This is a genomic window from Desulforamulus hydrothermalis Lam5 = DSM 18033, assembly GCF_000315365.1.
Lineage (GTDB): Bacteria > Bacillota > Desulfotomaculia > Desulfotomaculales > Desulfotomaculaceae > Desulfotomaculum > Desulfotomaculum hydrothermale.
In genome coordinates this window covers 57,672-115,342 of record NZ_CAOS01000012.1, presented here as the reverse complement: position 1 = coordinate 115,342, position 57,671 = coordinate 57,672, and the positions used below count along the sequence as shown (strand labels likewise).

60 protein-coding genes, 1 other RNA gene, 2 riboswitches and 2 other annotated features are annotated in these 57,671 nt (G+C 50.2%); of the genes, 17 read left to right on the top strand and 44 right to left on the bottom strand.

Going from position 1 to position 57,671, the window contains the following annotated elements; genetic code table 11:
• Positions 1-24: 24 nt before the first annotated feature.
• Positions 25-714 (top strand): zinc dependent phospholipase C family protein, encoded by a 690-nt coding sequence (locus DESHY_RS09915; RefSeq protein ID WP_008412426.1) that lies wholly within the window; start codon positions 25-27, stop codon positions 712-714.
• A 59-nt stretch (positions 715-773) separates the two neighbouring features.
• On the opposite strand, the gene mnmA is transcribed toward DESHY_RS09915, so the two are convergent.
• The 11 genes from mnmA to hisS form a co-directional block, all read right to left on the bottom strand.
• A complete protein-coding gene (gene mnmA / locus DESHY_RS09910) occupies positions 774-1,874 on the bottom strand; it encodes a tRNA 2-thiouridine(34) synthase MnmA (RefSeq protein ID WP_048818053.1) in 1,101 nt (366 codons plus the stop codon).
• Positions 1,875-1,883: 9 nt separating this feature from the next.
• The gene (gene nifU / locus DESHY_RS09905; protein ID WP_008412423.1) at positions 1,884-2,255 is read right to left on the bottom strand and encodes a Fe-S cluster assembly scaffold protein NifU; all 372 of its coding nucleotides are present in this window, start codon (positions 2,253-2,255) and stop codon (positions 1,884-1,886) included.
• 33 nt (positions 2,256-2,288) lie between these two features.
• On the bottom strand, positions 2,289-3,530 hold the full coding sequence (gene nifS / locus DESHY_RS09900) for a cysteine desulfurase NifS (protein ID WP_008412421.1): 1,242 nt from the start codon (positions 3,528-3,530) through the stop codon (positions 2,289-2,291).
• 37 nt (positions 3,531-3,567) lie between these two features.
• On the bottom strand, positions 3,568-3,996 hold the full coding sequence (locus tag DESHY_RS09895) for an RrF2 family transcriptional regulator (RefSeq protein WP_008412420.1): 429 nt from the start codon (positions 3,994-3,996) through the stop codon (positions 3,568-3,570).
• A 191-nt stretch (positions 3,997-4,187) separates the two neighbouring features.
• A complete protein-coding gene (locus DESHY_RS09890) occupies positions 4,188-4,943 on the bottom strand; it encodes a tRNA threonylcarbamoyladenosine dehydratase (protein WP_008412419.1) in 756 nt (251 codons plus the stop codon).
• A gap of 56 nt (positions 4,944-4,999) precedes the next feature.
• Positions 5,000-6,433 carry a sensor histidine kinase gene (locus DESHY_RS09885; protein ID WP_008412418.1) on the bottom strand — a complete coding sequence of 478 codons (1,434 nt, stop codon included), beginning with the start codon at positions 6,431-6,433 and terminating at the stop codon, positions 5,000-5,002.
• Positions 6,430-7,104, bottom strand: coding sequence for a response regulator transcription factor (locus DESHY_RS09880; RefSeq protein WP_008412417.1), 675 nt, complete (start codon positions 7,102-7,104; stop codon positions 6,430-6,432). Before DESHY_RS09880 ends, DESHY_RS09885 begins: the two co-directional genes overlap by 4 nt.
• 29 nt (positions 7,105-7,133) lie before the next feature.
• Complete coding sequence (locus DESHY_RS09875) at positions 7,134-8,252, bottom strand: S1C family serine protease (RefSeq protein ID WP_008412416.1); 1,119 nt, start codon at positions 8,250-8,252, stop codon at positions 7,134-7,136.
• A 272-nt stretch (positions 8,253-8,524) separates the two neighbouring features.
• Positions 8,525-8,712: non-coding RNA, 6S RNA (ssrS, locus tag DESHY_RS13715), on the bottom strand.
• Positions 8,713-8,821: 109 nt separating this feature from the next.
• On the bottom strand, positions 8,822-10,627 hold the full coding sequence (aspS, locus tag DESHY_RS09870) for an aspartate--tRNA ligase (protein ID WP_008412414.1): 1,806 nt from the start codon (positions 10,625-10,627) through the stop codon (positions 8,822-8,824).
• 159 nt (positions 10,628-10,786) lie between these two features.
• On the bottom strand, positions 10,787-12,052 hold the full coding sequence (gene hisS, locus DESHY_RS09865; protein ID WP_008412412.1) for a histidine--tRNA ligase: 1,266 nt from the start codon (positions 12,050-12,052) through the stop codon (positions 10,787-10,789).
• 85 nt (positions 12,053-12,137) lie between these two features.
• Positions 12,138-12,365: a binding site (T-box leader), on the bottom strand.
• Positions 12,366-12,529: 164 nt separating this feature from the next.
• On the opposite strand from hisS, the gene DESHY_RS09860 reads away from it, so the two are divergent.
• The 7 genes from DESHY_RS09860 (at position 12,530) to yfcE (ending at position 17,103) form a co-directional block, all read left to right on the top strand.
• Positions 12,530-12,820 (top strand): DUF896 domain-containing protein, encoded by a 291-nt coding sequence (locus DESHY_RS09860; RefSeq protein WP_008412410.1) that lies wholly within the window; start codon positions 12,530-12,532, stop codon positions 12,818-12,820.
• 20 nt (positions 12,821-12,840) lie between these two features.
• Positions 12,841-13,560, top strand: coding sequence for an HAD family hydrolase (locus DESHY_RS09855; RefSeq protein WP_008412409.1), 720 nt, complete (start codon positions 12,841-12,843; stop codon positions 13,558-13,560).
• A gap of 93 nt (positions 13,561-13,653) precedes the next feature.
• Complete coding sequence (locus DESHY_RS09850) at positions 13,654-14,364, top strand: nitrite/sulfite reductase domain-containing protein (protein WP_008412407.1); 711 nt, start codon at positions 13,654-13,656, stop codon at positions 14,362-14,364.
• Positions 14,365-14,383: 19 nt separating this feature from the next.
• Positions 14,384-14,842 (top strand): hypothetical protein, encoded by a 459-nt coding sequence (locus tag DESHY_RS09845; RefSeq protein WP_008412404.1) that lies wholly within the window; start codon positions 14,384-14,386, stop codon positions 14,840-14,842.
• 108 nt (positions 14,843-14,950) lie between these two features.
• Positions 14,951-16,204, top strand: a complete 1,254-nt coding sequence (locus DESHY_RS09840) for a stalk domain-containing protein (RefSeq protein ID WP_008412402.1) — start codon at positions 14,951-14,953, stop codon at positions 16,202-16,204.
• A gap of 82 nt (positions 16,205-16,286) precedes the next feature.
• Complete coding sequence (locus DESHY_RS14290) at positions 16,287-16,436, top strand: hypothetical protein (protein ID WP_008412401.1); 150 nt, start codon at positions 16,287-16,289, stop codon at positions 16,434-16,436.
• 118 nt (positions 16,437-16,554) lie between these two features.
• Positions 16,555-17,103 carry a phosphodiesterase gene (yfcE, locus tag DESHY_RS09835; protein ID WP_008412400.1) on the top strand — a complete coding sequence of 183 codons (549 nt, stop codon included), beginning with the start codon at positions 16,555-16,557 and terminating at the stop codon, positions 17,101-17,103.
• Between the two features lie 89 nt (positions 17,104-17,192).
• Here yfcE and DESHY_RS13710 read toward each other — a convergent pair whose 3' ends face one another.
• The 6 genes from DESHY_RS13710 to recJ form a co-directional block, all read right to left on the bottom strand.
• Positions 17,193-17,387: a hypothetical protein gene (locus DESHY_RS13710; RefSeq protein ID WP_072866125.1), complete on the bottom strand. Its 195-nt coding sequence runs from the start codon at positions 17,385-17,387 to the stop codon at positions 17,193-17,195.
• Positions 17,388-17,451: 64 nt separating this feature from the next.
• Entirely contained in the window at positions 17,452-18,069 is a 618-nt protein-coding gene (locus DESHY_RS09830; protein WP_008412398.1) for an MBL fold metallo-hydrolase, read from the bottom strand.
• 23 nt (positions 18,070-18,092) lie between these two features.
• Positions 18,093-18,542, bottom strand: a complete 450-nt coding sequence (gene dtd, locus DESHY_RS09825; protein WP_008412397.1) for a D-aminoacyl-tRNA deacylase — start codon at positions 18,540-18,542, stop codon at positions 18,093-18,095.
• A gap of 73 nt (positions 18,543-18,615) precedes the next feature.
• Complete coding sequence (locus tag DESHY_RS09820; RefSeq protein WP_008412396.1) at positions 18,616-20,787, bottom strand: RelA/SpoT family protein; 2,172 nt, start codon at positions 20,785-20,787, stop codon at positions 18,616-18,618.
• Between the two features lie 33 nt (positions 20,788-20,820).
• Positions 20,821-21,339 (bottom strand): adenine phosphoribosyltransferase, encoded by a 519-nt coding sequence (locus DESHY_RS09815; RefSeq protein ID WP_008412395.1) that lies wholly within the window; start codon positions 21,337-21,339, stop codon positions 20,821-20,823.
• A gap of 2 nt (positions 21,340-21,341) precedes the next feature.
• Positions 21,342-23,996 (bottom strand): single-stranded-DNA-specific exonuclease RecJ, encoded by a 2,655-nt coding sequence (gene recJ / locus DESHY_RS09810; RefSeq protein ID WP_008412394.1) that lies wholly within the window; start codon positions 23,994-23,996, stop codon positions 21,342-21,344.
• Between the two features lie 198 nt (positions 23,997-24,194).
• Between recJ and DESHY_RS09805 the strand changes: the two genes are divergently transcribed.
• Positions 24,195-24,470 carry a hypothetical protein gene (locus DESHY_RS09805; protein ID WP_008412393.1) on the top strand — a complete coding sequence of 92 codons (276 nt, stop codon included), beginning with the start codon at positions 24,195-24,197 and terminating at the stop codon, positions 24,468-24,470.
• A gap of 93 nt (positions 24,471-24,563) precedes the next feature.
• Here the strand turns inward: DESHY_RS09805 and DESHY_RS09800 are convergent, their stop codons facing one another.
• The 3 genes from DESHY_RS09800 to DESHY_RS09790 form a co-directional block, all read right to left on the bottom strand.
• Positions 24,564-25,286, bottom strand: coding sequence for an amino acid ABC transporter ATP-binding protein (locus DESHY_RS09800; protein WP_008412392.1), 723 nt, complete (start codon positions 25,284-25,286; stop codon positions 24,564-24,566).
• Entirely contained in the window at positions 25,273-25,938 is a 666-nt protein-coding gene (locus tag DESHY_RS09795) for an amino acid ABC transporter permease (RefSeq protein WP_008412391.1), read from the bottom strand. Before DESHY_RS09795 ends, DESHY_RS09800 begins: the two co-directional genes overlap by 14 nt.
• Before the next feature lie 94 nt (positions 25,939-26,032).
• Positions 26,033-26,836, bottom strand: a complete 804-nt coding sequence (locus DESHY_RS09790; protein WP_008412390.1) for a basic amino acid ABC transporter substrate-binding protein — start codon at positions 26,834-26,836, stop codon at positions 26,033-26,035.
• A gap of 245 nt (positions 26,837-27,081) precedes the next feature.
• On the opposite strand from DESHY_RS09790, the gene DESHY_RS09785 reads away from it, so the two are divergent.
• A complete protein-coding gene (locus DESHY_RS09785; RefSeq protein WP_008412389.1) occupies positions 27,082-27,978 on the top strand; it encodes a DMT family transporter in 897 nt (298 codons plus the stop codon).
• 170 nt (positions 27,979-28,148) lie between these two features.
• On the top strand, positions 28,149-28,523 hold the full coding sequence (locus DESHY_RS09780) for a hypothetical protein (protein WP_008412388.1): 375 nt from the start codon (positions 28,149-28,151) through the stop codon (positions 28,521-28,523).
• 31 nt (positions 28,524-28,554) lie between these two features.
• Here the strand turns inward: DESHY_RS09780 and DESHY_RS09775 are convergent, their stop codons facing one another.
• From DESHY_RS09775 to gcvT, 5 genes are all read right to left on the bottom strand, one after another.
• Positions 28,555-29,511, bottom strand: a complete 957-nt coding sequence (locus DESHY_RS09775) for a cation diffusion facilitator family transporter (RefSeq protein WP_235695560.1) — start codon at positions 29,509-29,511, stop codon at positions 28,555-28,557.
• Between the two features lie 204 nt (positions 29,512-29,715).
• Complete coding sequence (gene gcvPB, locus DESHY_RS09770; RefSeq protein WP_008412385.1) at positions 29,716-31,170, bottom strand: aminomethyl-transferring glycine dehydrogenase subunit GcvPB; 1,455 nt, start codon at positions 31,168-31,170, stop codon at positions 29,716-29,718.
• Positions 31,167-32,507 carry an aminomethyl-transferring glycine dehydrogenase subunit GcvPA gene (gene gcvPA, locus DESHY_RS09765; protein ID WP_008412383.1) on the bottom strand — a complete coding sequence of 447 codons (1,341 nt, stop codon included), beginning with the start codon at positions 32,505-32,507 and terminating at the stop codon, positions 31,167-31,169. Before gcvPA ends, gcvPB begins: the two co-directional genes overlap by 4 nt.
• Before the next feature lie 21 nt (positions 32,508-32,528).
• Entirely contained in the window at positions 32,529-32,915 is a 387-nt protein-coding gene (gene gcvH / locus DESHY_RS09760; RefSeq protein WP_008412381.1) for a glycine cleavage system protein GcvH, read from the bottom strand.
• Positions 32,916-32,919: 4 nt separating this feature from the next.
• Positions 32,920-34,014, bottom strand: a complete 1,095-nt coding sequence (gcvT, locus tag DESHY_RS09755; RefSeq protein WP_008412380.1) for a glycine cleavage system aminomethyltransferase GcvT — start codon at positions 34,012-34,014, stop codon at positions 32,920-32,922.
• Between the two features lie 73 nt (positions 34,015-34,087).
• Positions 34,088-34,174: riboswitch (glycine riboswitch) on the bottom strand.
• A gap of 2 nt (positions 34,175-34,176) precedes the next feature.
• Positions 34,177-34,280: riboswitch (glycine riboswitch) on the bottom strand.
• A 319-nt stretch (positions 34,281-34,599) separates the two neighbouring features.
• On the opposite strand from gcvT, the gene DESHY_RS09740 reads away from it, so the two are divergent.
• Positions 34,600-34,854, top strand: a complete 255-nt coding sequence (locus DESHY_RS09740; protein WP_008412379.1) for an alpha/beta-type small acid-soluble spore protein — start codon at positions 34,600-34,602, stop codon at positions 34,852-34,854.
• 316 nt (positions 34,855-35,170) lie between these two features.
• Here DESHY_RS09740 and DESHY_RS14895 read toward each other — a convergent pair whose 3' ends face one another.
• From DESHY_RS14895 to DESHY_RS09670, 15 genes are all read right to left on the bottom strand, one after another.
• Positions 35,171-35,653 carry a zinc finger domain-containing protein gene (locus DESHY_RS14895; RefSeq protein ID WP_235695558.1) on the bottom strand — a complete coding sequence of 161 codons (483 nt, stop codon included), beginning with the start codon at positions 35,651-35,653 and terminating at the stop codon, positions 35,171-35,173.
• Between the two features lie 29 nt (positions 35,654-35,682).
• On the bottom strand, positions 35,683-37,977 hold the full coding sequence (gene ileS, locus DESHY_RS09735) for an isoleucine--tRNA ligase (protein ID WP_008412375.1): 2,295 nt from the start codon (positions 37,975-37,977) through the stop codon (positions 35,683-35,685).
• Positions 37,978-38,027: 50 nt separating this feature from the next.
• Positions 38,028-38,256, bottom strand: a binding site (T-box leader).
• 97 nt (positions 38,257-38,353) lie between these two features.
• Entirely contained in the window at positions 38,354-38,653 is a 300-nt protein-coding gene (locus DESHY_RS09730; protein ID WP_008412373.1) for a DUF167 domain-containing protein, read from the bottom strand.
• A 91-nt stretch (positions 38,654-38,744) separates the two neighbouring features.
• The gene (locus tag DESHY_RS09725; RefSeq protein ID WP_008412370.1) at positions 38,745-39,287 is read right to left on the bottom strand and encodes a DivIVA domain-containing protein; all 543 of its coding nucleotides are present in this window, start codon (positions 39,285-39,287) and stop codon (positions 38,745-38,747) included.
• 41 nt (positions 39,288-39,328) lie between these two features.
• The gene (locus DESHY_RS09720) at positions 39,329-40,120 is read right to left on the bottom strand and encodes a YlmH family RNA-binding protein (RefSeq protein WP_008412369.1); all 792 of its coding nucleotides are present in this window, start codon (positions 40,118-40,120) and stop codon (positions 39,329-39,331) included.
• The gene (locus tag DESHY_RS09715; protein ID WP_008412367.1) at positions 40,121-40,375 is read right to left on the bottom strand and encodes a YggT family protein; all 255 of its coding nucleotides are present in this window, start codon (positions 40,373-40,375) and stop codon (positions 40,121-40,123) included.
• 31 nt (positions 40,376-40,406) lie between these two features.
• A complete protein-coding gene (locus DESHY_RS09710) occupies positions 40,407-40,844 on the bottom strand; it encodes a cell division protein SepF (RefSeq protein ID WP_008412364.1) in 438 nt (145 codons plus the stop codon).
• A 14-nt stretch (positions 40,845-40,858) separates the two neighbouring features.
• Positions 40,859-41,536, bottom strand: coding sequence for a YggS family pyridoxal phosphate-dependent enzyme (locus tag DESHY_RS09705; RefSeq protein ID WP_008412363.1), 678 nt, complete (start codon positions 41,534-41,536; stop codon positions 40,859-40,861).
• A 16-nt stretch (positions 41,537-41,552) separates the two neighbouring features.
• The gene (locus DESHY_RS09700; RefSeq protein WP_008412361.1) at positions 41,553-42,548 is read right to left on the bottom strand and encodes a biotin/lipoyl attachment domain-containing protein; all 996 of its coding nucleotides are present in this window, start codon (positions 42,546-42,548) and stop codon (positions 41,553-41,555) included.
• A gap of 90 nt (positions 42,549-42,638) precedes the next feature.
• Positions 42,639-43,295, bottom strand: coding sequence for a phosphate signaling complex protein PhoU (gene phoU / locus DESHY_RS09695; protein ID WP_008412358.1), 657 nt, complete (start codon positions 43,293-43,295; stop codon positions 42,639-42,641).
• A 28-nt stretch (positions 43,296-43,323) separates the two neighbouring features.
• Positions 43,324-44,079, bottom strand: a complete 756-nt coding sequence (pstB, locus tag DESHY_RS09690; protein WP_008412356.1) for a phosphate ABC transporter ATP-binding protein PstB — start codon at positions 44,077-44,079, stop codon at positions 43,324-43,326.
• Positions 44,080-44,356: 277 nt separating this feature from the next.
• A complete protein-coding gene (pnpS, locus tag DESHY_RS09685) occupies positions 44,357-45,718 on the bottom strand; it encodes a two-component system histidine kinase PnpS (protein ID WP_008412355.1) in 1,362 nt (453 codons plus the stop codon).
• 2 nt (positions 45,719-45,720) lie between these two features.
• Positions 45,721-46,419: a response regulator gene (locus DESHY_RS09680; protein WP_008412354.1), complete on the bottom strand. Its 699-nt coding sequence runs from the start codon at positions 46,417-46,419 to the stop codon at positions 45,721-45,723.
• Between the two features lie 24 nt (positions 46,420-46,443).
• Positions 46,444-47,265 carry a peptidoglycan editing factor PgeF gene (gene pgeF, locus DESHY_RS09675; RefSeq protein ID WP_008412352.1) on the bottom strand — a complete coding sequence of 274 codons (822 nt, stop codon included), beginning with the start codon at positions 47,263-47,265 and terminating at the stop codon, positions 46,444-46,446.
• A 14-nt stretch (positions 47,266-47,279) separates the two neighbouring features.
• Positions 47,280-48,863 (bottom strand): MBL fold metallo-hydrolase RNA specificity domain-containing protein, encoded by a 1,584-nt coding sequence (locus DESHY_RS09670; RefSeq protein ID WP_008412350.1) that lies wholly within the window; start codon positions 48,861-48,863, stop codon positions 47,280-47,282.
• Positions 48,864-49,081: 218 nt separating this feature from the next.
• Here DESHY_RS09670 and DESHY_RS09665 point away from each other — a divergent pair, with 218 nt between their 5' ends.
• Positions 49,082-49,306: an FmdB family zinc ribbon protein gene (locus tag DESHY_RS09665; RefSeq protein ID WP_048818049.1), complete on the top strand. Its 225-nt coding sequence runs from the start codon at positions 49,082-49,084 to the stop codon at positions 49,304-49,306.
• A 164-nt stretch (positions 49,307-49,470) separates the two neighbouring features.
• Here the strand turns inward: DESHY_RS09665 and DESHY_RS09660 are convergent, their stop codons facing one another.
• Complete coding sequence (locus DESHY_RS09660; protein ID WP_008412348.1) at positions 49,471-50,661, bottom strand: BsuPI-related putative proteinase inhibitor; 1,191 nt, start codon at positions 50,659-50,661, stop codon at positions 49,471-49,473.
• 157 nt (positions 50,662-50,818) lie between these two features.
• Between DESHY_RS09660 and DESHY_RS09655 the strand changes: the two genes are divergently transcribed.
• The 4 genes from DESHY_RS09655 to DESHY_RS09640 all read left to right on the top strand — a co-directional run bounded on the left by DESHY_RS09655 (position 50,819) and on the right by DESHY_RS09640 (position 56,106).
• The gene (locus tag DESHY_RS09655) at positions 50,819-51,574 is read left to right on the top strand and encodes a class I SAM-dependent methyltransferase (RefSeq protein WP_008412347.1); all 756 of its coding nucleotides are present in this window, start codon (positions 50,819-50,821) and stop codon (positions 51,572-51,574) included.
• 14 nt (positions 51,575-51,588) lie between these two features.
• The gene (locus DESHY_RS09650; protein ID WP_008412345.1) at positions 51,589-52,269 is read left to right on the top strand and encodes a Crp/Fnr family transcriptional regulator; all 681 of its coding nucleotides are present in this window, start codon (positions 51,589-51,591) and stop codon (positions 52,267-52,269) included.
• A 255-nt stretch (positions 52,270-52,524) separates the two neighbouring features.
• Complete coding sequence (gene cooS, locus DESHY_RS09645) at positions 52,525-54,648, top strand: anaerobic carbon-monoxide dehydrogenase catalytic subunit (protein WP_008412343.1); 2,124 nt, start codon at positions 52,525-52,527, stop codon at positions 54,646-54,648.
• 201 nt (positions 54,649-54,849) lie between these two features.
• The gene (locus DESHY_RS09640) at positions 54,850-56,106 is read left to right on the top strand and encodes a cation:dicarboxylate symporter family transporter (protein ID WP_008412341.1); all 1,257 of its coding nucleotides are present in this window, start codon (positions 54,850-54,852) and stop codon (positions 56,104-56,106) included.
• Between the two features lie 68 nt (positions 56,107-56,174).
• On the opposite strand, the gene DESHY_RS09635 is transcribed toward DESHY_RS09640, so the two are convergent.
• From DESHY_RS09635 to DESHY_RS09625, 3 genes are all read right to left on the bottom strand, one after another.
• Positions 56,175-56,483 carry a carboxymuconolactone decarboxylase family protein gene (locus DESHY_RS09635; RefSeq protein ID WP_048818048.1) on the bottom strand — a complete coding sequence of 103 codons (309 nt, stop codon included), beginning with the start codon at positions 56,481-56,483 and terminating at the stop codon, positions 56,175-56,177.
• Positions 56,484-56,550: 67 nt separating this feature from the next.
• Positions 56,551-56,808 (bottom strand): TM1266 family iron-only hydrogenase system putative regulator, encoded by a 258-nt coding sequence (locus DESHY_RS09630; RefSeq protein ID WP_008412338.1) that lies wholly within the window; start codon positions 56,806-56,808, stop codon positions 56,551-56,553.
• 244 nt (positions 56,809-57,052) lie between these two features.
• A complete protein-coding gene (locus tag DESHY_RS09625; protein ID WP_048818047.1) occupies positions 57,053-57,655 on the bottom strand; it encodes a 4Fe-4S dicluster domain-containing protein in 603 nt (200 codons plus the stop codon).
• Positions 57,656-57,671 lie beyond the last annotated feature (16 nt).

Genomic DNA, 57,671 nt, shown 5'->3' with positions numbered 1-57,671 from the left:
TAAACAACACTTGCGGGGTGTGACATGTTAAACGTTTCAGCGATGTTTGATTGGTCGGTTTCCGTTGCCGCAAAGTGCATTTCGTCCTTGCCGCTTCCTGTAGAGTGGGTCAGAGGGACCGGCAGCACACACCCTTTTATCAATGAACAAGCCCGCATCATCTTATTGAACGACGGTTATAAACAGGCTGCCCATTTTTTTGATATGTTTGCCCACCAGTTAGACAACGGCGTGGTATGGGTAGATTACGGTTTGCAGAGCGCCTGTCACCTTTACGATCCGGACAGCCGGTCCGGTATGTGGCACTGGCCCAGTGCGGCAGAAAAATGCAGTGAATTTTATCGCAAAGCATTAAAACTTTGGCACAGCCAAAAACACGCCCGGGCCATGTTTTATCTTGGGGCAGCCTTGCATTTGATCCAAGATGTTTGTGTGCCACATCATGCCACCTGCCACCTCTTTAACGGTCATATGGCATATGAAAACTGGGTGGAAAACAGAAAATCTCATTATCCGGCTGAAAATGGCGGTATTTACCATATTTCCCGCCATCCGCAGGAATGGATCGCCGAGAATGCCAAATTAGCTAAACAATACTTCCACCTGGTTAGCAGGGGCAATACGGAAGATTATCACCGGGCAACCGACGTCCTGTTACCCAGAGCCCAGCAAACCACTGCCGGGTTTTTATTGCATTTCTACAACCAGATATAAACCTGCAGGAAAGGCCATGCAAAAACCCCTTGTGCAATCACAAGGGGTTGGGAGAAAAATCAGCTTGTTTTTAATACTTTTTCAATGGTCCCGCCGCCCACCAGATAATCATCCTGATAGTAAACCACAGCCTGACCGGGAGTAATAGATCGCTGGGGATATTTAAAGGTTACTTTTACCAGCCCTTCTTCTGCCGGCTGGATTATCGCCGGCGAAGGCCGGCTGTTGTAGCGAACCTGGGCAGCCACTTCCCGGGGACCGGTTAGTTTATCAAATAAAATAAAATTATTGTCTGCAGCAAGCAGCTCACTGCCCCAGATGGCATGTTCGGGGCCTACGGTAATAGTATTTTGTTCCGCATCAATGTCTACCACATAAACCCGTTCTCCGGTGGCCAGACCCAAGCCCCGCCGCTGGCCGATGGTATAAAAGGGAATTCCTTTATGCCGGCCAATTACCCGGCCCTGCAAATCAAGGAAAGGACCCGGTTCTATAGCGTGTTTGGCCCGTTCGTCCAGGAAGTTGCGATAGTTGTTATCATGTACAAAACAAATTTCCTGGCTTTCCGGCTTGGCATAGGTGGGCAGTCCCCACTGCCGGGCCATTTGCCGCACCTGCTCTTTGCTGTAATCTGCCAGCGGCATCAGGGTATGGGCAATTTGATCCTGGGTAAAACCATACAGCACATAGGTTTGATCCTTTTTGTCATCCCGCGCCTTGCGGACAGTGTAGCGTCCGTATGCTTCGCTGTAACCCAGCCTGGCATAATGACCGGTGGCAATATAGTCAAACCCCATTTGGCGGGCTTTATGCAGCAGGGCTTCAAATTTAATAAAACGGTTACAGGCAATACAGGGGTTAGGGGTACGCCCCCGCAGGTATTCGTCCACAAAGTACCGGATCACCTTTTCGGTAAACAAATCCCTGAAGTTCAAAACATAATAGGGAATCCCCAGGATATCCGCCACCCGCCGGGCATCATCCACGGCAGTTAAGGAGCAGCAACCCACATAGTCGCCGTCCACCACTTCCACTGCAGGATCCCAGATTTGCATGGTTACTCCGACAACCTCATAACCCTGTTGCTTTAAAAGGGCGGCGGTGACAGAACTGTCAACCCCGCCGCTCATGGCTGCCATAACTCTTTTTTTGGTTGCCAAAGGCTTCACCTACGCATTTTGTTTTTTGAGGTAGTCTTCAATGGCTGCCTTTAAAGCATCCGCAGCCAGGTTGGAACAGTGCATCTTGGCCGGCGGCAGCCCTTCCAGGGCTTCTGCCACGCTCTTATTGGTAATTTGCAGCGCTTCGTCAAGAGTCTTGCCCATAGCCATTTCGGTTACCATACTGCTGGTGGCCACCGCCGCACCACAGCCGAAGGTTTTAAATTTTATATCTTTAATAATATTATTTTCAACCCGCAGAGTAATTTTCATAATGTCGCCGCAGCTGGGATTGCCAACCTGGCCGACCCCGTCCGGATTCTCAATCTCTCCTACATTGCGGGGATTAGTAAAATGATCCATCACTTTTTCGCTGTACATTAATGAAACCTCCTCATTCCCTTTCTAAAAAAACTAAAATTCATCTGTATCCCCGTGATCATGATGATGGTCTTCCTCATGCACCGTGCAGGTACTGCAGGCACAGGGGTTGCAGCCTTCACCCAGGGGTGACATGGCCCTCAGCCTTTCAATGATGGGTGGCAGTGCCTCCAGGAAGTAATCCACATCTTCTTCGCTGTTGTCTTTACCCATGGTCAGGCGCAATGAACCGTGAGCTACCTCCTTGGAGAGACCGATGGCTGTCAGTACATGGGATGGCTCAAGGGAACCCGATGTGCAGGCAGAACCGCTTGAAATGGCAATACCTTTCATATCCAGCATTAAAAGCATAGACTCGCCCTCAATAAAACGGAAGCAAAAGCTGACATGATTGGGCAGGCGCTCCTTGGGATGGCCTGTTAAGATTGTATGAGGAATTTTCTCCAGCACTTCTGCAATTAAACGGTCACGGTATTTGGATAAACGCTCGGCATCAGCGTACATGCGCTGCATGGCTAATTCAACGGCCTTGCCAAAGCCCACAATGCCGGCCACGTTTTCTGTGCCGGGTCGCCGGCGGCGTTCCTGACCGCCCCCGAACATGATGGGATGCCAGAAGGTACCTTTACGGATATACATGGCTCCAATACCCTTGGGGCCGTAAATTTTATGGGCGGATAAAGTAAGCAAGTCCACCCCCAGCTCATCTACATTTACAGGTATTTTGCCAAAACTTTGCACCGCATCGGTATGGAAAATAATCTTTTTGGCCCGGGCTACTTCACTTATTTCTTTAATTGGCATAATCGTGCCAATCTCATTATTTGCATGCATAACAGTGATCAAGATGGTTTTATCAGTAATGGCCTCCGCCACTTGTCGGGCGGTTACCCTGCCATATTCATCGGGCGGTAATACAGTAACCGAAAAACCTTCCCTTTCTAACTGCTTACAGCAATTAAGTACCGCACTGTGTTCCACGGCAGAGGTAATAATATGGTTTCCCTTATGACGATTAGCATAAGCCACCCCGCGGATAGCCATATTGTCCGCCTCAGTGCCCGAACCGGTAAAAGCAATTTCCCCCACACTGGCAGCGCCAATGGCTTCCGCTACCTGCTGCCTGGCTTTTTCAACCGCTTTGCGTGCCTCTCGGCCAAAGGCATGGATGCTGGAGGGATTGCCAAAATGTTCTGTCAGGTAGTGCATCATTACTTCTGCCACAGCCGGATCCACCGGGGTTGTGGCCGAGTGATCAAAGTAAACTTTCCTCATAAGCTTCCTCCTTAATGTTTGTGGTAAGCATTGCTGGTTATGAATCCAATTTTTTCTGCGCATCCCGGCACATGTCTTCCAGGGTAATGGAGTCCAATACTTCCGCGATGCTGTCGCGAACCCTGGCCCAGATAACTCTTGAAATACAGCAGTCGATTTTATCGCAGGACGCCGGTTCATGCTCGCTGACGCACTCCAGCGGGGCAATGGGACCCTCCAGGGCCCGCACCACATCTCCTACTTTTATTGCTGAAGGAGGTTTCGCCAGGATATATCCCCCCTGGGCGCCCCGGACACTTTTGACCAGGCCAACCTTGCGCAACACAGCTATCAGCTGCTCTAAATAATTCTCGGATATGCCTTGCCGCTCGGCCACTGTTTTTAAGGGGATTGGCTCGGACCCGTAATGCATGGCCAAATCAAACATCGCCTTAAGTCCATAGTGTCCCTTGGTGGACAGCCGCAAACAACATCCCCCCTTGCTAATCCCAAGTAAATTACTCGGGTTTTGGTGATATGTTACCATGCTAACAAGGTGGCTGTCAATTGTTAAATCCGACTGAATTACTCAAGATTAAAACAGAGAAAGCCTAACATAAGAATAAATACCACCGCTAGGGTGGTACTATGCAGAAATGCTATAATATTTTGTTTAGCTTATGCCCTGTTGTCCATTCCCAGTATATCCCGTACCACAGCACCGGCCAGCACCAGGCCGGCAGCTGCCGGAACAAAAGAAATACTGCCCGGCGCCAGTGAATGTCCGCCGCCTGGTTCATCCGGCGAACCGGCAGCAGACTTGGTCACTTTAACCCTGGGTGGCACCGGCTGCTCCGGCGAGTATACCACCTTAACCCCACCGGTAATGTCCCATTTGCGCAGCTCCCGGCGGATCACTCTGGCCAGAGGATCCACCGAAGTTTGCGAGATATCCGCCACCCGGAAAGCAGCCGGATCAAGTTTGTTGCCCGCTCCCATGCTGGAGATAACCGGAATATTGTGCCTGTAACATCGCCTGATAATATCTAATTTGCCTGTAATATTGTCTATGGCATCCACCACATAAGAATACCGGGAGCTGATCAAACCTTCTCCTGCCTCCGGTGTGTAAAATTGCCGCAGGGGAATAACGGTGGCTTGGGGATTAATCAGTTGAACCCTGGCCGCCATGAGGTCTACCTTGTACCGGCCAATGGTATTGTCCAGCGCATGCAGTTGGCGGTTAATGTTGGTAATATCTACCGTATCATAATCCACCAGTGTCAACTCACCTACGCCCGCCCTGGCCAGAGCTTCCACCGCGTAAGAACCTACACCTCCGACCCCGAAAACAAGCACCCGGGCAGCTGCCAGTTTAGCTACCCCCGCTTCACCGATCAACATAGCTGTTCTGGAAAATCTGTGCTGTTGCACGCTAACCTCCCAAAAATTAAATATTAGCAAACTGTTGTCAAATCTGCCGGCGGCTTTTATGGGAACGACTGATCCGGCCGGCTAAACACAGGAAATGTAACCCAAAAAACACTGCCTTTGTGCAATTCACTGGTAACCGTAATTTCTGCTTTATGTTGATGCGCAATCCATTTGGCAATGGATAAGCCTAATCCGGTACCGCCCACCGATCTGGACTGATCAGCACGATAGAATCGCTCAAAAATGCGGTCCAGTTCGTCCGGCCCAATGCCGATACCGGTGTCTTTAACCGCCACCTTTACAACGTCACCGCTGCATTCAGCCGACAGTTCCACCACACCCGTGGGGGGGGTGAATTTAATGGCGTTATCCAATAGTATAAGTAACATTTGCTTAACATAATCAGGGTCAGCCAGGATACGGATATTTTCACAAGACGGCCGGCAGCTTATTTTAAAGTTGAGGGAACCGGCCAGAATTTTGGCCTGCCTGCCCACCTGCTCAATTATTTGCTGTACCGGCAAAGGCTTTAATGACAGGGTAAAACCTGCATCCGCCCGGGCCAATACCAGCATGTCCGAAACCAGCCGGCTCATTCGCTCTGCTTCGGAAGCAATATCCGCCAAGGCCTCCTGCCGGACAGCCGGCTGGTCATCACCCATCTTCCTTAGTAAATCAACATTTCCCCGGATCGTTGTTAAAGGGGTTTTTAATTCATGGGACACATCTGCTACAAAGCGGCGCTGGGCAGCATGGGATGCTTCCAGTTCCCGGTAAGCGGTTGCCAAACTGTCCAGCATGCCGTTCAGAGTAGCCGCCAACCGCCCCAGTTCATCAGCCGGTCCTTCCCAATTAATGCGCTGTTGGAGATTTAATTCCTGACGAATCAGATCGGCTGTTTTTGTAATTTCTTCCACCGGGCGCAAGGCTGTGCGGGCTAACCACCAGCCCAGTGAACCGGCTGCGCCAATCATCAGGCCGCTCAACAGCCACAGCAACCATTTTAGCCTGTTAAGAGCAGCCTGGATGCCGGAAAAAGGCTGCCCCACCTGAAGCAGGCCCACCACACGTTGTTCTGCCATTAACGGATAGTTGTAGGTGCGAATCCTCTGGCCGTCCACCTGCAGCCACTCGTAAAAACTTTGTCCCCCGGCGGCCAGCTGTAGAGTATCTTCACTTAAAGGCAACACCTGCTGGGACAGGTTGCTGGACTTGGCCACCAGGCGCCCGTAAGAATCCACCACTTGCAGGTAGGTATTAGGGTAGCCAAACACATCCACATCCGGCAGTACAATCTGCTGCCGGCTAAACCAGTTGGGCCCCACCACTTTGACGGAACGCACCACCGCCACAGCCCGTCCCGCCAGTTCCCTGTCAATTTCCTGCACCATGCTGTAAGAAAGAAATGTATACAGAATCAAAGAGAAGGCAATCAGGGTTAAGCTCACTACCGCACTGTACCATAAAGTTAGTTTAAGCCGGATAGTCATGTGGCCTGCTCCCTTAGCACATAACCCACTCCCCGCACCGTGTGGATGAGCCTGGGTCCGTACTCTTCCAACTTTTGGCGCAGCATATTTATGTAAACTTCCACCAGGTTGGAATTGCCGGTATAGTCCAATCCCCACACCTTGTCAATGATCTGATCTCTGGTTAATACCTGGTTAGCGTGGCTTAATAATAAGTATAACAGGTCAAATTCCCTGGCGGTGAGGCATAAAGGGCGGCCGGCCCGCCGCACCTCCCTGGTTTCCGGGTCCAGTTTCAGGCCAGAAAACTGTATAACTCTGCCCTGATTGCCCTGCCGGCGCAGCAGTGCCTGGATACGGGCCAGCAGCTCTGCCAGAGCAAAGGGCTTGCCCAGGTAATCGTCAGCCCCCAGGTTAAGACCCTTTACTTTGCTTTCCACCTCATCCCTGGCGCTGAGAATGAGGATCGGTATGACGTTTTCTTGGCGAAATCGTTGACAGATTTCCCAACCGTCCGGCCCTGGCAGCATGATGTCCAGTATCAACAAATCCGGCGGATTGTCTTTAGCCATCGCCAGCCCGGTATAGCCGTCGTTGGCCACCTCAACCCGGTATCCTTCGTAAGTCAGCGCCCGTTGCAGCATGGCTGTAATTTTTGGGTCATCATCAATAACCAAAATCCTGGCGCCCATATTTTTCCCCCGCTTTATTTAGAAAACCGTTAAATTTTTTTGCTGCTTTTATCTCCTATTATCACCTGCACTTCTCTGCTTTGTCCAGACCGAACAACCAGCAGGGTTACTTTTTGTCCCGGCCGGCTTTGGTCCACTGAATCAATTAGCTCCTGAGGGGTGGTTAAAAGTTTGCCGTTAAATTGTAAAATAATGTCGCCGGGTTTTAAACCGGCTGCCATGGCAGGGCTGTCCGGCACCACCCCTACCACCGTCACACCCCGCTGATCCGCAGCAGGTTGAATATTAACCCCGAGATAAGGATGGGCCACCGTGCCTTTGGTAATCAGCTGGTTGTAAACTGACTTGACTGTTGATGAAGGAATGGCAAAACCAATGCCCTGGGCACCGGCATTAACCGCTGTGTTTACTCCCACCACTTCACCGTTTAGGTTGAGCAGCGGCCCGCCGGAGTTGCCCGGGTTAATGGAGGCATCGGTCTGCAAGAGGTTGCGGAAACGCCGGTCGCCAACGTTTACCGGCCTGCCCTTGGCACTGATAACCCCCACCGTTACTGTATGGTCCAGGCCGTAAGGATTGCCAATGGCAATCACCCAGTCACCTGCCTCAATGCTTTCTGAACTGCCAAACTTCAAGGTTGGCAATGGGCCGGCCGGGTTAATCTTTAGCACCGCTAAATCTGACTCTTGGTCAAACCCCACTACTTTGGCTTGATACTGTTTGTTGGTGGCCAGTGTTACCTGAATCTGGCTGGCTCCTTCAATAACATGGTAATTAGTTACAATATATCCGTCTTCGGAAACAATAAAGCCGGAACCCAGGCCGGTTTGCACCTGTGTTCGAGGTATCCCTTGCATACCGAAAAACTGTCTGAAAAAGGGATCATTGAGAAATGGGGTCAGCTGAACCTGCGACTGAACTACTGTTTCAATTTTTACTACTGCCGGTGCGGTTTGCTTCACCACTGCCGAAATATTGGCGGGTCTGATATAACCCTGTTCCGCCAGAGCCGGCTTGTTGCCCAGCGCTATTAAATGTTGCCGGTTGCTGGACCAGTGCAATCCCACAACCACCAGTAAAATCATCAATAGGCTTTTGACCAGTAAAATAATGAATGGCTTGGCTAATCTTTCAGCCGGTGCTTTCATAAGCATCTCTCCTCCCGTATGTTTTTACCGGTGATTATAAAAGGTAAAGCTTAAAGGAACCTTAAAAACAAAAAAAACATCTCAAAAGAGATGTTCCTGAGTGTCGACAAAACATTAACTGCGGTTTATGATTTCCTTAGCTCCGGTCTGCGCACCGACAGCACTATGATTCGCTACGGTCGCCCTTGGGGTCGCCTCAACCGGGCCATCCTGGCCCGGTTCGGCCGGCTCCCACGTCCTGTGGGGGCCGGCGGGATTTATGCAAATAAAAAGGAAACCCCACCATGCCGTGTTTATACCCAAAGTTTTTTGAACCTGTTCTCCAACAGGTGGGTGCCCTTCCGCAATTTCCTGTTTCCTTATGCCGGTAAGGTCTACATTCCCTTGCGTGAAACCGGGCTCCCTATTTCTTCAATGTTGGCTCAAAACTTCAGGTTACACACGCACAAAGCAGGGCAATGTGCAAGTGGTTATATTTAATCATTATGTTAACATAGCGTCAATAAATTCGCAAGTCCTGCCGCATTCCCTGATCCAACCTGATTTTCCCACAGTATCCTCGCTACATCTTATTGGGCCGTGCTGTTTTTCGTTACTGCGGTACTGCGAATATGCAGTTCGGCCAGTTGAGCCGGGTCTACCAGATCAGGTGCCTGCGTCATCAAGCAGGTGGCACTGGCTGTTTTGGGGAAAGCAATCACGTCACGAATGCTTTCTTTACCGGCCAGCAGCATCACCAAGCGGTCAAAACCGAAAGCTATGCCGCCATGGGGAGGCGCCCCGTATTCAAAGGCTTCCAGCATAAAACCAAATTTTTCCCTGGCCTCCTCGGCACTGAGGCCCAGTGCTTTAAACATTAATTCCTGGACATCCCGGCGGTGTATGCGAATACTGCCGCCGCCTACCTCCACTCCGTTCAAGACCATATCATAGGCTTTGGCCCGCACTTTTCCCGGATCACTCTCCAGCAGCGGCAGATCCTCCTCTACCGGTGAGGTAAAGGGATGGTGCATGGCAAAATAGCGCCCCTCGGCCGGATCGTATTCCAACAGCGGAAAATCAGTAACCCAGAGGAAATTCCACACACCCTGGGGAATCAGGTTTAGGCGTTCCGCCAGGTGTACCCGCAGGGCCCCCAGGGAAGCTGCCACAACCGACGGCCGGTCGGCCACAAACAGCAGCAGGTCACCCGGTTGTGCCTCCAGCTTATCCATAATAGCCGCTGTTTCTTCCGGCGTAAAAAACTTGGCAATGGGCGATTTCACCGATCCGTCTTCATTTATAATAAAATAGGCTAAGCCTTTAGCTTTATAAACGGCCGCAAAGGCGGTCAAATCGTCGATATCCTTGCGGGAAAAACCGCCGCAGCCTTTGGCGTTGATACCTTTTATCTGACCGCCGCCGGCAGCAACGCTGTGGAAGACCTTAAACCCGCACCCGGCGGCAATGGGTGTAATATCCTTCAGCTCCAGGCCAAAACGGGTGTCCGGCTTATCAGAACCAAAGCGTTCCATGGCTTCCCGGTAAGAAAGACGCGGGAAAGGGGTAGTAATTGTCAAGCCGACGGTATCCCGGCAAACCCGGGCAATCATTTGTTCCATCAGCCCCATAACATCCTCGGTGTCCACAAAAGACATTTCCAGGTCAATCTGGGTAAATTCCGGCTGGCGATCCGCCCGCAGATCCTCATCCCGAAAACACCGGACAATTTGAAAATAACGTTCCATACCGGCCAGCATTAAAATTTGCTTAAACAGCTGGGGGGACTGAGGCAGCGCATAAAACTTGCCGGGATTAACCCGGCTGGGCACCAGATAATCACGGGCCCCTTCCGGGGTGCTTTTAGTCAGCATGGGCGTCTCAATTTCCCAAAAACCATGCTGGTCCAGGAAATCCCGCACGCTTTTAGCCGCCCGGTGACGCAGCATCATGGCCCGCTGCATTTCCGGCCGCCGCAAATCAAGATAACGGTAACGCAAGCGCAGGTTCTCGTCTACATCTATGTTATCCTCAATATAAAAAGGTGGTGTTTTGGCCCGGTTAAGCACCCGCAGGGTGTGGGCATAAACCTCTACATCCCCGGTGGCCATATTGGGGTTGGCCGTGCCTGCCGGACGGGCTGTTACTTTGCCTGCCACCGCCAGGACGTACTCATTTCTGACGCCTTCCGCCTTTTTAAAAGCCTCTTCATTCACTTCCGGGCTGAAAACCACCTGGACAATGCCGGCACGGTCCCGTAAGTCTACAAAAATCAACCCGCCGTGGTCCCGGCGTCTTTGCACCCACCCCATCAGTACTACTTCTTGACCCTCATGCTGTTTCCTCAGGTCACCGCAATAACAGGTGCGATGTAATCCATGCATCGATTCAGACATCTTTTATTACCCCCATTGCTAAAACTGCAGTATAAGTATAAATTATCTTAAAGCATTAAGAAAAATATTGCAGATTGTCTATGCCTTCGCTCATCAAGTACTGCTGCCGGCTTCGACAAGTCACCGGCAGAGCTAGTAAAACCGCCTTATGCCAAAAACTCAGGAGGCCGTCCTGGCTTTTATATATGCTACCGTTTCGCCCAGGGCCACCTCTTGTTGTGTCCCGGCCTGCATATCCCGGATCACTACAACTCCCCGGGCCGCTTCCTCGTCGCCCAGGATAACCACCAGCCTGGCCTCCAGCTTGCCGGCGTACTTCATTTGTGCTTTCAAGCTGCGGTTCAGATAATCTTTTTCAGCAGCAATCCCCTGGCGGCGCAGCTGCTGCAACAGTTCAAAAGCCTGTTTGTCAACCTCACGGCCTACCGTAGCAATAAACACCGCCGGTCTTATGTTAACAGGAAAGTCAATGCCCTGGTTGGCTGCCGTCAGCAAAATACGCTCCAAGCCCAGCGCAAAACCAATGCCCGGCGTTGGCGGCCCGCCGCATTCTTCAATTAACCCGTTGTAGCGGCCGCCACCCCCAACCGAACTCTGGGCGCCAATATCCCGGGCCATAATTTCAAAGGCAGTACGGGTATAATAGTCCAATCCCCTGACCAGCCGGTTATTTAAGACATATTTAACCCCGGCCGCATCCAGGTAAGATTTAACCTGCTCAAAATGAGCCGCACAGGGATCACAAAGGGCATCCAGCGGCGTGGGAGCCTGGCGGCCGATGACCTGGCATTTTTCATTTTTACAATCCAATATGCGCAGCGGATTTTTCTCGAAGCGGCCCTGACAGTTGGGGCATAAATTGGCCAGCTGAGGGCGGAAATACTGCCGCAGCTGTTCTCTTAAAACCGGCCGGCAGTCCGGACAGCCGACACTGTTAAGGTGCAGCTCGAGATCCTGAAGACCCACTCGGCTGTAAATATCCATCGCCATAGCAATAACTTCTGCGTCTATCGCCGGGCTGTCAGAACCAAACACTTCCACGCCAAACTGGTGAAACTGGCGATAGCGCCCGGCCTGGGGCCGATCATAGCGAAACATCGGGCCAATATAAAATAATTTAATGGGTTGCGGCAGTGCGTACAGCTTATTTTCCACATAGGCCCGTACGGTAGCGGCCGTTCCCTCCGGCCGCAGTGTCAGGCTGCGGTGGCCCCGGTCGGTAAAGGTATACATTTCCTTTTCTACAATGTCGGTAGTTTCTCCCACACCCCGGGCAAACAGTTCGGTATGTTCAAATAGGGGTGTCCTGATCTCGCCGTAGCCATATTCCCGGCATACTTGCCGGACTAGTTCCTCCAGGTACTGCCACTTTTCGACTTCGCCCGGCAAAATATCGTTAGTACCTCGCGGCCTGGTTGTTAACACAAAGAAACCTCCTTGCCATTGTGCCATTTGCCAATAGCACTGTTTTCCAAAAACAAACTCCCGCCCCCGGGCATGCCGCAGCATCGCCAGGGACGGGAGGATTTTCCCGTGGTGCCACCCTGATTGAACTTCATAGTTCCTCTCAAGTCAACGATAACGGCGTTGTTCCGTACCGGCCTACCGGGACATTATCCTTTCGGGGGTAACTCTCGGGTGTTCTTCAGCTAAAGTTCTTGCAGAGAAGCTTACAGTCCGGGGCTTCTCCTCCCTGGGCAAGGTTTCTCAAGCCTACTCTCCCGATCATAGATTTATCCTTATAAACCTGAACATTATTGTATGCAATAGAACGAAATTTGTCAATGTGGCAGGTTTACCCTGCTTTTTCAACTGTTAAAAAATGGTGGCGGGTGCTATAATATAAAAGTATCAGCGGCGCCTTTGGCCCCGGATACTGGGAAATAAAAAGAGGTGACTTTTATGATCACAAAAGAACTGGTAGAAAGAATCAACGCGCTGGCCCGTAAGCAGCGAACCGCCGGGCTGACCCCGGAGGAAAAGGAAGAACAGCACCGGCTGCGCCGGCAGTATCTTAAAGGTATTCGCGGTCAGGTAATCAACGCTTTAAACAATATTAAATTTGTTGAAGATGAGGGCTCTTGCAGTTGCGGTCAATCCCACCGGCAGCATACACACCGGCTGCCCCGGGGCAAGCAAGGCAGTTGCGGTTGCAACTGCCATCAGCATGAGCCAAAGGATCCCATACATTAGTATAAAGAACGGAGGCAAACATGCTGAAAACCATTCTGTTTGATTTAGACGGCACATTACTGCCAATGGACTTGTCCAGCTTTCTGACAAGTTATTTTAACGGCCTGGCCAGGATATGTTCTCACATTGCGGAGCCCCCGGTGTTGCATAAACATATCATGGCTGCCACTGCGGCTATGATACGGGATACCCGCCCGCACAAAACCAATCAAGAGGTTTTCCTGGAGGATTTTACCCCCCGTTTTAACCTGCCTGCCGAGGAATTGATGGCTTTATTTGATAACTACTATCAGGGTGATTTTAAAAACTTGATTCACTGTACCGCTCCCACTCCTTTAGCCAGGCAAATTTGCCTGCATCTGCTGGATAAAGGCTACCGGCTGGTGCTGGCCACCAACCCTATTTTCCCCCGTGTGGCCACCGCCCAACGGATGCAATGGGCCGGTATTGCTGATCTGCCCTGGGCTTTGGTCACCACCTATGAACACTGTCACTATTGCAAACCCAACCCCGAGTACTACCGGGAAGTTTTAGAAAAGGTGGGCGCCCGGCCGTCCGAAACCCTGATGGTAGGCAACGATACAAGAGAAGATTTAGCGGCAGCCAAATTGGGTATTAAAACCTACCTGGTAACTGATTATTTGATCGATCATGGTGATCCCGACTACCGGGCGGACTTCACCGGACGTCTGGAAGATTTCATGGAATTTGCCAAAAAACTGCCTCCGGCAACAAGCTAATGATATGATTTTGTCATTTCTTTTTTATGTTTTTTTAAACAATGCCTGGTAAGATAGCAACTTGAGATACTATTTTTCCAAGGAGTGGTTACCATGGGAGAGGCAATTTTTCGTCAACAGCGCAACGGCTTGTATGCCGTAAACATTGTTTTCCCCGGCGGCATCCTGACGCCGGAACAATTTATGGGACTGGCCGAAGCGGCCCGGGACTGCGGTGTGTGGCGGCTTAAATGCGGCGTTCGACAAACTTTGATTGCTGTTTTAGAACAAGATAAAATTCCTCAATTAGTTAAGAAAATTGAGGCCCTTGGGTTGCAGGTGGCTCCTTTCGGCAACAAAGTGCGCAGTGTTAAAGCCTGTCCGGGAGGTGCTGAACTCTGCCCCAGGACACTGGGCCCGGCTCTCGAGCTGGGCATGGAGTTGCAGGAGCGTTATCTGGGACAGGATGTTCCCAAGGATTTTAAAATTTCCACCGCCGGCTGCCAGCGGGGATGCACCGAACCATATTGCGCTGATCTGGGCTTAATCGCCAAAGGTTCGGACAGGTTTGATATTGTGATCGGCGGTCGGGGTGCCACCGGCAAGCCTATACATGGTGTGATCATAGCAAACGATGTAGCCAAGTCTAAAGTTTTTGCGGTGGTTGATTTTGTTTTGGAAAATTACCGCCGCCTGGCCCAACCCCATGAACGGCTGTGCAAAACCATTGAACGGCTGGGCAGCCAACCCTTTACGCCGCCCCGGGAATTGTATTTCACCAACAATGCCCAGCCGGACGAGTTTGCCGCTTTTCTTTTTGGTTAATTAGAAAGGAGTAAAAGCTGTGACTGTTAGCCGTACCTCAGACATTGATTTTCATGAATTAAGGAATTTGCTGAATGATTTTTGCCGGGACTGTGATCTTTTTAACACCGGCCAATGCAAAGAGGCCACCTGCCTGATCGGTTTTGCTAAAAAAGTTATAAATTTTGCGGAGCAGAAAGGTGTTCTGGATATCCCGGGCGCCAGCAACCTGATCCCTAAAAACGACTTCAAACCGTACTATCAAGACCAAATCTCCCGGGCCATTGCGGCCAGCTGCAAACTTTGCCGGGAATGCCGGGACAATCATTCCTCTGATTGTGTCGTATCCCTGGTTCGCACCTCCCTGGAGAGCGCCGTGCTGCAAGAACAAATTGATTACCCCGGCAGCGTATTTATGTATTTAGCTAAAGTAAAACAACAAAACGATGAACTTTCCGGCCAGATTGCCAACCACTTAACCGGTAAAAAAACGCCGTAGTATTTGTTGTTGTGTTTCAAACTGTCAACCGTTCTGGTCGGCGGTTTAACCTTTGACTACAACTAACGCCGCAGTCTTTGCTGCGGCGTTGTATTTTAGGAGGTAACTATGATACGTTTGTTATGGGTAATCTCGGCCTGGCTGATGCTGTCCTGGCCTTGGCCGGCTTTTGCTCAGCCGACCACAGCCACTGAACCGGCAGTTACCGTTGACGGTTTACCGATAAATTCTGATTGCAAGCCGGTGCTCCACAACAACCGCAGCCTGGTACCCTTGCGAGCCCTGGCCGAGGCTATTAACGTACAGCTAAGCTGGGACAAGCAAACGCAAACCATCCGGGCAGCCGACGCCAATAATACCATAACCTTACAAATAGGCAACAGAACAGCTGTGCGCAACGGCATACCCCTTTCAATGGACGTGCCACCGCAAATCGTCAACGGCAGAACCCTCGTCCCCTTGCGTTTTTTTAGTGAGGCTTTTAGCTGTCGGGTTGCCTGGCAGCCCTCTGAAAATTTAATCCAAATTTTTTCGCCGCCCCAGGCTATGGAGGTAATTGGCTTTTATGCGCTGGGTGACCGGCAAACCAGCAGTTGGACCAATCTTTTTGGCCAACCTTTTCCCGCCGCCGCTACCGGCAATACCGATATTGTCAGTACCCTGGCCCTGGGTTGGTACAGTTTAGACCGGGCAGGCAACCTGCTTACCAAAAGCGCCGGCGGCTGGCAGCAACCCGCGGATTTCCGGCTGGTATTGGATAAAGCAGCCGCTTACAAGTTAAGAACACAAATGGTGATTCATATGACTGATGCCGATGGTTCCCTCACCGGCTTGTTAACTGACCGGCATGCCGTGGAAAAGGCTGTTGCCTCTATCGTTGAGGAAGCCGGCATCTACCAGGGTGTAAATATAGACTTTGAAGGATTGGGCTGGCAGGATACCTCTTTAACTGAGACCAGAAACAATTTTACCAACTTTGTCACGCTGTTGTCGCAGCGCCTGCAGGCAGCAAATCGCACCTTAACCCTCACCCTGCATGCACCCAACAGCGTTTACCGGGGATACGATTATCAGAAATTGGGCCAATTAGCGGATGAAATAATTATTATGGCCCATGATTACGGAAGCAAACCGGAACCGCTTGATCTGGTTAACCAGGCCGTCAGTTTGGCCTGCCAAGCAGTGCCGCCGGAGAAAATTATCCTGGCTGTTTCTGTCCCCAGCGAAACAGCCGCCAGCCTGGTCAGCAAAGTGGGTATCGCCAAACGGCATCAGCTTAAAGGTATTTCTCTTTGGCGGTTGGGCTTGTTAAACCAGGATATGTGGTTTTCCCTGAGAACCTGTATCATCCCCCGACAATAACTTTTATTCAGTGACCAAACAACATAAACAGATGCCGGTCAGGAAATGATACTGGCAAAACACTGCAGAAAGGATGAACCGTATGTCTGGCAGCAAAAAAAAGGCCGGGCCAAGCAAACCTCAAGCAGCCCCCGGCATGCGTGATTTTCTGGCAGAGAAGGCCGGCCCGGAAGATATTAAAAGAGGTCAGTTTACCAGGGTGACTACCCTTTCCTACGATGAAACTCATTAAATTAACAATTTTTATGCATTTCAAACTATATTAATGTTTAAAGGATTTTTTTTTGCCTGCGGGAATTAGCTATTTAGGATTTTAATAGAGTACACATGTTAACCGGGAGTGATTTGTTTTGAAAATTGGGGTTATCAGTGATACCCACGGCAGCTTGTTATATTTTGAGAAAGCTTTGCAAGCCCTGGGCAGTGTGGATTTAATCATTCATGGGGGAGACGTTTTATATCACGGTCCCAGGAATCCCCTGCCGCCAGGTTATGCACCCAAGGATCTGGCGGAAAAAATCAATTCTTTAAGCAACCTGATTTTCGTCAGGGGCAACTGTGATGCTGATGTAGATCAAATGATGATCCGGCATCCCTTGCAAAGCCCCTATGTTGTTATGCAATTGGGTAATCGCAAAATCCTGGCTGTCCACGGCTATACCCGGGAAAAACAACAGTATTTACAAATGGCCAAAGATTTTCAGGCAGATTTGTTGATTTGCGGTCATACCCATGTTAAAGAGCTGGTGCGAGACGAAAATTTAATTATCTTAAATCCCGGCAGTACTGCTTTACCTAAAGACGGCACTCATTCCGCAGCGATAATTGATGATCATGTTGTTAAGCTGATTAATATTGACAGCTGTGAGGTGCTGCAGGAGTTATCTCTGGCTGAGTAAGAAAACCGTCAAAAAATTTTAAACGCCACCGCTTCGGCTGGTGGCGTTTCAGACTGTAGACAAAGGTTGTAATACAAAGAGAGGCGGTTTTATGATCCCCTGTCGGCGACTTGTCGAAGCACCGGTAACAGCACTTGATGAGCGAAAGGAGCCCTTGGGGTGGCGCCCACAGGACGTGGGCGCCAGCCGAACCGGACCAGGATGGCCCGTTTGAGGCGACCCCAAGGGCGACCGGAGCGAATCATAGTGCTGTCGGTGCGCAGACCGGAGCCAAAGGGGATCATAAACCACCGATAAGGTTTGTCGACACTTTGAAACGCCACCGCTTCGGCTGGTGGCGTTTAATGTTTATAAAAATGGATTATGTCTTTTTTCTGCCCCGATGGTAGAAGCGGGGCCATGACCGGGGTAAATTCCGGTATCTTCCGGCAACGTCAGCAATTTACTTTGAATAGACTTAATCAGTGTGTCGTGACTGCCCCCGGGGAAGTCACTGCGTCCGACAGAGCCGGCAAACAAGGTGTCACCGGTAAACAGGACCTGGCCGGCTTTAAGACAGATGCCGCCCGGTGTATGGCCGGGTGTGTGGAGCACAGACAAGGTAATGGTTCCCACCTCAATGGTATCGCCGTCCGCCAACAGGCGGTCGGCAGGCTTAAATGACAGCTGTGTCCCCAGCCAGGCCGATAAATTGCGGGCCGGGTCAGTTAACATTTCGCCGTCCTGGCTGTGAATCAGCACCGGTGCCCCGGTGGCCTTGTTTATTTCTCCCACCGCACCGATATGATCGGCATGGCCATGGGTAAGAACTATAGCCACCGGCTGCCATCCCCCCTGGGCCAACTTGTTTAAAATGCGCTCGGCTTCTTCACCGGGATCCACCACAGCCGCCCGGCGGGTTTTCGGGCAGCCGATGATATAGCAGTTTGCCTCTAATTGACCCACTACTATTGTTTCAATGATCACAGGAACCATCTCCCAGTCAATTTTTAAAAAGTTTTTTGGCTGTCCAACAATAGCGTAACCGGACCGTCGTTAATTATTTCCACCACCATATGTTCTTGAAAAACCCCTGTGGCAGTGGGCAGGCCATGACAAATCAATCTTTGCACAAAGGTCTGGTATAATTCCCGGGCGGCTGCCGGGGGGGCCGCTTCGGAGTAACTGGGCCGGCGTCCCTTGCGGCAGTCGCCGTACAGGGTAAACTGGGATACCGCCAGTACGGCGCCGCCGATATCTTGTACAGAAAGATTCAACTTTCCCTGATCGTCATCAAAAATGCGCAGCCGGCATATTTTATCCGCCAGATAACGGGCATCGTCAGGCGTATCGCCCTGCCCCACACCCAGCAGCACTACCAAGCCGCGGCCAATTTCACCCACCATCTGGTTGTTGACTGTTACAGATCCTCTTTGCACACGCTGAACAACTGCTCGCAAAATGACACCTCCGTTATATAAAACCCGTCGTAAGCTTCTTATTATAACCACAACCGACAGGTAGATACAGGCGCTAACCGGTAGATACCCGCCTGACACCGTAAGTATCCTTAACCTTCTTTATTTTGTTGATCAAAAATTCCAACTGCTCGGTATTGCGTACCTGCAGGGCCAATTCCACGGTAGCCACCCGATCCTTGCGGGTGCGGGCATTAACCCGGCTGGCATTTATTTTTAAATCAAGCAGGACATTTAAAATCTCGTTGAGGAAACCGGCCCGATCCAATCCGGTAATTTCCAGTTTAACCTGAAAGGGTGACTGAAAATCTTTGTCCCAGGCCACTTCCACAATCCTTTCCGGTTCATCCGCCTGAATAGGCCGTAAATTAAAGCAATCCGCCCGGTGGATAGAAACTCCCCTGCCTCTGGTGATATAGCCTACAATAGGATCACCGGGTACCGGGTTGCAGCAGTGGGCTAACCGAATCAGTAAATTGTCAATCCCTTTAACCCGAATGCCCTGGGTAGGCTTGCCCCATTCAGCTGCCTTACTCTCAGCTTTTTTCATCATTTCTTCGGCCAGAGGACGGCGTTCCTTATCGGTGCGGTAATCCTCCCGGATTTTGTTGACAATCTGACTGGGCAGCAGCTGCCCATCCCCGATGGCAGCATATAAGTCATCCACCGCTGACTGAACCAGTTTCCTGGCGTATTCCTGTAATTTTTCGCCCCGTACCAGCTCTAAATCCAGACCCTGTTTGCGGGCTTCCCGTTCCAGGGCATCACGGCCCCGGTTAATGTTTTCTTCCCGTCTTTCTTTCTTAAACCACTGGCGAATACGGTTTTTGGCCTGGGAGGTCTTGACAATGTTTAGCCAATCCCGGCTGGGACCGTTACTGGCTTTTGAGGTTATAATTTCAACAATGTCACCGTTTTTAAGTTTATAATCCAGGGGCACAATACGTCCGTTAACTTTGGCCCCCACTGTACGGTGCCCTACATCGGTGTGAATGCGGTAAGCAAAATCCAACGGCACAGCCCCGGCAGGCAGTTCCATAACATCGCCTTTGGGAGTAAAGACAAATACCGACTGGGAGAACAAATCAATTTTCAGGTTCTCCATAAATTCCCGGGCGTCTCTGGCCTCATGCTGGGCATCCAGCATTTGGCGAATCCAGGCCAGTTTTTTATCAAAATCTTTTTCCCCTTGGGCGCCTTCTTTATACCGCCAGTGAGCGGCAATACCGTATTCTGCCACCCGGTGCATCTCCCAGGTCCGAATTTGAATTTCCACCGGCTCACCGTTAGGCCCAATCACCGTTGTATGCAGAGATTGGTACATATTAGACTTGGGCATGGCAATATAGTCTTTAAAACGACCGGGAATAGGTTTCCAAAGGGTATGAGCAATACCCAGCGCGCCATAGCAGTCTTTGACCGAATTAACCAGTACCCGCACAGCCTGTACATCAAAAATATCCTTTAATTCTTTTTGCTGCTCAATCATTTTTTGATAAATTGAATACAGGTTTTTGGGCCTGCCCTGTATTTCAGCTTTGATGTTAACAGCAGCCAGCTTTTCCGCCAGTTCTTTTATCACACCCTGAATGTATTCCTCACGTTTGGCCCTCGACTTTGCTATTTGTGCCTTCATGCGCTGGTATTGCTCCGGTTCCAGGTAGCGGAAGGATAAATCTTCCAATTCCCATTTTATCTTGTAAATACCCAACCGGTGGGCCATCGGTGCAAAAAAGTGCAGGGTTTCCTCCGCCACTTCTTTTTGCTTGCGCTCTGACTGAAATTGCAAGGTGCGCAAATTATGCAGCCGGTCGGCCAGCTTAATTAAAATAACCCGAATATCTTTGGCCATCGCCAAAAACATTTTACGCAAGTTTTCCGCCTGGCGCTCTTCTTTGGTTTGGTATTGAAGCTTGCCCAGTTTGGTAACCCCGTCTACCATGTTTGCCACTTCTGCACCAAAGTTGTTTTCTATATCCGCCAGGGTAATACCGGTATCTTCCACCACATCGTGCAGCAGGCCGGCTGCCACCGTCTGCACGTCCAACTGCAGTTCCGCTAAAATAATTGAGATGGCCAGCGGATGAACAATGTAATCCTCACCGGAAATCCGTTTTTGGCCCCGGTGGGCATGTTCCGCAAAGTTATAGGCCTTACGGAGGAAAGCAATGTCCGCCGCAGGATTATAAAGCAATACTTTTTGTTCCAGTTCAAACAGTGAAGACATGCTTTCACCTCCCCTCACCTTTATTAAAATAATCTATGCCTCCAACTGCAGCAAGGTGATTAAGGGCAAACCCTTCAGCTTTTCTCTGCCCGCCAGCCCCAGCAGTTCTATCAGGAAAGCCACGCCGGCAATCTCGCCGCCGCATTTTTTAACCAGTTCCACTGCTGCAGCAACCGTACCGCCGGTGGCCAGTACATCATCCACCAAGAGCACCTTCTGCCCTGGCAAAATTGCCCCGGCATGGACTTCCAGAGCATCTGTACCGTATTCCAGGTCGTAGCTGTGACAAAGGGTTTGACCCGGCAGTTTACCTGGTTTTCTAAGCAGCACCACGCCTTTGCCCATAGCGTATGCCAGCGGTGCCCCCAGTACAAACCCTCTGGCCTCCGGACAGGCAACAACATCCGCCTCAAACTGCCGGCACAGCTCTGACAGCTTATCCACCGTCTGACGAAAGGCTGCGGCATCCTGCAACAGGGTAGTAATATCTCTGAAATTTATCCCGGGTTTAGGAAAATCCTTAATTAATCTGATTTTACCGGCTAAATCCATAGCTACTCCTCCTTAAAGTTGCTGCAAAACATTTGCTGTAATTTATCCCCGGCAGCCGCCAGAAAGCGCTGCTGAAAACGCTGGCATGCCTCTTTAATATGTAAGGCTCGATGATAAGTAGGTGAATTTTGCAAATCAGAACGAACCTGGCGGTTAATTTTAAATATATATTGATCAGCCTGTCGGCTGTATTCTAACAAGCCAAGTTCCCGGAAAACAGTCAGTCCTATCTCTGTCGCAAGCCCCGCCGCCCGCGGATAAAATTCCTGCAGGCACTGCTGCAGCTCGCGTTTGCTGACCTGTCCCTGCCCCTGGGAATTAATCTTTAGCCTTAACAACCTGTAAAGGGCCGCCAAGGTTTCCCGTTCGGGCGCCATAGCCCGGATATACTCCCGCCCCTCCGGCGCATGAGATTGGCCGCCCAGCAAAAATACTCGCTTGGCCTGCCAGTGATTTATTTGACACTCTTCCGGATGGTAGGGCAAATGAAAGAATATTACCTGGTCAAAACAAATACCCCCCACAGGCGCCAGGGCAGTGGCCACCAGCACTTTTGCTCCGTTGGCCCGCAATTGATTAATCATTTGTTGGACTGCTGTTTCCCCCATCAACGGGTGATATGCCAGTACTTGCTGCCGCCAGGCAGATTCCCCGTTACTCAAAAAAACTGCCACCTGGATGGCCTGGGCTGCACTCTCCACCAAAACCAAACTGCAGGATCCCTGGTTAATGACTTGCAGCAGCCTGGCCAACCGATCAGGGCAGTCCCTGTAATCTGTCAGCTCAAAATCGCAGCAGGTATTGCCAAGGCCCGGCCCCCGGCCGGTATGGTTCCAACACCACTGCAGGATTCCCAGCGGCAGCATGCTTTCGTATATTTTTTCTTCCGGCAGGTGCAGCGCCTGCCGCAGTAACTCCGTTCTCTCTCCCGGCGCTGCCACACAGACCTCGCCTGTCTCTTTAAATTCCTTTACTTCCAGCTGCACTGAAAGGCGTCCGTTCCAGCAGTTAATTGAAGGGACAAAGGCCATATCCACACTGTCACCGGTAGCCAGCATTTCGCTGTAAGAAGCCAGGTTAAAGCCAATACCGTCCAGCACCACTTGGTCTGATTTAACCTTCAGCTTTAAATGGCTGCCGTTTTTACCTACCTCCCGGCAGTGCAGCACCTTAGCCTGGCGGCAACCTAAAACGGGACCGGGATTGCAGTGCCCAAAGGGCAACAGTTGAGCCAGCTCCCGGACAGTAGCCAACGATAACTCGTTAAGGTCTACCAGAGCATCCAGGTCCAGGTTGGGAGTTAAATGTTCATCGGTTAATATCTCGTCTGCCAATTTATTTACGGCCCGGCGGAAATCCATAATTTTATCTGCCGGAATGCTGAAGCCGGCAGCCATGGCATGACCGCCAAATTGTTCTAAATGTTCCTGGCAGCTAACCATAGCCTGATACAAATGAAAGCCCGGTATACTTCTGGCTGAACCTTTTCCTTTACCGTCTTCCAGGCTGATCATAAAAACCGGGCGGTAAAAACGATCCACCAACCGGGAAGCCACAATGCCGATCACCCCGGGATGCCAGTTGGCGGATGCCAGTACCAACACCTTTTCATCCGCCATGGCCGGCTCCGCTTCCACCATTGCCAGCGCCTCTGCCAAAACCTTGGCCTCAACTTGTTGCCTTTCCTGGTTGCCCCGGTTTAATGCCTCGGCCATATGGGCTGCCTGCAAGGGATCGTCAGCCAGCAGCAGCTCCACCCCTAAAGCGGCATCACCCATTCTGCCGGCCGCATTTAACCTGGGTGCCAGAGCAAAGCCCAGTTCACGGGTACCCATGCTTTCGCTTTTGACACCGCTCACCTTGATGAGCGCCTGCAGGCCGGGCCGTTGGCTGTGGGCAATTTTATCTAAACCGTGCTTAACTAAAATCCGGTTTTCCCCCTGTAAAGGAACAATATCCGCCACCGTACCCAGGCAGACCAAATCCAAATATTCTTCCCATTCCCCCGCCGCTAAGCCAACCCGTTCATATAGCCCCTGCACCAGTTTAAGGGCCACACCCACCCCGGCCAATTCCTTAAAGGGGTAGGTGCAATCCGGCCGTTTGGGATCAATCACCGCCGTGGCGGCAGGTAATCGGGCGGGCGGCTCGTGATGGTCGGTGATGATCACATCCAACCCTGATTGTTTGGCGGCGGCCACCTCAGCAGCACCGCTGATGCCGCAATCTACCGTCACCAGCAGTTTAAACCCTTGCTCCACTGCCCTTGTCAATGCTTCCGTGTTAAGACCATAACCCTCTTCCAGTCGGTGCGGAATAAAATAATCAACCCGGCAGCCCAGTTTGCGCAGGGCCAAAACCAGTACAACGGTTCCGGTAATGCCGTCTACGTCATAATCACCAAAAACCAGAATGCTTTCGCCATTTTGCCTGGCCAGGTTAATGCGTTCCACTGCTTTTTCCATATCTTTTAACAACCAGGGACTAAACAGCCTGTCCAGTTCGCTGCCTAAAAAGGTCCGGCCTTGATCCGCCGTATATATACCCCGGTTAACTAATAACTGAGCCAGAATTTCAGAAATACCCAGTTCTTTGGCAAGGATTTGCCGCAAGGCGACATAGGGCGCTTTAACGCGCCATTTTTTTTGTCTTCTCATGCTGTCCCCCGACAATTTCAGTAAAGTATGTATAAATTATAAATCAGACCATCCATCTGGTAAAGAAAAACACCTTGGGCATGGCTTTAATCCTTAAATACAAACTTTTTCTAAACTAACGAATAAATCAGCAAAAAATTGTCAATAATCTTTTTTAGAAGAATATTAACTAGCTTTTTAGCAAGGAGGTTGCAAGACATGACAGATCTTACAATGAAGCAATACTTTAAGGAAGTGAATAACCGGCTGCCTGTCGAAGCGGAAAGAGTTCTCCGGGCCCTCATTGATGAGGGGAAAATGAACAAGGAAGAATTATCCTTAACCGCCAAGGTTAAGCGTGCTGTCCTGGACCATGTCGTCATGCAGCTGTTTGCCCTGGGGTTGGTGGAAGTCACTTCTGAAGGCAAGAGCAAAATTTGTTCTTTAACCAAATTAGGAGAAGATTATCTGCAATTAATGAAAGAAGCCATTTAAAATGTACAACCCCACCGCATGGTGGGGTTGCCTGTTATGACAGATAGGACGGCTTTATAGATACTCTGACCCGCTGACGGCGGGTATATTTTGTTACAGAATTTTATTTAAGAAGGATTTAGTGCGCTCGTTTTGCGGGTTGCCAAAAATCTGCTCCGGGGTGCCTTGTTCAATAATTCTGCCTTCGTCCATAAACAGCACCCGGTCGCCCACTTCACGGGCAAAGCCCATTTCGTGGGTCACCACCACCATGGTCATGCCATCCCGGGCCAGGTCTTTCATGACAGCCAGCACCTCCCCCACCATCTCCGGGTCCAAGGCAGAAGTTGGCTCATCAAACAGCATCACCTTGGGCTTCATGGCCAGGGCCCGGGCAATGGCCACCCGCTGCTGCTGGCCGCCGGATAACTGGTCCGGGTACGCTGACTCTTTGTCCTGCAGCCCCACCTTGGCCAGTAAGTCCCTGGCCACCTCAGCCGCAGCCTCTGTGGTCAGCCCCTTCACTTTAACGGGTGCCAACGTGATGTTTTCCAGGGCAGTTTTATGTGGGAAAAGATTAAAACGCTGGAACACCATCCCTACATTCTGGCGGATTTTATTAATATCAGAACTTTTGTCCGTTAAACACATGCCGTCAATAATTATTTCACCGGAGGTAGGTTCTTCCAGCAGGTTTAAACAGCGCAAAAAGGTACTTTTGCCGGAACCGGAGGGGCCGATAATAACCACCACTTCCTGTTCCTTTACTTGCAAATCTATACCTCGCAGAACCTGGAGCTGACCAAAGTTCTTATATATATTTTTAGCTGTGATCACCTGCCTGCAACCTCCTTTCCATCCGGTTAACAAAGCACTGGGATATCAGCACCGTCATAATGATGTAGACAATAGCTACCAGGAACCAAACTTCAAAGGCCTTGTATGTGGTTGAGACAATCAGCTGGCCGGAGCGTGCCAGTTCCACCAAGCCAATGATGGATACCAGCGAGGTATCCTTTAACATAGCAATAAATTCATTGCCCAGGGGTGGAATAACCCGTTTAAAAGCCTGCGGTAAAATAACATAACGCATGGCCTGGCTATGGGTCATCCCCAAGGAGCGGGCGGCTTCCATTTGGCCCCGCTCAATAGATTGAATGCCGGCCCGGAAAATCTCGGCACAATAGGCACCGCTGTTCAGGCTTAGCACCGCTACCGAAGACCAAAACTTGTCCACCGGATGCCCCAAAACCTGGGAAAGTCCGAAATAAAACAAGAAAATTTGCACCAGCAGCGGAGAACCCCGAAAGAATTCTACATAAATAACTGAAATCATTTTAATCACGGGGTTGCGGCTTAATTTACCCAAGCCTAAGAACAGCCCGATGATAGAACCGAAAAATACGGCCAAAACGGTAAGCTGAATGGTCAGTTTTGCGCCAACCAGCAATACCGGTAAAGCATCCTGCCATACTTGCAACAGATCCATATGTTCACCTACCTAAAAACTTCTTACATAAAATATGCGTAACATTGAAGTTACGCATACTATATTGTACAGGATATCTTATTGTCAGTCACTATTATTTTGGCTGTTCGCCAAACCACTTCTGATAAATTTCAGCATATTTGCCGTTCTCTTTTAACTTTTTAAGGGCGGCATTAATTTTTTCCAGGGTTTCGGTTTTGCCTTTGGGTATCGCAATGCCGTATTCTTCCGCCGAGAGAATTTCGCCCACCAGTTTCACATCATTATTACCCTGCTGAATAAAATAGGCGCTTACCGGATAGTCGTTAACCACCGCATCGACACCGCCGTTTTTCAACTCCAACAATGCCTGGTCGCTGTTGGTAAAATAAGTGATTTTATCTTTGTCGGTAATTTTTTCTGCATGCATAGCACCGGTGGTGCCGCTTTGCACAGCAATCTTTTTGCCTTTCAAATCTTCAAAGCTTTTAATATCATTGTTTTTGGCTTGTACGGCCACAATCAGACCGGACTTGTAATAGGGTTCGCTGAAGTCTACCACTTTGGCCCGTTCCGGGGTAATAGTCATAGCAGAAATAGCAGCATCAATTTGTTTAGCTTGCAGGGCGGCAATTAAACCGTCAAAAGCCATTACTTGCAGATCCATCTCATAACCGGCTTCTTCAGCGATGGCCTGCATCAGCTCAATATCAAAACCAACATATTTGCCTGTCTTGGGATCGGTAAACTCAAAAGGAGCAAAGGTAGCATCCGCACCCACCACCAGTTTCGGCTTAGCTTCAGCTTTGGCCGGTTCCTTGGGTTGCTCTTGCGACTGGCTGCCCCCGCAACCCACAGCGCTGACTGCCAGTGTTAAAGCCAGCACTGCCAGCAGGGCAAATTTGATCATCTTTTTCACTAAAATTCCTCCTTACTGAATAAAAAATATAATGCCGCACCTCCGGTGCGAAAGTTTCGCAAACGAATAAATAATAACTGCCAGTTATAAATATTAATTCTCGTTTTTTTTACAAATTCCTGCTCAAAAGAAAAAAATTAAAATTCCACAAATATGGCAAGAAAAAACGGTTAGATTGACAGTTCCGTTCTTCGGTGAGAAAATATACAGGATGCTCATTGTGGAAATGCAGGGGTGAACAAGCAATGACAAAAATGAAGCAACTGCAGGCTGATCTTGCCTTACTGGCGGTTACCGTTGTTTGGGGCGCCACCTTCGTGGTGGTGCAGGATGCCCTGTCCGGCATCGGACCTTACTTTTTTACCGGTATTCGTTTTGCCATCGCTTTTGCCTTGCTGGGGCTGATTTATTTCCGTCGGTTGGCCAACCTGGACAGAGCCACCTTGCGAGCCGGCTGCTTAATCGGTGTCATTTTGTTTGCCGGATACGCCTTTCAAACAGTGGGTTTAAAATACACCACCGCTTCTAACGCCGGCTTTATCACCGGATTAGCGGTGGTGCTGGTGCCCGTTTTTACTTCGCTGATTACCAAACAACTGCCTGCGCCGGCGGTTCTGCTGGGAGTAACCGGCGCCACCCTGGGTTTGGCCCTGCTCTCCCTGGGTGACAACCTGTCCGTAAATTACGGCGATGTATTGACTTTTTTTTGCGCTGTATCATATGCCGGACACATTCTCCTGGTGGGCCGCTATGCGCCCCGGCATGATCCGGTGTTGCTGGCAATCCTGCAAATCGGTACGGTCGCTGTCATCAGCCTGCTATTTGGCCTGTGCCTGGAAACTCTGCCTGCCCAATTCAGCAAGCCCGTTTGGCAGGGTCTGATCATTACCGCCATCCCTGCCACTGCCCTGGCTTTTTTAATTCAAAACTCCGTTCAAAGGTATACTTCGCCTACCCATGCCGCCATCATTTTTATCACCGAGCCGGTTTTTGCGGCTGCCACTGCCTGGCTGGTGGCGGGAGAAGTACTGACAACCCGTCAGTGGGTAGGCTGTTTATTGATTTTAGCCGGCATGCTGGTGGCAGAACTAAAAGATTATTTATTTAACGTAACCAAAATAAAACAGGCCAGGGAAACTTGATTTATCCTCGTTTGTTATTTTTTTAATTACACTTGTTCTTTTTTGAAACATTATTTCGGTTTAATTTGTCTTTCTTGGCAGTCCTGCTCCTTTGGGTAGGCTGGCATGTTTTTTGCTTGAATATTTGTTCAACAAATCACAATGCCGAGTCACGAAGGGAGCAATTAATCATGGGCAAGTTATTCTTGGGCGGACCCCTCAATGCCATTAAAGATGCCGTTACCACAGGTTTGCAGCCGGGACAAATCCTGCGTCATAATTTATTAGATGCCATGCTGGATGCCCGCAACGCCGTCGGGTTAAACCGGCGTTTCCGACCGGCCGTCCTGGTTGTGGAGAAGCCAAGCAACGCAAAACTGCTGCAGCAAAATGACAACGCCATTGCGGTACTGAGCAATTTTTTACCCATGGTATCAGAGGTGCTGCTGTTAAAAATTGACTTTAACGCCCCCAGGTTGGTACGAGTTGCCGGCACTCTGTCGCCTTTAGCCCTTTTTGATATAGGGAGCCGCAGCAAGCAGTCGTATAAAAGAATGGTTCGCTAAGCGCGTAGTAAGCCTTACTGTTCTTTACGGGTTATGGGCAGCGCCCCCGGGGGCAGCTGTCTTTTTTATGGCAGCTGTCAGCCGGGCAGTTTTCCCCGCTGCTGCAGGTTGCTTTGGGACAGCCGGTTTCCCGTGGTTCTTCGGCTTCCTCACAGGGTTCGCAGTGAATTAGCACATGCACCTGCGGCAACGCTTCTGCTATCTCCTGTTCGATGCGGTCGCACAACCTGTGGGCGGCTCCCACCGGCATAAACCTGGGCACCACCAGGTGCAGATCAACATAACGATAGGGACCCGATTTACGGGTTCGCAGGCCATGGTACTCCAAAAATTGATCCGCATGCCGCAGCAGTACACTTTTAATAGCTGACTCTTCCTCAGCCGGCAGGCTCACATCCAACATCACTCCCATGGACTCCCGGATTAAATCAAAGCCCGCCTTTACGATGAGCAAGCCAACAGCAATACCTATCAGGGGATCCAGGATGGTATAACCCGTCAGGTGGATCGCCCCCAGGCCGATAAAAACTCCTAAAGATGTGTATACGTCCGTCCGCAGGTGCCAGCCGTCCGCCACCAGGGCCGCTGAATCAGTTTCCTGTCCCACTTTTATCAAGCGGCGGGATATTAAAAAGTTAACGCCCGCCGAAATACCCATGACCGCCGCCCCCCAGCCCAGCGACTCAAGGTGGCCGCCCCCTTGCCAAAGCCGGGGTACCGCCTGAACAAAAATGCCGATGGCGGCTGCAATAATGAGAAGGGCCTCGATAATCCCGGCCAGGTTCTCAAATTTTCCATGACCGTAAGGATGGCTTTGATCGGCCGGTTTGCCTGATTGCCGCACAGCCATAAAGGCTATCAGAGAGGCAATTAAATCTATTCCCGAATGAACCGCTTCGGAGATAACTCCCACCGATCCCATGCGCAACCCCACCAGCAGTTTACCAAGGGTTAAACAGGTATTGGAGAGAATGGACAGCCGCGCCATTTTTAATTTTTTTTCCTGTACCTGTGTCTTAACCACCGGCATCACCCCACTAATAAAAAAACCGCGGACCTCATCTTTTTGAGGGTCAGATGAAGTCCCGCGGGTGTATCCGCTGCCCAAACAGGCCCGGCCTTGTTAATACGGCCTGACGGTCAAAGTATAGCACAGCCTAAATATCAAATGCAACCTGCAGCCTGTCTCAAATTATGCCGGGAACCAGCTTAATACCGGCTTGCGGGCGGCAGTCACTTCATCCAGTCTGCGCACCGGCGTGGTATAAGGCGCGTTTTTTAACAAACCGGGGTTTTCCCGGGCTTCTGCCAAAACCTTAATTAGGCTGTCCGCAAACAAATCCAGGGTAGTTTTGCTTTCTGTTTCGGTTGGTTCAATCATGATGGCTTCTTCAACAATCAACGGAAAGTAAACGGTAGGCGGGTGATATCCGTAATCCAATAACCTTTTAGCAATATCCAAGGTTTTAATCCCCCGGTCTTTGCACTCTTTGGGCAGCGAGGCCACAAATTCATGCATACAGGTCCGTTGATAAGGGATTCGCAAATGATCGGCCAATCGTTTCATTAAGTAATTGGCATTGAGTACGGCAAATTCTGACACCTGTTTTAAACCCCGGCCGCCCAGCGCCCGCAGGTATGTATATGCCTTTACCACCACGCCAAAATTACCGTAAAAGGCGTTCACCTTGCCGATAGACAGCGGACGGTCATCATCAAGTAAATACTTGTCGCCCTGTTTAATAATCACCGGTTGGGGCAAAAAGGGTATCAGCTCTGCCTTTACTCCCACCGGTCCGGCCCCCGGTCCGCCGCCGCCATGGGGCGTGCCGAAAGTCTTGTGCAAATTCAGGTGAACCACATCGAAACCCATATCACCGGGACGGGCATACCCCATAATGGCATTCAGGTTGGCTCCGTCGTAATACAAAAGACCCCCGGCCTGGTGAACCAAATCAGCAATTTCTAAAATTTGATCTTCAAACAAACCCAGGGTGCTGGGATTGGTAAGCATCAAGGCCGCTACGTCAGGCCCTAAAACCTGCTTTAAAGCCTCCGGATCCACACCACCCCGCCGGTCTGACTTCACTTCCACCACCTGAAAACCACACAGGGCCGCGGTGGCCGGGTTAGTGCCATGGGCAGCATCCGGCACAATTACTTTAGTTCGACCGGTTTCTCCCTTACCGGCCAGGTAGGCCTTAATTATGAGCATACCGGTCAGTTCCCCCTGGGCGCCTGCAGCGGGCTGCAAAGTAAAAGCGTCCATGCCGGTGATTTCTGCCAAATCCTGCTGGGTTTCATACATTAATCGAAGGGCGCCCTGGCACAGCTCTGCCGGTTGATAAGGATGCAGCCGGGTAAAGCCGTTGAGAGCTGCTGCATCCTCCGCCACCTTGGGGTTATATTTCATGGTACACGACCCCAGGGGGTAAAAGCCAACATCCACCCCAAAATTCAAGCGGGAAAGTCTTACAAAGTGCCGCACCGCATCCGGTTCGCTCACTTCCGGCAGCGGTGGATCACTTTCCCTTAAGCACTCTTGGGGCAACAAATCAGCTAAATCTGCTGCCGGCACATCACAGGCAGGAAATTCAATGCCATGTCGGCCGGGCGAACTCAATTCAAAGATTAGTTTTTCCGTCATGATATGGCCCCCAATCGATCTGCCAGCAAATGGATTTCCTGCCGGCTTCTTTGCTCTGTGACGCAGAACAGCATGTGCCCGCTCAGTTCCGGATAATAGCGGCCTAAATCCAGCCCGCCCAGGATTTTATGTTTTAACAGCTCACGGTTAATTGACTCAGGGGCAATCTTTGTTTGTATGACAAATTCTTTAAATACAGGCGATGCCCAGGGCAACCGGTAACCGGGCAGCCGGGACAGCAGTTGTCTTGCATACGCAGTTTTTTGCAAGCATAATTCAGCCACCCGGCGCAGTCCGTGCCGGCCCACCAGGCTTAAATACACGGTAGCCGCCAGGGCACACAGAGCCTGGTTAGAACAAATATTTGAAGTGGCCTTTTCCCGGCGGATATGCTGTTCCCGTGCCTGCAGAGTCAACACATAAGCCCGGCGCCCCTCCGCATCCGTGGTTTGGCCCACCAGGCGTCCGGGCATTTTTCTCATATATTTGTCCCGGCAGGCCAGAAAACCCAGGTAGGGGCCGCCGTAAGACAGGGGTATGCCCAACGGTTGCCCTTCTCCCACCACAATATCTGCCCCGCACTGCCCCGGTGACTTTAACAAGGCCAGGGCCACCGGATCGGCGCACACCACCAGCAAAGCGCCCGCCGCATGGGCTGCCTCCGCCAGTTTGGCCAGTTCTTCAACACAACCGAAAAAGTTGGGATACTGTACCAGCAGGGCAGCGGTTTTTGGGTTTAGCATGTCGGCAGCCGCATCAGCCAAGGTAAGTCCTTCTTGAAAGGGCACTTCGTTAACTTTTATGCCGGGACCGTTCAGATATGTTCTCAGTACTTGCCGGTACGCCGGGTGAACCGCCCGTGCCACCAGCACCTCTGACCGCCGGGTGACGGCACAGGCCATCAGGGCTGCTTCTGCCAGGGCGCTGGCGCCGTCATACATGGACGCGTTGGCCACATCCATGCCGGTCAGCAGGCAGATCATACTTTGATATTCAAAAATTGTTTGCAATATACCCTGGCTGATTTCCGGCTGGTATGGGGTATAAGCAGTATAAAACTCAGACCTGGCTAAAATATGTTTGACCGCGCTGGGTACATAATGGTCATAGGCGCCCGCCCCTAAAAAACAAATAAATTGATCCACCCCGGTGTTAAGGAGGGCCAAGTCGGACATGTGGCGGGCCAATTCCGGTTCAGATAAGCCGCCTGCCACTTGCAGCTCCCGCCGCAGGCGTATGGCCGGAGGAATTTCTTCAAATAACCGGTCGGTCCCTTCAATACCCAGGGTCTCCAGCATTTGCCGAAGTTCTTCTGCCGTATGAGGTATAAATTTCAAAATACCTACCCTCTTTCCCAGTTATGCTTGTTCTTCCACCATAGCCCGGTATTCCTCGGGGCTAAGCAAGTTCTCCAACTGAGCCGGGTCAGACATTTCAACCACAATCAACCAGCCCCTGCCATAAGGTTCCTGGTTAATCACAGCCGGTTCATCCAACGGCTGATTGTTTATTTCCACCACCTGGCCGCTAACCGGCGCATACAAATCACTGGCTGTCTTGACCGATTCCACCACCCCAAAGGGTTCTTCCGCCACCACGGCGTCACCTATAGCAGGCAACTCCACAAACACAATATCCCCCATGGATTCCTGGGCATAGTCGGTAATACCGACTGTCACACGGTTCCCGTCAACCCTCACCCATTCATGTTCTCTGCTGTACTTCAAATCAACCGGTACTTTCATTTGCTTAAACCTCCCGTTTATAAAATGGTTTTTGTACAACACGGGCTTTGAGTGGTTTATTGCGCACCATAACCTCCAGTTCGCTGCCGGTGTCGGTCCATTGAGCAGCCACATAGCCCAAAGCCAAATTTTTATTCAAGGTTGGAGCAAAGCTGCCGGAGGTAACCCACCCTACCGGCAAACCATCCTTACAGATTTGATAACCTTGACGCGGTATGCCCCGGTCAATCATTTCCAATCCCACCAGCCGATGCGTGGCACCGGCCTGCTTTTCTTGCAACAATGCCTCTCTGCCAATAAACTCCGGTTTATAAAACTTTACCGTCCAGCCCAGCTCTGCCATCAGCGGGGAAATCTCTTCGGTCAGTTCATGTCCGTAAAGGGCCAGGCAGGCTTCCAGGCGCAGGGTATCTCTTGCCCCCAGGCCGGCCGGTTTTATTCCGGCCTCCCGGCCGGCTTCCAAAATGGTTTGCCACACGGTCGTCGCCTTAGCAGCCGCAAAATACAACTCAAAACCGTCTTCGCCGGTATAGCCCGTGCGGGAGATCATGCACTCCACCCCGGCCACCTGTCCGTTAATAAAACAGAAGTACCTTATTGCACCAAGCTCGGCGGCAGTAATTTTCTGTAAAATGGCCTGCGCTGCCGGTCCCTGCAAGGCCAGTTGGCAGATTGTTTCAGATACGTTGTCTACCTCCACGCCAGCCGGCGCCAGATTCGCCAGCCATTGATAATCCTTATCTGTGTTGGCGGCATTGACCACCAGCAGGTACTGTTCCGGGGCCAGTTGATACACCAATAAGTCATCTATGGTACCGCCCTGAGGATTGCAAAGCAGTGCATACATGGCACAGCCCGGTCGCAGACGAAACACGTCGTTGGTAATCACTTTCTGCACAAATTCACCGGCACCCTTGCCGGAAATTTTTATCTCGCCCATATGGGATACATCAAACAGACCGGCAGCCGACCGTACAACCTGGTGTTCTTTGATAATCCCTTCATACTGCACCGGCATTAACCAACCGCCAAATTCCACCATCTTGCCCCCCGCTGCCAGGTGGGCGTGGTACAGAGGTGTACGTTTTATTTCCGTCACACCGTCCCCTCCTTCCAACTGTTATGATCCGGCCGGGCACAAGAAAAGGACAGAGTTATACCACTGCTGGCATACCCTGTCCTTTTAACCTGAGAGATGACTTCCCTGCGGAAAGCTTCCCCTTGGGTGTCCTGCCCCGAGGGCAGGAACTCTCCAGAGTTTCGTCCGGCTGCAGTCCTTTTGCCTGAGAGTTTAACCGTTGCCCACAGCCGGCTAACCGGTTTTGCTCCTTCGGCGCCCTTTAGGGTCTCTCCCACAGCCTTCATCCGCTCCTATGCTTTTTCCATAATTTTATTTTCTTTCTATAATTTCAAAACCCTTTTCGTGAAAAATATTTTTTATGGCAGTTGAGAACAAATTAATATCATAAAGGCAAGATTGGCCGGGCATAATGATATTGCCCGGGTTTGTCCGGCAAACCGGGGGGCTTTATTATTTAGCTCTCCGTACACCGTCAGGTTTTGCCCGCTGTCATTCCCCGTGGGTCTGGCATGATAGCTAAGCAAAACCGGCGCCGGCCGCACTAGCCCGGCAAAGAGAAACCCTCCGCCGCAGGAGGGTTTCTTGTTCAGGGGGTATTGCCAGATGACAGCAAAGATAAAAACAACCAATCCGGAAAGCCGCAAGGTGCATAATAAGAACAACCGAGAAAAACAGCCCACAGCCATGGATTTGTTAAAACTGGAGATAGCCGCCGAGCTGGGTCTGGCTGATAAGGTAAAAAAAGAAGGCTGGGGTGCTTTAACTTCCATTGAATCAGGACGTATCGGCGGCATCATTACCCAGCGGGCCAAAAAGGGCCTGATCGATTTAGATGCTCTGCGGTCAGACAAAAAATAGGGAGCTGCCGTAAGCAGCTCCCAGACTGTAGACAAAGGTTGTAAAACAAAGTGAGGTGGTTTGATGATCCCCTGTCGGCGACTTGTCGAAGCACCGGTCACAGCACTTGATGAGCGAAAGGAGCCATTGGGTGGGGCGCCCACAGGACGTGGGTGCCAGCCGAACCGGGCCAGGATGGCCCGTTTGAGGCGACCCCAAGGGCCCCCGCAGCGAATCATAGTGCTGTCGGTGCGTAGACCGGAGCCAAAGGGGATCATAAACCACCGCTAATGTTTGTTAACACTCTGAGAGCTGCCGTAAGCAGCTCCCGCATATTTCATACTGTATGATATTGTTTTACCACACCGGCACAGCGGGGGCACAGGGAAGCATGTTCGGTATCTTTGCCCACATCCTGGTGGTACATCCAGCAGCGCTCGCACTTTTGGCCCGATGCGGCGGTTACTTTAACAGCCAGCTCCAATTCCTCACCTTTGACGGCATCTGCCGGAGCAGCAGACAGGGGCTGCAAATTTACCTGAGAAACAATAAACAGGGTAGCCAGTTCTTCGGCCATTGGCTGCAGCAGTTCTGCCACCTCGCCGGCTGCATAAAGGTCAACGGCCGCCTCCAAAGCATTACCAATCACTTTTTGTTGGCGGGCGTTTTCCAGCGCCTTTAATACCTCTTTGCGAACAGCGTGAATTTTCTCCCACTTTTTCTCCAGTTCATCGTCCAGGTAGCGCTCATTTACCTGCGGCATATCCAGCAGCTGTACACTGGCCGGACGCTCACCCACTACCGGCATATGCTTATAAATTTCTTCGGTGGTAAAGGCTAAGACCGGCGTCAGCAGACGAACCAGTGCATCCCGGCCCCCGGTAGAGGAACCGTTTGGGGCCGGGGGGGGGTTCCAAGGGAGTGCCGGGGGGGGCAGTTATACGGGGGGGTTTTTAATGACATCCAAGTAAAAAGGCGCTCAGGTTTACCCCCGGAAATAATTGTGTACCCGCAGGGTAAACCAAGGTGGAATTCATAATTTTCATAGGCCGCCAGCACCTGGTTGATTAATTTGTGCAGTTCCAGCAGGGCTACCCGGTCTAACTCAGGCAACTGTTCATAGGCCACTTCGTCCTGCACCGGGTTGTAGTCATACAGGTTGCCCAGCAGGAAGCGGGCGGTGTTGCGAATCTTACGATATGCTTCGGCAATCTGTTTTAAAATATTGGGGGACAGCGCCAGGTCTGAACGGTAATCCGCCGAAGACACCCAAAGACGCAGAATGTCTGCACCCATCTGGTCACAAATTTTCAGGGGATCCACCACATTGCCCAGGGATTTGGACATCTTGCGTCCCTTTTCATCCACTGTAAAACCGTGGGTTAGTACAGTTTTATAGGGTGGTTGGCCGGTTACTGCCACAGCGGTGGATAAGGAGGAGTTAAACCAACCCCGGTGCTGGTCACTGCCTTCCAGGTACAAGTCAGCCGGCCACTGCAGTTCCGGCCACAATGCAGGCTGGTTCAGTACCGCCAGGTGGCTGGAGCCGGAATCAAACCAAACATCCATGGTATCAGTTTCCTTGCGGAAATCTTTGCCCTTACCGCAGTGGTGACAGGTTAACCCAGGCGGCACCAGCTCATTGGCTTCTTTGGCAAACCAAATATCTGACCCGTGTTCCTTAAACAATTTTTCAATATGGGCAATGGTTTCTTCCGTAATAATTTCTTTACCGCAGTCATTGCAGTAGAAAATGGGAATTGGCACACCCCAGGTTCGCTGGCGGGATACGCACCAGTCACCCCGTCCTTCCACCATATTGTAAATACGGTCTTCACCCCAGGCCGGCACCCAGTTAACATTGCGAATAGCCTGAAGAGCTTTCTGGCGAAAACCGTCCACCGAAGCAAACCATTGTTCAGTGGCCCGGAAGAAAATGGGTTGTTTGCAACGCCAGCAGTGGGGGTACTGGTGTTTTATCTGACCATGCCCCAGCAGGACATTTTTTTCTTTTAATTCTTCAATAATAGTTTTATTGGCATCCAGGATAAACTGCCCCTCAAACTTGCCGCCTTCTGCCGTAAACCTGCCCCGGTTATCCAACGGCGCTAAAACAGGTAAGCCGTATTGCTTGCCCACCTGGAAATCTTCTTCGCCATGCCCCGGCGCCGTGTGTACAGCTCCGGTACCGGCCTCCAGGGTAACGTGCTCTCCTAAAATAACCAGAGAATCACGCTCCATAAAGGGATGCCGGCAGACCACCCGTTCCAGTTGTTCTCCTTTATAAGTATCCAGGATTGCTGCCTCGGCAGCCTCCACCGCTTGCCGGAAAGCATCCAGCAAACCTTTGGCCACCACAACTTTATGACCGTTAACCAAGGCCAATACATATTCAAATTCCGGATGAACCGCAATGGCCACGTTAGCCGGCAGGGTCCAGGGAGTGGTGGTCCAGATTACCACAGCCGCATCCTCAGGCAGAATCCCCCGGCCGTCCTTAACCGGAAATTTAACATAAATTGAGGGAGAGGTTTTATCGGCATACTCAACTTCTGCTTCAGCCAGTGCTGTTTCACAGCAGGCGCACCAGTACACCGGCTTAAGACCCTTGTAAATATAACCCTTTTTGGCCATTTCCCCAAATACACGAATTTGTGTGGCCTCATATTGAGGCAACAGGGTATAGTAGGGCCGCTGCCAATCACCCCGTACCCCTAAGCGTTGAAATTCCTCACTTTGAATTTTCGCCCACTGCAGCGCATAATCACGGCACTTAGCCCGAAACTCAACCGGACTGACCTGGTGGCGGTTAATGCCCAGTTGCTTAATGGCCTGTTGCTCGATGGGCAGCCCATGGGTATCCCACCCCGGTACATAGGGAGCATCATAACCGGCCATTGATCGATATTTTACCACCATATCCTTTAACACCTTATTTAAAGTATGTCCCAGGTGGATATGCCCGTTGGCATAGGGGGGGCCGTCATGCAAAATGTACTTGGTCTTACCCCGGTTTTTGGCCTGTACTTTGTTGTACAGGTCAATCTCCTGCCAATACTTCAAGATTTCCGGTTCTTTTTGCGGTAAATTGCCCCGCATGGGAAAATCTGTTTGTGGTAAATTAAGGGTTTTGCTGTAGTCCACTGAAACCACTCCTGCCTTTTTGCACTTTGTGTAAAAATAAAAGCCCGCCCCAAAGGGACGAGCTGATTACCCGCGGTACCACCCTCATGAACAGGACCACGCCTGAACACTCCGAACACCTTTAACGGCGGCGCACCGACCCAACCTACTCCCTGTGTCAAAAGGTTTCAGCAGGTACCTCCCGGGTGATTTTCAAAGGATGGCTCTGACCCGGATTCCACCAAGCCCGGGCTCTCTGTCCAGCTCCCATCATTTTACTTTCCCGCTCATTGGCGTTGCCAATATTTAAATAACAGCAATATTATAACCAAATGCGACACTCAGGTCAACCGCAGGCCGTAAATCAATTCGAGGAAGGCGCTTGCCGGGATTCAAGTTAAGAACAGTCCCTGCCTTGAATTGCCGCCAGAGCCTGGGCCTGATTAATTCCTTCGATGCGAACGGTCTTATTGCGGCCGGTATGGCCTGCTATGATTGTAACATTGTTTTTGGCCACCCCAAACAACTGAGCAAGAAATTTGCAGCAGGCTTCGTTAGCCGCACCATCTACCGGCGGCGCGGTTAAACGAATTTTGACAGCACCGGCCAATTGGCCGGCCAGACCGTTTTGGGAAGCTCTGGGCTGCACCCGCACTTTAATAACAACTCCTGTTCCATCCTGTCTGATATCCAGCACATAATCACTCCCCAACCAGCTTATCGGTAAAAGAGAAACCAAGCCCGGGCAGCCACCGGCCGGTGTAGTTCAGTGCCAAATATTTATCTAATTAAGCACTTTCTTCTGCCTCCTCCACAGCGGCCAGTTTGCCTTCCACCATAGCCAGCTGGGCTTCCAGCAAAGCTTTAAATTTAACTTTAAAGATATTAGCCTGTTTCTCCAAGCGGCGGTATTCCTCCAAAATGGCGCCAACCCTCCGGTCAGCCAGTTTAATCATTTCCTCCGCCTTTTGTGAAGCCTCGTGCAGCATCCGTTCCGCTTCTTCTTCCGCCTTTTGCTTAACGGTTCTGGCAGCCACCTCCGCCTGTTCCAGCATAACTCTGGCTTCCTTTTCGGCGTTGTTGCGCATGTCTTCCGCATTTTTTTGGGCCATCACCAGGGTACGCTGTAAGGCATCTTCCAATTCCCGGTAATGCACCATGCTTTCTTCCGCCCGGGCTAATTTCTCTCTTAATTCATGGTTTTCCACAAACAGTCTTTCATAATGATCTTTAATTTTTTGTACCCACGCATCCACCTGTTTTACATCGTACCCGCGCAGAGTTCTGGCAAACTCTTTGGTTTGAATTTCCATGGGCGTTAATACTGTCATTTGCTGCACCCCCGTCTGCTGCCTTTATGATGTAGAATCCTTTATAAAAAACGCTTAATGACTATCCCTATGCGGCCGCTTTTGGTATTTCCCCTTACTTCTGCCAATTCAAGCCTGCCCCGGCCGCGCAGGGAGATAATATCCCCCTGCCGTACGGGAGCCGCCGCATTGGCACAAGTATGCCAGTTTAAACTTAGTTTTTCAGCCAGTATTTCCCTTACCAGGCGTGTCCTAGAGGTGCCAAAGCCGGCCGCCGCCACTGCATCGATGCGCAGCGAAGCCACCGTGGTCTTGATTTCCTTTACCCTTACTTCCGGCAGCACCAGCTCTGCGGGCAGTATCTCCCTAACCGTCACCCGAACCCGGTGTACCCTGGTTAAATGAGTACTTAGGTAAGATGCTACCTCTCGCGTCGCCACCACCTGACAGCCGTTATTCGTAACAAGCAAATCCCCCACCATTTCCCGCTTGATACCTAACCCTAAAACAGAACCTAAAAAATCCCGGTGGGTTACCTGAACCATTTTAAAATTGCCTTCCACCGCTAATACAACGGTATCATAGTCAATCTCATTTTCGTCCAAATAATCAGGAAAAATGGCAATTCGCACCCTCTCAGCGGCAGGGTACCCGCCATTGGTGCCAAACTCAAGATCGGGAATGCGCTCTAATACAGAAATGATGAGACCCGTGTGGTACGGGTCATAAAAGTTGGTAAGCAACGGCCGGTGGTTTTTCAAAACCTTTTCCGCATCATCCAATACTTTGGCAATAACCACCTTTTCTTCCTGATCTCGTATGCTGCCCAGCAAAGATTGCCGATCCAGTTTCATTTATCTCACCAAACCAAAGATAAATTGTTGAATCATGCGCAGCACCAGAAAAGCAATAATCGGGGAAATATCGATCATGCCGATGGGCGGGATAAACCGCCGGAAAATGTTTAAATAGGGATCGGTGGTTTCATACAGAAAGCGTGTAATGGGATTATAGGGATTGTGCGGAATCCAGGACAACAAAATTCTGATTAACAGCATCATTTCATAGACCCAAAAGGCCACATGCAGAAAAGACGTTATATTATTCATGATTCACCCCGTCAAATATATACTTGGTATTTTACTGGGATCTGGCCCAGGAGAAAATACTTTTCTCCCTGGTCTCTCTGCCTGTATCGTTGGCAATATCAATATGGCTGGGTACAAAAAGAAAAATGTTTTGCCCCACCTTTTGCATGTCGCCGCTTAATGCAAAGGTAGTACCGCTGATAAAATCAACAATGCGCCTGGCTTGTTCAGCGCCGGCCCGTTCTAAATTAACTACAACCGCCCGTCTGTTTTTCAGGTTATCGGCAATGTTTTGAGCCTCATCAAAGGAAGCAGGTTCGCAAACCACCACCCGCAGCTGTCGCCCGGTATGCAGGCTTACCACCGGAGCGTTTTTTCGTTTGGCTTGCGGCAGTCCTTCATTTCTGTCTGTTGTTTCTTCCCGGCCCTGCTCCTCTGTTTCATCAAAACCCATGAAACCAAGTATTTTATCAAACATACCTATGGCCACCTAAATCCCTCCTTTTATTGCCGGCTGCCAAAAATAGCGGTACCGATTCTTACCATGGTGGAACCCTCTTCTATAGCCACCGGAAAGTCATTGGTCATTCCCATTGACAGCTGTTCCATTTTTACCCCTGGTACAGCTTTTAACTGAGCAGCCATTTGTCTTAATTGACGGAACACCGGCCTTACTTCCTCCGGATCCTCCACCAGGGGAGCAACGGTCATCAATCCCTGGATGGCAATTCCCGGCAGAGCAGCTGCCTCTGCTACAAAATCAGCCACCTCGTCAACCGGCAAACCATACTTGGTGGCTTCCCCGGCTACGTTTACCTGAACTAAAACAGGTGTTACCAGGCCGGCTTCCTGAGACCGGCGATTCAATTCCAGCGCCAGCGACCAGCGATCCAATGAATGCACCAGGGCAACCTTGCCAACAACAGATTTAACTTTGTTGCTTTGCAAGTGGCCAATCATATGCCAGCGGGCTCCGGCTACCGCCGGATATTTCCGGCATAACTCCTGAACTCGGTTTTCACCCAGGTCTGCCACACCGGCCGCAACCGCTGCTATGGCACCGGCAGCCGGCACATTTTTAGTTACGGCAATAAGTTTTACAGAGGCAGGATCTCTATTTACTTTTAAAGCACTTGCCATAATTTGTTTTTGAATAACAGCCAGGTTTGTTGCAATACTCATGCTATCCCCGCCTTATCTAAAGCTTGTCTCCTTCCCTGGCAAAGGCAGGATTTACCACATATCTGATGCCGGGTTGAATATCTGTTCCCCGGATTGCCACCCGCCCCTCAAGGCGCCCGGTTACTTCCACCGGCAGCCAGCGAACAAATCCTTTCCAAGCCAGGTAAATACCGTACCGGTTATCCCTTTGCACCAGGGACTTTTCATCAATCAAAATACCCTTCAGTATGGCTGTGGTAATGTGGAATTTAATTTTGCGATAATGGAGAATTTCATCCGGGTAGTTCTTGACAATAAATAAAACAGCCGGTTGTTCCCCTAAAAAAACTTTATCAACCCGGGCCTCAACAACCTGACCGGCCCATTTCAGCTTCAGGACCGTATCCTTTTGCTGCTGGATTTGCTTTACATCATTTAGGGAAAACAAAGCGTAAACATATATCGGTGCCAGGTTATCAATAACTTTTGCCACAGGTTGTCCGTGCTCAACCAGGGACTTGGTTTCTTCAGGCAGGTCACTTTTTATTTTATCCAGTGCGGGTATTTCCACAACATCAAGATTACCCGGCAGCAAAACCGTTTCCCAGCCATCCACATGACGGCACACCACCCCGCTGACCGGCGCTTTAACCGCATAGCGTTTGACACCCGAGACAGCATCGATATCAGAAGCCGCCAGCTCGCCAAAGCTCGTCCCTGCTTTCACCCGTTCGCCATCAGCCACCAAAAATTTCATATTTCCTTTAAGGGGAGCCTTTACTAAATATTCCTGTTTTATTAAAATTCCCTCAGCGGCATAATCTTGCTCCACAACCCCCGGTTGCAGTACATCAACCGTAATCAATTGTTTATAGATAAAAGACTTTGCGCTGCTGGCAAACAACCAACCCATGGCTGCAATTATAAAACAAATTAACACAAAACAGAGGAAACGATTCCCGTTAACCACCCTTACCTTGCGGTGGCGTCCAGCTTTATGCTTGATGCCTGATCCTTCCGTCTTCACCACCACCCTTGTTCTTCCAGTAAAAGGTTTTCGACAGTCAATTGTTAAATTCCTTCGTAAAAAAAACGCCCTTTAGGGCGTTTTTTTCTGCCTGTGCTAATTCAGTTCCAGCCGTTCGCCGGTTACCTGGTAAACTACTGCTTCTCCGATATTGGTGGCATGATCCGCAATACGTTCCAAAAACCTGGCCACAAACAACAGGTAAGTCGCCTGGCCAATGGTTGAGGGATCCCGCTTCATATAAGCAACCAGGTGTTTAAAAGTTTGGTGATAAATATGGTCAACCTCGTCATCAGCTTGACACATTTCTCTTGCTTTGTCCGGATCATTGTGAACATAGGCATCCAAGCCGTCCTTAACCATCTGCTGAGCCAGTTTGGCCATAGCGGTAATGCCCACCAGGGGCTTAATCAGCTTTTGATCGGCCAGGCACATGGTCACTCTGGCAATATCCACCGAATGATCTGCCATTCGCTCTAAGCTCATAACAATACGAAGGCCTGTAATGAGAATTCGTAAATCCTTCGCCATAGGTTGCTGGGTAGCTATAATTTTAATGATTTTATCTTCAATCTGATAACGCTGCTCATCAACAATATCGTCCCCTTCAATGACTTCCCCGGCTAAAACCGGATCCTGGGTGGCCAGGGATTTAACAGCGTTATAAATGGATTTCTCCACCACACTGGCCATACGCAAGACATCCTGTTGTAATTCTGCCAATGCTTTGTCAAAGGACTGTCGGGTGGTCAAGGCTGAAGTACCCCCTTAAAGTAGTTTTTTATCCAAAACGCCCGGTAATGTAATCCTCCGTTCGCTTGTCTCGGGGACCGGTGAAAATAAGTTCGGTATTGCCAAATTCAATCAACTCACCGTTTAGGAAGAATGCTGTGCTGTCGGAAACCCGGGCCGCCTGCTGCATATTGTGAGTAACAATTACAATGGTGTACTGGTTTTTTAACTCCCGAATCAACTCTTCCACCTTGAGGGTGGAAATGGGGTCCAGGGCAGAGGTGGGTTCATCCATTAACAGCACTTCGGGTTCCACCGCTAACAGCCTGGCAATACAAAGACGCTGCTGCTGGCCGCCGGATAATCCCAAAGCCGTCTTGTGCAACCGGTCTTTCACCTCATCCCAAAGGGCAGCGGCCTTAAGACTTTTTTCTACAATTTGATCCAGGATACGACGATCCTTTTGACCGTGAATCCGGGGACCATAAGCTATATTATCATATACTGTCATGGGAAAAGGGTTAGGACGCTGAAAAACCATGCCAACTCTTTTGCGCAGCGCCACCACATCTATATCCGGGCCATAGAGGTCCTGCCCGTCCAGCATCACCTTTCCCTCTACCCGTACTCCTTCAATGAGATCGTTCATGCGGTTTAAGGTTCTGAGAAAAGTAGACTTGCCGCATCCCGAAGGACCAATCAGCGCTGTTACTTTTTTTTCTTCTATATCAAGGTTAATATTGGATAATGCCTGCAAGTCACGGTAAAACAGGTTAAGATCTCTGACTGTTATCTTGTACGCCACAGCGTTACCTCCCGCTTTAAAAATGGTAAAGGGAAAGTTTAAAGGTGAGAATAATGAAAAACATCTCATTTCTCACCCCATACACACTTATCAAAGTGTATCAACCTCATGTTATGCATCTATTGCTGCAATGTTAAAATAATGTTAATTAATTAAAATGCCAGAGTGTCCCTAAACACATTGTTGTAGCCGTTGCTTTGGCCAGTGGCCGGCAGGGAATTATAAAACCGCCTCAACTTGTTTTTTGCAACCTTTATTTAGAGTTTGCATGCTTTAATTATTCTTGCAAGGGCAGGGAGAAGCTGAAAATACTTCCCGCTTCATCGCTTGTTGCCCATATCTTCCCGCCGTGGGCCTCCACAATATGTTTTGAAATAGACAGACCCAACCCGGTACCGCCCATTTCCCTGCTCCTGGCCTTATCCACCCGGTAAAACCTTTCAAACACCCGGGGCAGGCTTTCCGGCGGGATGCCGATGCCTGTATCGGCAACGGATACGGTCACTTCATCCCGGCTAAAGTTTACTTTTATCTTAACCTTGCCGCCCGGCAAGGTATATTTAATGGCGTTATCCACCAGGTTAATCATTACCTGTGATAAAAATCCCTGATCGCCAGGCACCGGCGGCATCTCCTGCGGCAGTTCCCCGGTCAATTCGATATTCTTTTCCCAGGCCCTGGGCGCAAACATTTTTACCGTATTGTCAATCACTTCAGTCAGATCCACCGGTTGCTTATTAAGCTTGCTGCGCCGGTCTTCCAGACGGGACAATTTTAGTAAATCATCAATCAAATTAGCCAGGCGCTTGCCCTCAGCATTAATAATAGACAGGAAGTTTTTAGCGGTAGCGGGGTCTTCCACGGCTCCATCCAGCAGAGTTTCCACAAAACCGTTAATTGAAGTCAGGGGGGTTCTTAATTCATGGGAAACATTGGCGACAAACTCAGATCGCATTCTTTCTAATTTTCGCCGCTCAGTAACATCTGTCAACAGGCCAACCACGCCCATTTTTTCCTCCTGGTTACCTTTCAGCGGCGAAATTTCTACTCGGAACAGTCGCGGTTCGGGCGTCAGCACCTGCAATTCGTTATTCAACACCGGCTGCATACTGTTGAGGGCCCGGATAAAAAGTTGTTCCAATTCATGGTTGCGAATTACCTTTATTAATTGATTGCCTATCCATTCTTCTTCTTTTACATTAAAAATACTTTCTACCACCGGGTTGACCAGAATCACTCGGCCATCCTTGTCCAGGGCAATTACACCGTCAGCCATACTGTTTAAAATTGCCCGGGCGCGGTTTCGTTCTTCAGTGATAACGGTTAGATTTTTTCTCAGTTCCCGGGCCATGTAGTTAATGCTCCAGGCCAGGTCGTCCAGTTCCTCTTCTCCTTTAACCCGGATTTCAGCATCTAAAAAACCGCCGGCCATTTCCTGAGCCACAGAAGTAATTTGTTCCACCGGGGAAATCAGGCGCCGGTTGGTAAGCCAGGCCATCACCACTGTAGCCCAGAAGGACCCCAGCAGCACCGTCAGCAAATCCACAACGCCCAGAGATCTGAGAAAAGTTAACACCATAAAAACACTAAACAGGAAAACATAGCTGCCAATTGCCCGCTGCCGAATGCCCTTTAGCATCCTCAGGCCTCCTTAAAGCGGTAACCTACTCCCCGTACGGTTTCAATAAATTGAGGAGCCCCGGAAATTTGTTCCAACTTCTGGCGAATATGACGAATGTGGACATCCACCGTCCTTGAGTCGCCGGCAAAATCATACCCCCAAATTTGTTCCAGCAAAAAGTCCCGGGTAAATACCTTGCCCGGATTGCGGGCCAGATAACGCAGCAATTCAAATTCCTTGGGTGTAAGATCCTGTTTGATGCCGTTATAAGAAACAATAAAGCGTTCTTGATCAATTATCAGTTTTCCCGCTGTAATCCTGCCGGCATCTTCGTTAATCTGGTTTTCCGCAGTCTGACGGCGCAGCCGGGCTTTCACCCTGGCCACCAGTTCCCGGGGGCTGAACGGCTTGGTTATATAGTCGTCCGCTCCCATTTCCAGCCCCAGCACTTTATCTAATTCCTCCCCTCGCGCACTGAGCATAATGATGGGGATAGAGCGGGTGGCGGGATCCTGGTGCAAACTGCGGCAAACAGCTAATCCATCCTGTCCCGGCAACATAACATCAAGAACAATCAGATCCGGGCTTTCACTCCGGGCCAGAGCCACGGCGGCGTTGCCATCCCCGGCCTGCAGCACTTGAAAACCCTCTCGCTCCAAATTAAATTTTACCAGTTCCCGAATGGGCTGTTCGTCGTCAACAATCAGTATTTTGGGCAAGGACTTTGCACTCCTTTGGTTTGCTCATTCCTTTATCATGATTAAAGACGCCATACGGCCGGTTTTCCCTTGCTCCCGGCGATAGGAAAAAAAACAATCCGTGCGGCAGGCTGTGCATAAACCGGCCACGGTTATATGTTCCGCCGGTACCCCTGCGTCCAATAAAACTCGCCGGTTGGTTTCCCATAAATCCAGCAGCCAGTGATGCGGCCCCAGCGGTTTAAGCAGTTCGGGCCAGTAAGAAAATTCTTTGGCCAGAGCCTGCTGCACCGGAAGGTCAACCTGATAGCAACAGGGCCCGATGGAGGGACCGATAGCAGCTAAAATATCAACCGGTCGACAGCCGTATACGGCTGTCATTTTAGCAACCGTTGCAGAAGCAATCCTCTGTACGGTACCCCGCCATCCGGCGTGGGCTAAGCCGATACAGGTGCGCACCGGGTCGTACAACAAAATGGGTACACAATCAGCGTAAAAACTGGCTAACGGCAAACCGGCAATATTGGTAATCAGGGCATCCGTGGCCGGGATGGACGTGGCATAGTCCAGGGCACCTCTGCCCCGGTGCTTTAGATCCACCACCTCCACCCTGCTGCCATGAACCTGTTCTGCCGCCACCAGATGTAACGGGTTGATGCCAATGGCGGTACAGGCCGCCGCACGGTTTGCCCGCGCCAGGTCCGGCCGGTCTCCCACATGCAGGGCCATATTTAAACTGTCATAAGGAGGAGCACTGAAGCCGCCCCGGCGGGTGGTAAAACCGTGGGTAATCCGGCCGCTGCGGTTAAAGGCAGCAAAGGTAACAAATGTTAAATCCCCTTTATGTTGAATACATATCCCCGGCATACAACACCTCCGGCTTAGGCCAGTTGTTGGGACTCGGCTGTCTCATCCTGGAGTATTTCATGCATTTGTACCTCCAACTCAGCCAATTGCCGCAGCAAGACAGAGTATTTTGCAACGGGTAATTGTCCTTGCAGCACACGCTGCATTTTCTCGGCAATACCCTGCCAGGTGTCCACCAAAATTTGCGGTGCCTGCTGAGGCACGGGAGGAGTTAAATCCACCTTTTCTAACCAGCGGGGCACAACCGCATTAATGCCCGATTCTTTAATTAAGTTTTCCAGAGCACCGGCTGCCTTGGCTTCCCCGTGCACAATAAATACCTGTTTTATATTATTAAAGTTTTTAATCCAGTTGAGCAGGGCCGGTTGGTCAGCATGGGCTGAAAAACCGTCAATACTGCGAATTTCTGCCCGGACAGCCACTTCTTCCCCGTGAATGCGGACGGTTTTTTCTCCCGACAGAATACGCCGCCCCAGGGTTCCTTCCGCCTGGTACCCGACAAACAAAACAGTGCATTCCGGGCGCCACAGGTTGTGGCGCAGGTGGTGTTTAATCCTTCCGGCGTCACACATGCCACTGGCCGATATTATGATGGCCGAGCCTTTCAGAAAGTTTAATTCTCTGGACTCTTCCATGGATAATGTGGTTCTGATATTAGCCATTTCCAGCGGGTTGCAACCCTGCGCAATTAGTTCCTGGGTTTCTTGATCACAAATATCACAGTTATTGCGAAAAATCTCGGTGGCTTTGATGGCCATAGGGCTGTCAATATAAATAGGCATTTCCGGGATAGCCCCTTGCATGCGCAATTCGTTAATGCTGTAAAGAATATCTTGCGTGCGGCCGGCGGCAAAAGCCGGGATAATCAGCTTACCGCCTTTGCTATAAGTGTCAACGATTGCCTGCTGCAACAGTTCCAGTTTGTTATCCGCATGCCGGTGCAGACGGTTGCCATAGGTGGCTTCCATGATGACATAATCAGCCTCGGCAATGAATGTAGGATCTTTGATAAAGGGCTGATCGGTATTGCCAATGTCGCCGGAAAAAACCAGTTTGGTTTCTTTGCCGTCGGCCTCTTTTACCCACATTTCAATCATGGAGGAGCCCAGGATATGCCCGGCATCGCGAAAGCAGACTTTTACATCAGGGCTGATCGGAATAAGGCCGTTGTAATTTACCCGTTCAAAATACTTTAAAGCATTGGCACCGTCCTCTGCGGTATATATGGGCTCAATCAGCTTACGCCCCTGGCGGCGGTATTTACGGTTCTTTCTTTCTACTTCCATTTCTTGTATGTGACCGCAATCGGGCAATAGTATCTCACACAAATCTACCGTGGCTGAGGTGGCAATTACCCGCCCCTTAAACCCATGCTTAATAAGCTTGGGCAACAGCCCGCTATGGTCAATATGAGCATGCGTTAACAGCACATAATCCACACTGGACGGAGCAATAGGGAAATTACGGTAATTTCGCTCTTTTATTTCCTTGCTGCCCTGAAACAGCCCGCAATCTACCAGCAACCGGGTTAATCCGGTATCCACCAAAAAACAAGAGCCGGTAACGGTTTCAGCAGCCCCCAAAAATTGTATGTACATTATACTCCCTCCCCGTTCAAGCATTTGCATTACTATTTCTTGCAATTGTACTAAAAACCTTTATTTTCAACAAAATTCTTTACCTTGCAACTGCCGATTAACCTTTAACAATAATATAACCCGATTCTTCGTCTTGTCTAACAGACCTTGACAATTCCCAAAGGGTGGTTTTAACTAATAACGGGTAAAACTTTTAACTAATGGAGGTGTAGCGGTTAATGCCTATATACGAATTCCGCTGCAGTAAATGCCGGCATAAGTTTCAAAAACTTTGCCGTCTGGGGGAAACCGGCCAAAACCTAATATGCCCTGTCTGCCAGTCCCCCTCTCCCGTCCGGGTAATGTCAGGTTTTACGGTTAACAACCCCGGTGCCCTGTATGGCAGCCGGGGCGATAGCTGCAAAAGCTGTACTTCCAGTAACTGCAGCGCCTGCCGGCATTAAAAGGCGGCCCCGTCCGGACAGGGGCCGCCTTGGCTTAAGGATAAAGGTACCGGTAGACCGGAGCCAAAGGGGATCATAAACCACCGGTAATGTTTGTCGACACTCTGATGCAACCCGTAACTGATACGGGTTGCATTTATATTATTGTTGATAAAGCGGGCTGTTTAAGACAAACTCAAACAGCGGAACTCGGCACTGTCAATCCGGATACGGCTTTGGTTGCCGGTGCGGGGGTTAAAGGTAAAGCGCAACTCGGCCGTTACCGCTGTGGCAGGTACCCGCCCGGTGGTAAAGCTGAATAATTCATAAACTTCATCTTCTATCAAGGCCGGCGAAAAGGGGCCTTGAGGTGCTACCCCAACCACCGTGCCGCTTCGGTTGCGGAAAAACACCTGCACACCGAAACTAAAGTTGCCCATCCGGGAACCTTCCACATCTTCCGCCACCCGGAAGCTAACCCGGTTGTTGCTGCCGCCAACAATGGGGATTACCTGTGCTAAGGTGGCCGGTTCGTCCGGCAGATTGCCCATTTCCACCGCAAACCGGCCGGTAAAAGCAACTTCCGAACGGCGTACATTGGCGGCATTCCAGTTTCGGGGCCGGGTAGCGCTGAGCCAGCTTTCAAAATTTGCATTTTGCAGCAGGTTTGCTCCGGTGCACTCAAAGGGCGGTGTAGGGGTTGGGGTAGGCATTACATCACCTTCCCGGATCCTTAACCTGATTCTTATGGCTGTGTTTTGCAAGCCACGGGCCACATTGAAAGCCTCTAAAACATAATCCCCGGGTCTAACCTGTCTGCCTGCGTCATCTCTTTGATCCCAGACATAACGGTAGATGGCAGTTTGGTTTGGCCTGATTGTAACGACGGCACTTTGCTGAATAAACAAGCGCCCCCGGGAGTAACGCCAAACCTCTGCATTATCCGCTGCCCGGCGCACCACCAGTTCAAATCGTTGCCCAGTATTATAGCGCAGCGTGATGGTCCGGTTGCTGACGTTAACTTTGTTTAAGGTAATTCTTACCTCCTGTCCCGGACGATAAACCTGCTGATCCAGTAACAAAATATAAAGAAGCCCATCCACCAGTCTGGCAGTATAAGGCCTTCCTCCTACCAGCGTACGAATAATGCCGCTGTATTGACGGGTAACCCGGATGGTTTCCTGGTCGGTTTCCGACGGTGTCGGGGCAGGTGTCCCAGCCGGTGTTGCAGTGTCCGGTACGGTTAATTGCTGGCCAACCAAAATCAAGTTAGGGTTAGCCAGATTATTTAAGCGCTGCAGTTCTGCCACGGTAGTGTTGAATCTGGCAGCTATTTGAGCAAGGGTATCCCCTGGTTGAACAATATATACCGCCATTCTTTGTCCCTTCCTTTCAAAAAATCCTTTGTGTCATTTTATGAAGGAAGGAACAGGTAGGTTAACTTTTTATTTATTTGTCTTGCTCCGCATTGCGATATTTTTCTCCTTCAATTACAATAAAAACAACCGGTAGGAAGCAGCGGAGAGGTGAAAAATGTATAAAGAACTGAGCCAATACTATGATTATATTTTTCCGGCGGGAGAAGCACAGTTAAATTTTTTTCGCCAGCTTTTCAGTGATTTGGGGGTTAACCGGGTGCTTGACGTAGCCTGTGGTTCAGGTAATTACGCACTGGCATTTGCCAAATGGGGGATCAGTGTGGTGGGCGTGGATTATGAGCCTGACATGGTCAAACTGGCCCGTGAAAAAGCTCGCAAGGAAGGTCTGACTGTTGATTTTCGCACCGGTGATATGAGGAACCTGGAAGATATCGAGGGCAAGTTTGATGCCGTTATTTGCATCGGTAATTCAATAGTTCACTTGCTTAACGACCACGATATTCTGACGGCCCTGTTGCAGATGAAAGAACGCCTTTATCACGGCGGCACTTTAATTTTACAAACAGTAAACTACGACCGTATACTTAAAGGCAATGTTACACAATTACCGGATATTATCAACAAACAGGCAGGTATTGTTTTTACCCGCCGGTATGATTTCCGGCCGGATGGTTTGCTGGATTTCACAACCACCCTGTTGCAAAACGGCAACAACGGCAACAGCCACAGTTTAGGGAGCGGCCAGGTTCCCCTGCGTCCTTTAACCAGGGAACAGTTGGAAGGCTTTTTGCGTGACGCCGGCTTTGAAGATGTACATGTATATGGCGGGTTTAACCGCAAACCTCATAGCTGGGACAGCCAAGCCACAGTTATCCAAGCCTGCCGCAAAAGATACTGCAATTTATACTGACAGGGGATGGATAGTTGGAAAACATTAAGTATTTATTACGGATACCGTTATTTTATGGTTTGCCGGACAATCAGTTGCTGGAAATCTCCCGCCTGCTGCTGGAACGCAGCTATCAAAAAGGGCGCATTATTTTCATGGAAGGCGAACCGGGGGAAGCTCTCTATATTTTAAAATCAGGCTTAATTAAACTGACCAGGCGGTCAGAAGACGGTCGGGAACATATCTTGCATTTTGTCAACCCCGGCGAGGTCTTTGCCGAGGTGGTATTGTTTGACGGCGGCGATTATCCTGCCACTGCCGAAGTACAAGAAGATTGCGTTGTCGGTATACTGCGCAACCAGGATATTGAGCGATTAATCAGCCAAAACCCCGGTATGGCTGTAGCCATGCTGCGCATCATGTCAAGACGCCTGCGGGCAGCTCAGGAAAAAGTGATGCACCTGGCTCTGCACGATACAGCCCGGCGTCTTGCCTTTACCCTGATCAAAATGGCGGAAGACCATGGCATAACCAAACCCGGCGGTATTTACATTAACTTTAACCTTACCAATCAAGAACTGGCCAATCTCACCGGCAGCACCCGGGAAACCGTCAACCGCATGTTAAGCAGTTTTAAGCGAAGCGGCGCCATTGAGGTGGACCGGCAGCGAATTGTTATTGTGGACAAAAAAAAGCTGGAGGACTTACTAAGATAACCAGGCATCCAACCGGTGGTGCTTCGGTGCATATAGCCCGGAGCCCAGGCTGGCCCGTTTAGGCGACCCCAAGGGCGACCGCAGCGAATCATATTGCTGTCGGTGCGTAGACCGGAGCCAAAGGGGGTCATAAACCACCGATAAGGTTTTGTCGACACTCTGGCATCGTGATCAATTCACGATGTTTTTTATTTTTATACATAAATGTTTTTGTTCGGGAAATAATCCTGAACAGATATTGGAAGGAGGGACCTTATGTCGGATCAAAACAATAAAAACTATGATACCCTGATTCACAACAGCGATCCCACCCACCTGGCTGATACCAATGACCCCGGTGCCCACCAGGATCGCAACAAGACAGACGTACCATATGATTACCGGCAATTTGAACCGTCGCCCCGGGGCGAAGAACTGTACCGCTGGCAGCGGGAACACATTAAAAAAGATGACCAATCAAAAGAAGGTTATCCGCTGAACGTTATTGTTGACCCGGCTATGCGGGAAATGTATCAGGTAGTGCACAATCAAGGTTTAACCAACGTTTTTGACCGTTTCGCCGAGCAACAGCCCCAATGTAATTTTTGTGCACCCGGCCTGTCTTGCCAACTCTGTGCCAACGGCCCCTGCCGGATTAGCAAAAAGTCTCAACGGGGCGTTTGCGGCGTAGATGCCCATGTGATGGTGGCCCGCAACTTTACCTACCGCCACACCACCATCGGTACTGCAGCTAACTGCTACCACGCCTTACAGGCAGCCCGCACCCTGCGTGCCGCCGCAGCACAACCGGACAGCGGTTTGAAAATCCGGGAACCGGAAAAGCTCAAAAAATATGCTGAGTTCCTGGGCATGGATGCCAATAAACCCATTGAGCAGCTGGCAGTTGAATTTGCTGACTTCTTTATTGAAGATATCCACCGGCCCCATTACCAAGCATCCAAATTGGTGGAAGCCTTTGCCCCGGCCCGCCGTAAAGAGCTGTGGCGGAAACTGGGACTGTTTCCCGGCGGCGCCTTTTCCGAGGTGGGTTTTGCCCAGACCAAATGCATGACCAACCTGGGTGCCGACCCGGTGGATTTTCTGCTGACCTGTGTGCGTCTGGGAGTAGCCAATGAATTTCAGGGCTTGTGGGCTCTGGATATCTTACAAGAAATCCTTATCGGTACCCAGGAAATAAGTCACAGAAAGATGAACATGGGGCTGTTGGACCCCGCCAAAGTAAACATTGTTACCAACGGTCACATGCCTTTACTGGCCCATGTCGTCATAGACCTGGCGTCCACCGAAGAATGGCAGCAAAAAGCCCGGGCAGCCGGTGCGGCGGGCATTCAAGTATTGGGGCATGTTTGTGAAGGCCAGCAGCTGATCAATTACTCCGGGTCCCGGCAGATGCCCGCCCTGGCCGGGCAGGAAGGCGAATGGCTGTCAGAAGAATACCTGCTGGCCACCGGTTGTGTGGATTTGTTCATGTTTGATTATAACTGCACTGTTCCTACCCTGCCGTTGTTTGCTGAACGTTTCGGTACCAAATTGCTAAGCGTTGATCCGGTTATCCGCTTCCCTGATACGGAAGCCCTGGATTTTAAGCCGGAACAAATGAGAAAACAGGCGGCGGAATGTCTGGAACGTGCCATTCAATTTTTCCAAAAGAGAAAAACAGAAAACCGCAACGTTTATGTGCCACCGCACGTCAGTGATTGCATGGTGGGCTTTTCCACTGAATCGGTTAAAAAAGCCCTGGGCGGCAGCTGGCAGCCTTTAATTGATCAAATCGCCAGCGGCAACATTCGCGGCATCGCCACACTGGTGGGCTGCACCACTGCCAGGTACGGCCAGGGCGGCAGCAACGCCTTTAAGTTGGCCAAAGCCCTCATTGAAAGGGATGTTTTGGTGTTATCCGGCGGCTGTGTATCAGCAGTATTTGAATATACCGGCCTGTGCCGGCCGGAAGCAGCCCAGGAAGCCGGCAACGGTTTGAGACAGGTATGCCGGGCACTGGGTATTCCGCCGGTGTTGTCCTACGGTGCCTGCGTGGACATAGGCAAGATGACCCACACCGCCATGGAGCTGGCTGATGCCCTGGACGTAGACACCAATGCCCTGCCGTTGGTCATCGGTGCTCCCGAATACCTGGAGCAAAAAGCTGTGGCTGACGCCTGCACGGCGGTAGCCATGGGCTGGCTGGTTCATGTGGCCCCCGTACCCTCGGTAACCGGCAGCGAGGTTGTGGTGAAAACCCTTACCGAAACCACCGAAACCCTGGGGTTAGGTAAAGTGATGATCGAGCTGGATGCCGAAAAAGCAGCTGATATTTATATTGAACATATTGAAAAGAAGAGAGCCGCACTGGGCCTGGCAGCTAACCTTCCCAACCCTTAATCCCCACAGGAAATGACTCCCCTCGCAATAATTAATACTTTTAACCCGTACCACCATTAAAGTGATACGGGTTGTTTTTTGCATATATTACCAATTGCTAAAGTAGGAAAATCGTCATACCATGTCGAATAAATAATAATTTGTCGAAATTAGTCGATAGGCAATTTTAATTTAGCAAAATTTATTATCAGGAGGTAACAAGTGAAGAAATACGGTCTGGTTTTTCAAATTTTATTGGGCTTAATTGCAGGCATCATTATTGGTGCTCTTTTTTATGGCAGCCCCGCCGTAAACACTTACCTTAAACCACTGGGTGACATGTTTATCCGCTTGATAAAGATGATCGTGGTTCCTATTGTTATGTCAACATTGATAGTTGGCGTGGCCGGAGTGGGTGATGTTAAAAAACTGGGAAGACTGGGCGGCAAAACAATACTGTATTTTGAAGTAATTACGACAATTGCAATTATATTTGGTCTGTTGGCGGCAAATCTGGTTCAGCCCGGCTTGGGTGTTGACATGAGCCGGCTGTCTAAAAGCGATATCAGCAAATATGTAGCAACAACCGAAGCAGCCCAAAGCCATAGTCTGGTTGATACCTTGGTTAACATTATACCTGTCAATGTAATAGACGCTATGGCTAAAGGCGACATGCTGGCTATTATATTTTTCTCTGTTATATTTGGATTAGGTTTATCCCACCTGGGCGACAAAGGAAAACCGGTACTGCATTTTTTTCAGGTTGTAGCCGAAACCATGTTCGTAGTAACCAATATGATCATGAGGTTTGCGCCCATCGGCGTATTTGCCTTAATCGGAACCACTGTATCTAAATTTGGTGTCGCTTCTTTGATACCCCTTGGCAAGCTGGCAATCACAGTTTATGTCACCATGTTTTTGTTCCTTGTTATGGTACTCGGCACTGTGTCTGGATATGCCGGGGTAAACATTTTTTCACTGCTGCGTTACCTGAAAGAGGAATTGCTTTTAGCCTATTCAACCGCCAGCAGTGAAACTGTACTGCCTAGAATAATGGAAAAAATGGAACGGTTAGGCTGCCCAAAGGCAATTACTTCATTTGTTATACCGACAGGGTATTCTTTTAACCTGGACGGCAGTACCCTTTACCAGGCCATTGCAGCGCTGTTTATTGCTCAAATGTATGGCATTGAGATGCCTTTGAGCGCTCAAATTACTTTGACTTTGGTGTTGATGGTTACCTCTAAAGGCATTGCCGGTGTCCCCGGAGTCTCCTTTGTGGTGTTATTGGCTACTCTTGGCTCAGTGGGCATCCCGCTCGAAGGACTTGCCTTTATTGCAGGCATTGACAGGGTTCTTGATATGGCCAGAACAGTGGTGAATGTGGTAGGAAACAGTGTGGCGTCCTTGGTAATAACCAAGTGGGAGGGACAATTAAAGCCGGATCTGGCCCGGCAGCAATTAAAATCCGCTGCCTAAAGCATGGTTTGCCAAGGGCAATTTTACAGTGTTGCCAACCTTAACCCTTTGTCAGCATGCAAAAACTGCTATGCATCATAAAGTTCCCAGACTTCCGGCAGGGCAGCCAGAGCAGCCGGCACCCCGCCGCCAGGGATAGCCATGAGCACCGCACCAATTGCCTCATCGCGGTTGGCGCCGGCAGCCCGGGCCAGCTTTAAATGCCCCCGCAACGCATCCGGATTGCGTAAAGCGGTAGCTATTCCAACGGCTATCAGGTTAGCAGTTTTATCATCCAGCGAAGAATTCATCAGCACAGCTTGTCGCAAATCACCTATGGCAGCAGCCACAGCAGGTTTTTCCTCTTGTAACCTTTGCAGAATTTTAGTTAAATCCATTTTCCACCTTCCCTTCCGGCAGGAACGAAAAGAGGTGTTAGCCAAACAACACCTCTTTTCATCAACCCTATGGATTACATACCCCGCTAAGAGCCAGCTTGACTTGAATTTCGCCCAGCCCTTCCAATTTGGCAACCATTTCATTAACCACGGCTACATCGCCGTCTACAACAATAGTAATGACGTATTTGTTCTTTTCCCGGTAGGGCAGTCCTACCCGTCCCACAATAAGATCACCGTACTCCGTTAAAACGGCATTTACTTTAGGAGCCAGCTTTTCACGATCTTCCACCACAATAACTACGCCACCGACACTGTTTTCCATGCAGCAACCCCCCCTGTTATCTTAAAAGTTTACTAATTATTTAGATATTTATAAGCCAAAACCTGTTTGCCAAAACTTACATTTTTATAACATTTAATTTAAATTGCCAAACGCCCGTGACAATCAACCAAATAAAAAGACTCGGCCGGAAGCCGAGTACAAAATAAAAGGCGGGTGTGCAATATGCACATGGCTTATTATATGACAAAAGATGACAGATGTCGAGTATTATTTTATAGACGATCTATTTTAGTCTGTTTAATAAAGTCCCCAGTCTCTCCCCGGGCAACCCTTCTGCCAGCAATAACTCAAGGGTTTGCCGCAGCCACCCCAGGGCCTCTTGTTCATCAGTCAGGCTTGCAACCTCTTCAGCCAGCCTGGGCCGGCGCCCCAGTTTACCGCCCCGCATTACTTTATAACCGGCTTTGCTGACGGTAACCGCACCGGTGGCACAACATGCAGCACATTGACCGCAATTAAGACAGCGGGATGCATCTATTTGCGGTCCCTTTTCTGTCAACAGAATACATTGATCCGGGCAGGTTGCCGTACACAAACCGCAACCGCTGCAACCTTCCGCTGCCGCCGGAACAGCCTGTCCCAGCAAACCGAAGTCCTTAATCTGGGGTTGGCTGCAAGCATTTGGACAACCGGCAACGGCCACTGTAAAAATATCGTGATGCTTAGGTTTAGCCCCCGACAAGCCTAACCGACGGCGACCTGTAAAATCCAGTTCTTGAAAAACTTTGTGGCAGGCCTTGGCTGTTTGTTCTGTATCAACCACCGCATGTTGGCATTTTCTGCATGTTATTATCTTGTATAGCTCTGCGTCATGGTACAATGCCATACCTAATTTCACTCCC

Excerpts from the sequence above, each read along its gene's own strand:
- DESHY_RS09705 (WP_008412363.1), bottom strand. The coding sequence starts at position 41,536 with ATGAGTATTGCAACAAACCTGGCTGTTATTCAAAAACAAATTATGGCA.
- cooS (WP_008412343.1), top strand. The coding sequence starts at position 52,525 with ATGTCGGATCAAAACAATAAAAACTATGATACCCTGATTCACAACAGC.
- DESHY_RS09875 (WP_008412416.1), bottom strand. The coding sequence starts at position 8,252 with ATGAAAGCACCGGCTGAAAGATTAGCCAAGCCATTCATTATTTTACTG.
- gcvH (WP_008412381.1), bottom strand. The coding sequence starts at position 32,915 with ATGAAAGTACCGGTTGATTTGAAGTACAGCAGAGAACATGAATGGGTG.
- DESHY_RS13710 (WP_072866125.1), bottom strand. The coding sequence starts at position 17,387 with ATGATCCCCTTTGGCTCCGGTCTGCGCACCGACAGCACTATGATTCGC.
- DESHY_RS09740 (WP_008412379.1), top strand. The coding sequence starts at position 34,600 with ATGACAGCAAAGATAAAAACAACCAATCCGGAAAGCCGCAAGGTGCAT.
- DESHY_RS09850 (WP_008412407.1), top strand. The coding sequence starts at position 13,654 with ATGGGAGAGGCAATTTTTCGTCAACAGCGCAACGGCTTGTATGCCGTA.
- DESHY_RS09625 (WP_048818047.1), bottom strand. The coding sequence starts at position 57,655 with ATGGCATTGTACCATGACGCAGAGCTATACAAGATAATAACATGCAGA.
- DESHY_RS09715 (WP_008412367.1), bottom strand. The coding sequence starts at position 40,375 with ATGAATAATATAACGTCTTTTCTGCATGTGGCCTTTTGGGTCTATGAA.
- DESHY_RS09775 (WP_235695560.1), bottom strand. The coding sequence starts at position 29,511 with ATGGCGCGGCTGTCCATTCTCTCCAATACCTGTTTAACCCTTGGTAAA.
- DESHY_RS09660 (WP_008412348.1), bottom strand. The coding sequence starts at position 50,661 with ATGGCGGTATATATTGTTCAACCAGGGGATACCCTTGCTCAAATAGCT.
- nifS (WP_008412421.1), bottom strand. The coding sequence starts at position 3,530 with ATGAGGAAAGTTTACTTTGATCACTCGGCCACAACCCCGGTGGATCCG.
- DESHY_RS09785 (WP_008412389.1), top strand. The coding sequence starts at position 27,082 with ATGACAAAAATGAAGCAACTGCAGGCTGATCTTGCCTTACTGGCGGTT.
- DESHY_RS09815 (WP_008412395.1), bottom strand. The coding sequence starts at position 21,339 with ATGGATTTAGCCGGTAAAATCAGATTAATTAAGGATTTTCCTAAACCC.
- nifU (WP_008412423.1), bottom strand. The coding sequence starts at position 2,255 with ATGTACAGCGAAAAAGTGATGGATCATTTTACTAATCCCCGCAATGTA.
- DESHY_RS09725 (WP_008412370.1), bottom strand. The coding sequence starts at position 39,287 with ATGACAGTATTAACGCCCATGGAAATTCAAACCAAAGAGTTTGCCAGA.
- DESHY_RS09780 (WP_008412388.1), top strand. The coding sequence starts at position 28,149 with ATGGGCAAGTTATTCTTGGGCGGACCCCTCAATGCCATTAAAGATGCC.
- aspS (WP_008412414.1), bottom strand. The coding sequence starts at position 10,627 with ATGTCTGAATCGATGCATGGATTACATCGCACCTGTTATTGCGGTGAC.
- DESHY_RS09635 (WP_048818048.1), bottom strand. The coding sequence starts at position 56,483 with ATGGATTTAACTAAAATTCTGCAAAGGTTACAAGAGGAAAAACCTGCT.
- DESHY_RS09670 (WP_008412350.1), bottom strand. The coding sequence starts at position 48,863 with ATGTACATACAATTTTTGGGGGCTGCTGAAACCGTTACCGGCTCTTGT.
- DESHY_RS09860 (WP_008412410.1), top strand. The coding sequence starts at position 12,530 with ATGATCACAAAAGAACTGGTAGAAAGAATCAACGCGCTGGCCCGTAAG.
- DESHY_RS14290 (WP_008412401.1), top strand. The coding sequence starts at position 16,287 with ATGTCTGGCAGCAAAAAAAAGGCCGGGCCAAGCAAACCTCAAGCAGCC.
- DESHY_RS09915 (WP_008412426.1), top strand. The coding sequence starts at position 25 with ATGTTAAACGTTTCAGCGATGTTTGATTGGTCGGTTTCCGTTGCCGCA.
- DESHY_RS09840 (WP_008412402.1), top strand. The coding sequence starts at position 14,951 with ATGATACGTTTGTTATGGGTAATCTCGGCCTGGCTGATGCTGTCCTGG.
- pgeF (WP_008412352.1), bottom strand. The coding sequence starts at position 47,265 with ATGCCGGGGATATGTATTCAACATAAAGGGGATTTAACATTTGTTACC.
- DESHY_RS09655 (WP_008412347.1), top strand. The coding sequence starts at position 50,819 with ATGTATAAAGAACTGAGCCAATACTATGATTATATTTTTCCGGCGGGA.
- DESHY_RS09880 (WP_008412417.1), bottom strand. The coding sequence starts at position 7,104 with ATGGGCGCCAGGATTTTGGTTATTGATGATGACCCAAAAATTACAGCC.
- DESHY_RS09795 (WP_008412391.1), bottom strand. The coding sequence starts at position 25,938 with ATGGATCTGTTGCAAGTATGGCAGGATGCTTTACCGGTATTGCTGGTT.
- recJ (WP_008412394.1), bottom strand. The coding sequence starts at position 23,996 with ATGAGAAGACAAAAAAAATGGCGCGTTAAAGCGCCCTATGTCGCCTTG.
- DESHY_RS09665 (WP_048818049.1), top strand. The coding sequence starts at position 49,082 with ATGCCTATATACGAATTCCGCTGCAGTAAATGCCGGCATAAGTTTCAA.
- DESHY_RS09720 (WP_008412369.1), bottom strand. The coding sequence starts at position 40,120 with ATGAAACTGGATCGGCAATCTTTGCTGGGCAGCATACGAGATCAGGAA.
- pnpS (WP_008412355.1), bottom strand. The coding sequence starts at position 45,718 with ATGCTAAAGGGCATTCGGCAGCGGGCAATTGGCAGCTATGTTTTCCTG.
- DESHY_RS09805 (WP_008412393.1), top strand. The coding sequence starts at position 24,195 with ATGACAGATCTTACAATGAAGCAATACTTTAAGGAAGTGAATAACCGG.
- DESHY_RS09630 (WP_008412338.1), bottom strand. The coding sequence starts at position 56,808 with ATGGAAAACAGTGTCGGTGGCGTAGTTATTGTGGTGGAAGATCGTGAA.
- gcvPB (WP_008412385.1), bottom strand. The coding sequence starts at position 31,170 with ATGACGGAAAAACTAATCTTTGAATTGAGTTCGCCCGGCCGACATGGC.
- DESHY_RS09820 (WP_008412396.1), bottom strand. The coding sequence starts at position 20,787 with ATGTCTTCACTGTTTGAACTGGAACAAAAAGTATTGCTTTATAATCCT.
- DESHY_RS09885 (WP_008412418.1), bottom strand. The coding sequence starts at position 6,433 with ATGACTATCCGGCTTAAACTAACTTTATGGTACAGTGCGGTAGTGAGC.
- DESHY_RS09855 (WP_008412409.1), top strand. The coding sequence starts at position 12,841 with ATGCTGAAAACCATTCTGTTTGATTTAGACGGCACATTACTGCCAATG.